The 57,671-nt window shown below is 41.0% G+C and carries 52 protein-coding genes (1 of these 52 running past the window's edge); 24 read left to right on the top strand and 28 right to left on the bottom strand.

What is annotated here, in order from left to right; translation table 11 throughout:
- Positions 1–356, top strand: partial view of a PAS domain S-box protein gene (locus tag FNT16_RS02060; protein WP_185976661.1) — the 3' end only. It extends 4,516 nt beyond the left edge of the window; only the last 356 of its 4,872 coding nucleotides appear in the window; its start codon lies beyond the left edge, outside the window; the stop codon is at positions 354–356.
- On the top strand, positions 349–1,914 hold the full coding sequence (locus FNT16_RS02055) for an ATP-binding response regulator (RefSeq protein ID WP_143869993.1): 1,566 nt from the start codon (positions 349–351) through the stop codon (positions 1,912–1,914). The genes FNT16_RS02060 and FNT16_RS02055 overlap by 8 nt, the downstream gene beginning before the upstream one ends.
- A gap of 28 nt (positions 1,915–1,942) precedes the next feature.
- Here the strand turns inward: FNT16_RS02055 and FNT16_RS02050 are convergent, their stop codons facing one another.
- The 7 genes from FNT16_RS02050 to FNT16_RS02025 all read right to left on the bottom strand — a co-directional run bounded on the left by FNT16_RS02050 (position 1,943) and on the right by FNT16_RS02025 (position 10,489).
- Positions 1,943–4,351, bottom strand: coding sequence for an EAL domain-containing protein (locus FNT16_RS02050; RefSeq protein ID WP_143869992.1), 2,409 nt, complete (start codon positions 4,349–4,351; stop codon positions 1,943–1,945).
- 88 nt (positions 4,352–4,439) lie between these two features.
- Positions 4,440–5,162, bottom strand: coding sequence for a tRNA (guanosine(46)-N7)-methyltransferase TrmB (gene trmB / locus FNT16_RS02045; protein ID WP_143869991.1), 723 nt, complete (start codon positions 5,160–5,162; stop codon positions 4,440–4,442).
- Positions 5,163–5,329: 167 nt separating this feature from the next.
- On the bottom strand, positions 5,330–6,271 hold the full coding sequence (locus FNT16_RS02040) for a carbohydrate kinase family protein (protein ID WP_143869990.1): 942 nt from the start codon (positions 6,269–6,271) through the stop codon (positions 5,330–5,332).
- Between the two features lie 4 nt (positions 6,272–6,275).
- Complete coding sequence (locus FNT16_RS02035) at positions 6,276–7,814, bottom strand: mannitol dehydrogenase family protein (RefSeq protein ID WP_143869989.1); 1,539 nt, start codon at positions 7,812–7,814, stop codon at positions 6,276–6,278.
- Between the two features lie 84 nt (positions 7,815–7,898).
- Positions 7,899–9,614: a purine-cytosine permease family protein gene (locus FNT16_RS02030; RefSeq protein WP_143869988.1), complete on the bottom strand. Its 1,716-nt coding sequence runs from the start codon at positions 9,612–9,614 to the stop codon at positions 7,899–7,901.
- A 58-nt stretch (positions 9,615–9,672) separates the two neighbouring features.
- Positions 9,673–9,804, bottom strand: coding sequence for a hypothetical protein (locus FNT16_RS20950; protein ID WP_281281884.1), 132 nt, complete (start codon positions 9,802–9,804; stop codon positions 9,673–9,675).
- Entirely contained in the window at positions 9,782–10,489 is a 708-nt protein-coding gene (locus tag FNT16_RS02025; protein WP_143869987.1) for an HAD family hydrolase, read from the bottom strand. Before FNT16_RS02025 ends, FNT16_RS20950 begins: the two co-directional genes overlap by 23 nt.
- A gap of 441 nt (positions 10,490–10,930) precedes the next feature.
- Between FNT16_RS02025 and FNT16_RS02020 the strand changes: the two genes are divergently transcribed.
- The gene (locus FNT16_RS02020; protein WP_143869986.1) at positions 10,931–12,415 is read left to right on the top strand and encodes a glutamate-cysteine ligase family protein; all 1,485 of its coding nucleotides are present in this window, start codon (positions 10,931–10,933) and stop codon (positions 12,413–12,415) included.
- A 19-nt stretch (positions 12,416–12,434) separates the two neighbouring features.
- Positions 12,435–13,055 (top strand): MarC family protein, encoded by a 621-nt coding sequence (locus FNT16_RS02015; protein WP_143869985.1) that lies wholly within the window; start codon positions 12,435–12,437, stop codon positions 13,053–13,055.
- A 48-nt stretch (positions 13,056–13,103) separates the two neighbouring features.
- Here FNT16_RS02015 and FNT16_RS02010 read toward each other — a convergent pair whose 3' ends face one another.
- Positions 13,104–13,877, bottom strand: a complete 774-nt coding sequence (locus FNT16_RS02010; protein ID WP_143869984.1) for a substrate-binding periplasmic protein — start codon at positions 13,875–13,877, stop codon at positions 13,104–13,106.
- Between the two features lie 272 nt (positions 13,878–14,149).
- Here FNT16_RS02010 and FNT16_RS02005 point away from each other — a divergent pair, with 272 nt between their 5' ends.
- Together FNT16_RS02005 and FNT16_RS02000 are read left to right on the top strand one after the other, a co-directional pair.
- Complete coding sequence (locus FNT16_RS02005) at positions 14,150–15,169, top strand: M14 family metallopeptidase (protein WP_143869983.1); 1,020 nt, start codon at positions 14,150–14,152, stop codon at positions 15,167–15,169.
- Between the two features lie 65 nt (positions 15,170–15,234).
- Positions 15,235–15,981, top strand: coding sequence for a 3-keto-disaccharide hydrolase (locus FNT16_RS02000; RefSeq protein WP_143869982.1), 747 nt, complete (start codon positions 15,235–15,237; stop codon positions 15,979–15,981).
- Here FNT16_RS02000 and FNT16_RS01995 read toward each other — a convergent pair.
- The 4 genes from FNT16_RS01995 to FNT16_RS01980 are packed head-to-tail and all read right to left on the bottom strand — an operon-like array spanning position 15,978 to position 22,108.
- Positions 15,978–17,075, bottom strand: a complete 1,098-nt coding sequence (locus FNT16_RS01995) for a Gfo/Idh/MocA family protein (protein WP_143869981.1) — start codon at positions 17,073–17,075, stop codon at positions 15,978–15,980. The genes FNT16_RS02000 and FNT16_RS01995 overlap by 4 nt on opposite strands.
- A complete protein-coding gene (locus FNT16_RS01990) occupies positions 17,075–18,451 on the bottom strand; it encodes a divalent metal cation transporter (RefSeq protein ID WP_143869980.1) in 1,377 nt (458 codons plus the stop codon). The genes FNT16_RS01995 and FNT16_RS01990 overlap by 1 nt, the downstream gene beginning before the upstream one ends.
- Positions 18,452–18,486: 35 nt before the next feature.
- The gene (locus FNT16_RS01985) at positions 18,487–19,638 is read right to left on the bottom strand and encodes a Gfo/Idh/MocA family protein (RefSeq protein WP_143869979.1); all 1,152 of its coding nucleotides are present in this window, start codon (positions 19,636–19,638) and stop codon (positions 18,487–18,489) included.
- Positions 19,639–19,678: 40 nt separating this feature from the next.
- The gene (locus FNT16_RS01980; RefSeq protein WP_143869978.1) at positions 19,679–22,108 is read right to left on the bottom strand and encodes a PVC-type heme-binding CxxCH protein; all 2,430 of its coding nucleotides are present in this window, start codon (positions 22,106–22,108) and stop codon (positions 19,679–19,681) included.
- Between the two features lie 211 nt (positions 22,109–22,319).
- Between FNT16_RS01980 and FNT16_RS01975 the strand changes: the two genes are divergently transcribed.
- Positions 22,320–23,024 (top strand): FadR/GntR family transcriptional regulator, encoded by a 705-nt coding sequence (locus FNT16_RS01975; RefSeq protein WP_143869977.1) that lies wholly within the window; start codon positions 22,320–22,322, stop codon positions 23,022–23,024.
- Between the two features lie 11 nt (positions 23,025–23,035).
- On the opposite strand, the gene FNT16_RS01970 is transcribed toward FNT16_RS01975, so the two are convergent.
- Genes FNT16_RS01970 through FNT16_RS01960 form a run of 3 tightly spaced genes read right to left on the bottom strand, consistent with a single transcriptional unit; the run spans position 23,036 to position 25,630 of the window.
- Positions 23,036–23,470: a hypothetical protein gene (locus FNT16_RS01970; RefSeq protein WP_143869976.1), complete on the bottom strand. Its 435-nt coding sequence runs from the start codon at positions 23,468–23,470 to the stop codon at positions 23,036–23,038.
- The gene (locus FNT16_RS01965; protein ID WP_143869975.1) at positions 23,470–24,270 is read right to left on the bottom strand and encodes a nucleotidyltransferase family protein; all 801 of its coding nucleotides are present in this window, start codon (positions 24,268–24,270) and stop codon (positions 23,470–23,472) included. The genes FNT16_RS01970 and FNT16_RS01965 overlap by 1 nt, the downstream gene beginning before the upstream one ends.
- Entirely contained in the window at positions 24,263–25,630 is a 1,368-nt protein-coding gene (locus FNT16_RS01960; protein WP_143869974.1) for a deoxyguanosinetriphosphate triphosphohydrolase family protein, read from the bottom strand. The genes FNT16_RS01965 and FNT16_RS01960 overlap by 8 nt, the downstream gene beginning before the upstream one ends.
- Positions 25,631–25,804: 174 nt before the next feature.
- On the opposite strand from FNT16_RS01960, the gene FNT16_RS01955 reads away from it, so the two are divergent.
- The 3 genes from FNT16_RS01955 (at position 25,805) to FNT16_RS01945 (ending at position 29,013) form a co-directional block, all read left to right on the top strand.
- Positions 25,805–26,341: a hypothetical protein gene (locus FNT16_RS01955; RefSeq protein ID WP_143869973.1), complete on the top strand. Its 537-nt coding sequence runs from the start codon at positions 25,805–25,807 to the stop codon at positions 26,339–26,341.
- Between the two features lie 95 nt (positions 26,342–26,436).
- Positions 26,437–27,837, top strand: a complete 1,401-nt coding sequence (locus tag FNT16_RS01950) for a DUF1800 domain-containing protein (RefSeq protein ID WP_143869972.1) — start codon at positions 26,437–26,439, stop codon at positions 27,835–27,837.
- Positions 27,838–27,852: 15 nt separating this feature from the next.
- Entirely contained in the window at positions 27,853–29,013 is a 1,161-nt protein-coding gene (locus FNT16_RS01945) for a DUF1501 domain-containing protein (RefSeq protein ID WP_143869971.1), read from the top strand.
- A 22-nt stretch (positions 29,014–29,035) separates the two neighbouring features.
- On the opposite strand, the gene smpB is transcribed toward FNT16_RS01945, so the two are convergent.
- Positions 29,036–29,518 (bottom strand): SsrA-binding protein SmpB, encoded by a 483-nt coding sequence (gene smpB, locus FNT16_RS01940; protein ID WP_143869970.1) that lies wholly within the window; start codon positions 29,516–29,518, stop codon positions 29,036–29,038.
- 199 nt (positions 29,519–29,717) lie between these two features.
- Here smpB and FNT16_RS01935 point away from each other — a divergent pair, with 199 nt between their 5' ends.
- Genes FNT16_RS01935 through FNT16_RS01925 form a run of 3 tightly spaced genes read left to right on the top strand, consistent with a single transcriptional unit; the run spans position 29,718 to position 32,094 of the window.
- On the top strand, positions 29,718–30,158 hold the full coding sequence (locus FNT16_RS01935; protein ID WP_143869969.1) for a type II toxin-antitoxin system RatA family toxin: 441 nt from the start codon (positions 29,718–29,720) through the stop codon (positions 30,156–30,158).
- Positions 30,155–30,481: an RnfH family protein gene (locus tag FNT16_RS01930; RefSeq protein ID WP_143869968.1), complete on the top strand. Its 327-nt coding sequence runs from the start codon at positions 30,155–30,157 to the stop codon at positions 30,479–30,481. The genes FNT16_RS01935 and FNT16_RS01930 overlap by 4 nt, the downstream gene beginning before the upstream one ends.
- A 47-nt stretch (positions 30,482–30,528) precedes the next feature.
- Complete coding sequence (locus FNT16_RS01925) at positions 30,529–32,094, top strand: SulP family inorganic anion transporter (protein ID WP_143869967.1); 1,566 nt, start codon at positions 30,529–30,531, stop codon at positions 32,092–32,094.
- An 86-nt stretch (positions 32,095–32,180) separates the two neighbouring features.
- Here the strand turns inward: FNT16_RS01925 and FNT16_RS01920 are convergent, their stop codons facing one another.
- Complete coding sequence (locus FNT16_RS01920; protein WP_143869966.1) at positions 32,181–33,032, bottom strand: family 16 glycosylhydrolase; 852 nt, start codon at positions 33,030–33,032, stop codon at positions 32,181–32,183.
- Between the two features lie 404 nt (positions 33,033–33,436).
- Here FNT16_RS01920 and FNT16_RS01915 point away from each other — a divergent pair, with 404 nt between their 5' ends.
- From FNT16_RS01915 to FNT16_RS01905, 3 genes are all read left to right on the top strand, one after another.
- Positions 33,437–34,348 carry an immunity 49 family protein gene (locus FNT16_RS01915; RefSeq protein ID WP_143869965.1) on the top strand — a complete coding sequence of 304 codons (912 nt, stop codon included), beginning with the start codon at positions 33,437–33,439 and terminating at the stop codon, positions 34,346–34,348.
- Positions 34,349–34,510: 162 nt separating this feature from the next.
- Positions 34,511–34,627 carry a type II toxin-antitoxin system YhaV family toxin gene (locus FNT16_RS20945; RefSeq protein WP_281281905.1) on the top strand — a complete coding sequence of 39 codons (117 nt, stop codon included), beginning with the start codon at positions 34,511–34,513 and terminating at the stop codon, positions 34,625–34,627.
- 210 nt (positions 34,628–34,837) lie between these two features.
- Positions 34,838–36,706 carry a beta-agarase gene (locus FNT16_RS01905; RefSeq protein ID WP_143869964.1) on the top strand — a complete coding sequence of 623 codons (1,869 nt, stop codon included), beginning with the start codon at positions 34,838–34,840 and terminating at the stop codon, positions 36,704–36,706.
- 25 nt (positions 36,707–36,731) lie between these two features.
- Here the strand turns inward: FNT16_RS01905 and FNT16_RS01900 are convergent, their stop codons facing one another.
- The 6 genes from FNT16_RS01900 to priC all read right to left on the bottom strand — a co-directional run bounded on the left by FNT16_RS01900 (position 36,732) and on the right by priC (position 41,737).
- Positions 36,732–37,505 (bottom strand): hypothetical protein, encoded by a 774-nt coding sequence (locus tag FNT16_RS01900; RefSeq protein WP_143869963.1) that lies wholly within the window; start codon positions 37,503–37,505, stop codon positions 36,732–36,734.
- 203 nt (positions 37,506–37,708) lie between these two features.
- Positions 37,709–38,878: a 3-phosphoglycerate dehydrogenase family protein gene (locus FNT16_RS01895; protein ID WP_143869962.1), complete on the bottom strand. Its 1,170-nt coding sequence runs from the start codon at positions 38,876–38,878 to the stop codon at positions 37,709–37,711.
- Between the two features lie 67 nt (positions 38,879–38,945).
- The gene (locus FNT16_RS01890) at positions 38,946–40,061 is read right to left on the bottom strand and encodes a phosphoserine transaminase (RefSeq protein ID WP_143869961.1); all 1,116 of its coding nucleotides are present in this window, start codon (positions 40,059–40,061) and stop codon (positions 38,946–38,948) included.
- 239 nt (positions 40,062–40,300) lie between these two features.
- Positions 40,301–40,645 (bottom strand): outer membrane protein assembly factor BamE, encoded by a 345-nt coding sequence (locus FNT16_RS01885; RefSeq protein ID WP_143869960.1) that lies wholly within the window; start codon positions 40,643–40,645, stop codon positions 40,301–40,303.
- A gap of 72 nt (positions 40,646–40,717) precedes the next feature.
- Positions 40,718–41,212 (bottom strand): hypothetical protein, encoded by a 495-nt coding sequence (locus FNT16_RS01880; protein WP_143869959.1) that lies wholly within the window; start codon positions 41,210–41,212, stop codon positions 40,718–40,720.
- Positions 41,213–41,245: 33 nt separating this feature from the next.
- The gene (gene priC / locus FNT16_RS01875; RefSeq protein ID WP_143869958.1) at positions 41,246–41,737 is read right to left on the bottom strand and encodes a primosomal replication protein PriC; all 492 of its coding nucleotides are present in this window, start codon (positions 41,735–41,737) and stop codon (positions 41,246–41,248) included.
- 104 nt (positions 41,738–41,841) lie between these two features.
- Between priC and FNT16_RS01870 the strand changes: the two genes are divergently transcribed.
- Both FNT16_RS01870 and FNT16_RS01865 read left to right on the top strand, forming a co-directional pair.
- Complete coding sequence (locus tag FNT16_RS01870; protein ID WP_143869957.1) at positions 41,842–43,302, top strand: TyrR/PhhR family helix-turn-helix DNA-binding protein; 1,461 nt, start codon at positions 41,842–41,844, stop codon at positions 43,300–43,302.
- A gap of 50 nt (positions 43,303–43,352) precedes the next feature.
- Complete coding sequence (locus tag FNT16_RS01865) at positions 43,353–43,658, top strand: hypothetical protein (protein ID WP_143869956.1); 306 nt, start codon at positions 43,353–43,355, stop codon at positions 43,656–43,658.
- 8 nt (positions 43,659–43,666) lie between these two features.
- Here the strand turns inward: FNT16_RS01865 and FNT16_RS01860 are convergent, their stop codons facing one another.
- A complete protein-coding gene (locus FNT16_RS01860; protein WP_143869955.1) occupies positions 43,667–44,959 on the bottom strand; it encodes a hypothetical protein in 1,293 nt (430 codons plus the stop codon).
- A 1,234-nt stretch (positions 44,960–46,193) separates the two neighbouring features.
- Here FNT16_RS01860 and priA point away from each other — a divergent pair.
- The 4 genes from priA to hslU all read left to right on the top strand — a co-directional run bounded on the left by priA (position 46,194) and on the right by hslU (position 51,004).
- Positions 46,194–48,368: a primosomal protein N' gene (gene priA, locus FNT16_RS01855; protein ID WP_143869954.1), complete on the top strand. Its 2,175-nt coding sequence runs from the start codon at positions 46,194–46,196 to the stop codon at positions 48,366–48,368.
- A 124-nt stretch (positions 48,369–48,492) separates the two neighbouring features.
- Positions 48,493–49,035 (top strand): SPOR domain-containing protein, encoded by a 543-nt coding sequence (locus tag FNT16_RS01850; protein WP_143869953.1) that lies wholly within the window; start codon positions 48,493–48,495, stop codon positions 49,033–49,035.
- Between the two features lie 97 nt (positions 49,036–49,132).
- The gene (gene hslV, locus FNT16_RS01845; protein ID WP_143869952.1) at positions 49,133–49,663 is read left to right on the top strand and encodes an ATP-dependent protease subunit HslV; all 531 of its coding nucleotides are present in this window, start codon (positions 49,133–49,135) and stop codon (positions 49,661–49,663) included.
- A gap of 9 nt (positions 49,664–49,672) precedes the next feature.
- On the top strand, positions 49,673–51,004 hold the full coding sequence (gene hslU, locus FNT16_RS01840; protein WP_143869951.1) for an ATP-dependent protease ATPase subunit HslU: 1,332 nt from the start codon (positions 49,673–49,675) through the stop codon (positions 51,002–51,004).
- 133 nt (positions 51,005–51,137) lie between these two features.
- On the opposite strand, the gene FNT16_RS01835 is transcribed toward hslU, so the two are convergent.
- Positions 51,138–51,455, bottom strand: a complete 318-nt coding sequence (locus tag FNT16_RS01835) for a hypothetical protein (protein ID WP_143869950.1) — start codon at positions 51,453–51,455, stop codon at positions 51,138–51,140.
- Positions 51,456–51,728: 273 nt separating this feature from the next.
- On the opposite strand from FNT16_RS01835, the gene FNT16_RS01830 reads away from it, so the two are divergent.
- Positions 51,729–52,790: a potassium channel family protein gene (locus FNT16_RS01830; RefSeq protein WP_143869949.1), complete on the top strand. Its 1,062-nt coding sequence runs from the start codon at positions 51,729–51,731 to the stop codon at positions 52,788–52,790.
- Between the two features lie 471 nt (positions 52,791–53,261).
- On the opposite strand, the gene FNT16_RS01825 is transcribed toward FNT16_RS01830, so the two are convergent.
- Both FNT16_RS01825 and FNT16_RS01820 read right to left on the bottom strand, forming a co-directional pair.
- Positions 53,262–54,326 carry an MJ1255/VC2487 family glycosyltransferase gene (locus tag FNT16_RS01825; protein WP_143869948.1) on the bottom strand — a complete coding sequence of 355 codons (1,065 nt, stop codon included), beginning with the start codon at positions 54,324–54,326 and terminating at the stop codon, positions 53,262–53,264.
- A gap of 4 nt (positions 54,327–54,330) precedes the next feature.
- Positions 54,331–54,834 carry a phosphatase PAP2 family protein gene (locus FNT16_RS01820; RefSeq protein WP_143869947.1) on the bottom strand — a complete coding sequence of 168 codons (504 nt, stop codon included), beginning with the start codon at positions 54,832–54,834 and terminating at the stop codon, positions 54,331–54,333.
- Positions 54,835–55,038: 204 nt separating this feature from the next.
- On the opposite strand from FNT16_RS01820, the gene rraA reads away from it, so the two are divergent.
- Entirely contained in the window at positions 55,039–55,542 is a 504-nt protein-coding gene (gene rraA / locus FNT16_RS01815; protein ID WP_143869946.1) for a ribonuclease E activity regulator RraA, read from the top strand.
- A gap of 7 nt (positions 55,543–55,549) precedes the next feature.
- Here the strand turns inward: rraA and FNT16_RS01810 are convergent, their stop codons facing one another.
- Positions 55,550–57,613: a TonB-dependent receptor gene (locus FNT16_RS01810; RefSeq protein ID WP_143869945.1), complete on the bottom strand. Its 2,064-nt coding sequence runs from the start codon at positions 57,611–57,613 to the stop codon at positions 55,550–55,552.
- Positions 57,614–57,671: the final 58 nt, after the last annotated feature.

Here is a 57,671-nt window from a genome sequence, read left to right as displayed (position 1 = left end):
AGACATTAAAACAAGGTGACTCTGATTTAATCGAAGAGATAAAAGCGCGTTTACAGCTACACTTAAATCGTTTGTTGCTGGTGCTCAATCGTTCTGGACTGATGGTACGCTCTGAGCAAACTAAACAGTTTGATTCAGCTAAAGTACTTGAGCTTTTGTCTGAAGCGAAACAGCTGGTAAGTCGGTATGACACCAGTGCCGTCGATATCATTGAAGAACTGTCTACTTATTTACACGGTACTGTGTTTGAAACGCTTTATAAAGTATTGGAAAGACAAATAAATGAATATGACTTTGATGCAGCCTTGTCTAATTTGCTGGAATTGGAGATAAAATTAGAATCTGAAAATGAATAAATCAATCAGCGCAATAAAAATGACAGCAGCATTTAACACTGACTTTAAAGGCTTGAATGTTTTGTTGGTCGACAATGTACAGAATATCCGCGTAACGTTAGCGGCTATGCTGTCGACGCTTGGGTTTAATAAAATATTGCAAGCTAAAAATGGTATCGAAGCTTTAGCTACTATTGAAGAGCACCCGATTGATATTGTGATTTCAGAGGTTAATTTACCGAGATTGGATGGTATTGAACTGCTGATTAAAGTCAGGGCATCAGAGGCACATGCTTCAATGCCGTTTATTATGTTGTCGGCTGATATTGAACAGTCAGAAGTTTTGCGCGCCATCCGACACGGTGTCTCAGAGTATGTCGCTAAGCCTTTTTCAATTAAGATTCTTGAAGAACGAATTCGGCGCGCTTTGACTACGCCTGTTAATCAAGCTGCTGGGTTAATAAAAAAAGCAGAGTCGTCAAAAAGTAATGAAATCGCAATAGATAGCCGAAAACCGTCTATATTGATCGTGGACGATTCGCCGGATATTATCGATTTGGTCAGTGGATTACTAGAAAAAGAATATACAATTAGAGCAGCCCGCAATGGCAAAGTTGCATTAAAAATTTGTGAATCTGATTTATCACCTGATTTAATCCTACTTGATATTGTCATGCCTGAAATGGATGGTATGAACGTGTGTAGAGAATTAAAAAGTAACCCTAAGACACAGCATATCGATGTTATCTTTCTAACGGCGATAGATGATTCTGAAAAAATCGTCAAGGGCTTTGCGTTAGGGGCCGTAGACTTTGTGACCAAACCTATTGATCCGCCTGTCCTGATGGCTCGAGTGGCGACCCATTTACGCGTTAATCGAGCCAATAAAGCGCTACGAAATCAAATTGATACTCTAATTGAAAATGAAAAACTGCGTGATGAGTTTGAAAGTATTTTACAAAGCGATTTAAAAGGTCCGCTAAATGAAATTTTCAATCAAATTGAATTTATGCAAAGTGCAAAATCAGAGGTTAAAAAGTCTCAGTTACGCATTGATAATTTAAAACGCTCATGCACTTTATTATCTCAACTAATCGATAATATGCTGACGTTTCGCAGAATTGAAAATGGTGACTTCAGGTGTACGCCGTGTCAATTTGATTTAGTGCAACTGATATCAGAAGTGTTTGATTTATATTATGTTGCAATTCAAAACAAACAACTAGAACAGCGTATTAATTTGCCAACTCAATTTATGGTGAATGCTGAACCTTTGTTAACTTCATCTGTTATTGCCAACCTTTTAAACTTTTTAGTGGATACAGCGCATCGAGGATCATACATCAGCTGTGAACTGGTACAACAAGAACAGACGGCTAGCTTGTCTTTGTCGGTATCCAGTGTTTTAGATGAAACCATAGTGGAGCGCTTTTTTGACAAAAGAGCTGTGCTTGCAAATACAGGTAAACACAATATGTATGCGGCCAAATTAATGGCCAGTGTGCAACGTGGGGCGTTGGAACTGACCTCAGATCGACAAAGCGGCACCCAATTGCTGTTTACTTTGCCGGCGCTTTAGCTTCTTACCGGTATATCTCTGTCTGGTATTAACTTGCCAGCTCGGTAAAACACTGAGCGGGTAATATCCCCTGAACCGGCGGTGAAAAATAAAAACCTTGTGAGTAGTCAATGCCCAGTTGTTTTACTTTAGCTTGCAACTCTGCCGAGTCGACAAACTCAGCTACGGTTTCCATCCCCATCGTTTTGGCTGATTCCACTATGGTTTTTACAACCAACTCCGCTTTATTGTCTGTTAATAAGCGTTGAATCAGGCTTCCGTCTATTTTTAATTTGTTTGCCTGTAAATCCAGAATGTGTGAAAAGTTAGAATATCCGGTACCAAAGTCATCAATGGCAACCTGACAGCCTGATATTTGTAGCTCTTCGATAAAATGGCTCATGCCTTTGTGATTTTCAATGCCTTCTGTTTCGGTTATCTCAAAACAAAAGTAACCGGCCAGTTGTCGTTGCCTGAGTTGAAGTAGAATTTCTTGTAGATGCGGTGAGTTAATGTCATAGACGCTCACATTCACGGATACATGAATTTTATACTGTGCAACCAATTCAATCGCTCGCTTAAACACGGCGGCGGTGAGTTTGTGATAAAGCCTAGACTGTTTTGCAATCTCCAGAAAAAAGTAGGGGGAAATTACTTTTCCGTCACTTTCTAACAACCTAACCAGGGATTCATAGCTGGCAATTTCACCTGTTTTATTACAAATAATAGGTTGAAAAAATGCGGTAATTCTATCTTCACTTAAAGCTTGCCTAAGCTTTTTATTCCATTCAATATTTTGCCGTTTCTTGTCCTGTTCCTGCATCATTGGCTTGTGTGAGGATAACGGTAAACCGGCTTTTTTGGCATAGCGAAGCGCGCTATGCGCCTGCGCTATCTTTTCTTTTTGTTGGTTGTCGCTGATGCCTGCTGTTAAAGACACATTGATATTGACACTCGAGGCTAAAAACTCATGTTGTTCTGTTTGTTCAATTAAAAGGCCGATCGACTTTTGCAGGTAATCTAGTTCATTTTGTCGTAAATTTAAGATTGCAAAGTTATCGCCAGAAATTCGATAGAGAATATTACCGCTTTCAATTTTAGAACTTAACCAAATGCTTAATTCACACAATAGTTGGTCAGCAATATCACCCCCATAAAAAGAATTAACATTTCTAAAATTATTTACATCGAGCAGTATTAAGCTGCAATCTGCAAAAATTTTTAAGTCTTCTGTTAGTTTTAACCTGTTCGGTAGTTTGGTTAGTGTATCTGTGTATTGTTGAGCTATCGTTGCATTGCGGTTACGCAAGGCAAAAATTGTCACGACCGAGAGGATAAAAAAGAGTGCTCCTAAAGCGGTCATTAGCCGATAGAGTATTTCTTTATTACGCGTCATAAAGCTTTGAGGCTTATTATATAATTTTGCATGTTTAAACTTGGGGTGATTTACATCTAGCTTCAGTGCTTTCGCTTTTTCGAAATCTATGATTAATTGTTTATTGGGGGTTTTGGGGGAAGGAAGCGGCGTGTTTGCACTACTTAGCAGGACAGTTGCGGCTAACTTAGCTGCAAATTGTCCATACAATGAACCCACTTCATAGCCTGCCAGTACGCCGGGTACAAAGTCTCCGTTAAAAACAATCACCGGAATGGTTTCACTGAGTATGTTTACCACTGCTTGAATATCGAGCAAGAGTCCATCTTCATTCTTTAACGCACCAATTGAACCAACTATCGCGGGGATGTTTTTATATTGGGCTAATTTGTTTAACAGTTCCTCTATCGTATTGGCTGATAAATGAATGAGTTTGATATTCTGCTTATTTTGTTGGTTATATTCGTCAATCGTTTGATGATTGACTTTATCCGTCATTGACGCATCGCCAATAAATAAAATTTCACGACTATCCGGCGATGCATTTTGTAAAAGCGCAACGCTTTGTGTAATTTGTGGCGTTTCAAAAACACCGGTCGTTTGAGTGTGCGTGATTATTTGCATTAAGTGGGTGTTTTCAACACCCGAAAAAATAACTGGAATGTCCGCCATAAAAGGTAAATTGGCAGTTAATATCACTTTAGCTGCATAGTCATCGGTGATGTAAATTAAGTCGGGACGCGTTTTCGCATATTTGTTTTGCAAATACTCGATTACCTGAGCCGTAAAGCTATCTTTTGGATTTATTTTTTTTGTATTGAGATATTCACTGGAATGTTGCAAATCGAGATCGGAGATTTCATTGGCTAACGCCTGTTGAAATGCTTGATATTGAGTTTTCGTCCAATGATAATTTTCGTGATACGAATGAATACTGAGGATTTCAATTTTTTCTTTAGCGTAGCTAGCGGCACTGAATATATTTAGACAAAAGGTAAATATAATAATGAACAGAGTAGCGAAAGCGGTTGAGGGGAAAGGGTGTTTAAAATCATAAACCTGACCCTTCGCGGTAATTCGCATATATACTCAACCTAATAATGACGACAGTTGAAATGATTATATAACATTTTATTAACCAATACTGTGGTAGTGCATATTTATATTAGTATTATTTTTTCTCAAACATTAAATCCCAAACACCATGGCCTAGTCTGTGGCCTCGCTGTTCAAATTTAGTCAGCGGTCTATGTTCAGGTCGTGGCATATAATCGCCGGTGGGGGATTGGTTTTTGTAGTTTTGCTGTGCGGTCATCACTTCTAACATATGCTCAGCATAATTTTGCCAGTCTGTCGCCATGTGGAAAACACCACCCGTTTTTAATTTTTGCGCTAACAGCTGGACAAATTCGGTTTGCACAATCCGGCGTTTATGGTGGCGTTTTTTATGCCAGGGATCTGGAAAAAACAACTGCACAGTTGAAAGAGAGTTGTCGGCCACACAGTCTTTTAGTATTTCAACCGCGTCGTGGTTGATTAATCTAAGGTTTTTGACACCTTTACCACTGGCATCTTTTAAACAGGCACCGACACCGGGCAAATGTACTTCAATGCCGACAAAGTTTTTGTCAGGTGCAGCCATGGCCATTTCAATTAACGACGCACCCATACCAAAACCGATTTCTAATACAACCGGGTTGTCATTGCCAAAAATTTCAGACCATTGATACATTTGCGCTTGATGTTGCAAACCAAAAGATGGCCAAAATTCATCAATTGCCGCTTGCTGGCCTTTGGTTAATCGCCCTTGGCGGGTAACAAAGCTTTTTACTTCGCGAATAAAACGGCCTTTTTCTTTGGCTTGCTCTAGTCTTTCTTTTGATTGTTCGCTCATCTCAGTGCAACATTTAGCTGATATTAAAAATAAGGGTCACATTATTGTGATTAAGCAGGGGAGTGCAAGTAATTTATGCAATCGTCTTAATAATTTACTTGCACTGAAATGTTTATGTTAACGCACGGTGAGCGGCTTATGCCAGCTCACTGCGCACTGTTCAATGCTCACTGCTCGCTATTTGCAGGGGATTGGGTGGGGTCGACAAATAACTGGATTTCTTGCAAACTCAGTGTCGGCGTTGCGCCTTTGTGTTGCGCAATTAAAGCGCCCACCGCACAAGCAAAATCTATTGCCGTTTGTGGGTTGGATTGAACACACAATTGATAAATTAATGAACCCAGAAAACCATCACCGGCACCTACAGTATCAACCACATCAATCAGATAACCAGAGTTATAATAATGCTGCTCGCCAATACGCAAAACAGCGCCGTGACAACCTTTAGTCACACAAAGAAAGTGCGTATCCGTTTGTTGGGCAATAAATGCGAGATTCTGTTCAAGTGAGTGATACGGACTACCCATATGTTTTGCTATTAGATAAAGTTCGTCGTCGTTGAGCTTAATAAAATCTGCTTGTTCCATCCATTCAATAACACGCGTGATATCGTAGTAGGGCGCACGCAGATTAACATCAAATATCTTAAATTTGGCTTCTTTAAGTAAGGCATTTAAGGTTGCTCGGGAAACATCTGCACGGCCGACCAAACTCCCAAAAACAAAACAATCAGCTGCTTTAACCTGCTGTTTCATCGTATTGTTCAGTTCAATATTATCCCAGGCACAATCTTCAAAAATGGTATAACTTGCGCTGCCACTTTTGCTTAATGTTACTTGTACTTCACTGGTTTTTTTGGTCGCGTGGCTGTGAACTAAAGTTGTATCCACTTTGTTTTGCTTCATTAGGCTTAAAATTTCTTCACCCAGTGGGTCTTGGCCGACGCTACTGATCAGTTGTGCGTTTAAACCTAATGCATTTAAACGCCAGCATACATTCAGTGGTGCGCCACCTAAGCGTTTGTCCTCGCCAAAACAATCCCATAAAACTTCACCAAAGCAACTAATGCTAACTTGATTGGCAGGTTTGTTGGTTAAAATGCCAGCCATTGAATTACTCCTTTTCCGTTAGGTAGTTAAGCATAATCGGTTTGATACCCGATTGAGTGGCAGTTGCGTAAATATGGTGCACTGCTTTAATGTAAGCATTAACAAAGGCTTTATTGTTAATTAAATCACCAAAAAGGTCAGCTTGGCGGATAAACGCTAGGTTGTCTTGTGGTGTTTTAGCTGCATTTAGATGAAGCGACTTTTGCATTTCATCTTGGATATTTATGGCTTGCCCATAGCGGTCTACCTGCCGGTCGCTATACCAGCACCAAGCTGCAATCAACAACGCAGCTAACCGAACATCTCGTTGTGCGGCTAAATTTTGACTTGCTGTTTCTAAGATAAATTTAGGGATTTTAGCAGAGCTTTCTGAGCATATTCTGCTGACACTGTCTTTTATGTTTGGATTAGCAAACCGTTCAATTAAATCATTTTTGTAGGCTTCTAAGTCGACGCCTTTAACTTCGTCTAATGTCGGGGTGGCTTCTTTATCCAGATAAACACGTAAAAATTGTTTAAAGACCGGATCTTGAACACATTCATTAATGGTTGAAAAACCCTCTACCGCGCCCAATATGCCAAGCACAGAGTGGCCGGCATTTAATAGTCTAAGTTTCATTTTTTCATAAGGCGCAACGTTATCGACAAATTGTGCACCGGTTTTTTCATCTGCAAGCTGCCATTTTGGGCAGCCTTGAGAAAAATTATCTTCAATCACCCACTGCGTAAACGGTTCGCAAGTAATTGGCCACTGATCAGAAAAACCTAATTGTTGTTCAACATGGTTTAGTTCAACGGCTGTCGTTTGTGGGGTAATGCGATCGACCATAGAGTTCGGAAAACAGACCTGTTCATTTACCCAAGTCGCTAATTCACTGTCTGTTAACTCGATAAAGGCCAGCAACATTTTTTTCGTCATGTCACCATTGTGCTGAATGTTGTCGCAAGACATTACTGTAAAAGCAGGTAAACCCGCTTCTTTGCGCTGTTTTAACGCGGCCGTTAAAAAGCCAAAGGTTGTTTTTGGATCTGTCGGTTGATTAATATCATGCACAATATCAGCTGACTGACTGTTAAACTCGCCGGTGGCCGGGTTAATGTTATAACCCCCTTCGGTAATGGTTAGTGAAACAATTTTAGTGTCTGGATGCGCCAATTTATCAATGACTTTTTGTTTGTCATCTGGGGCCAATAAAAAATCGATCATTGAACCAACAATTTTGTGCTCTATTTCACCATTAGGATGTCGCACAATCACTGTATATAAATAATCTTGAGCTGCGAGAATTTCAGACAGTCCCCGATTGTTTTCGAACAAACCCACACCACAGATGCCCCATTGTTCATTGCCCGCTATTTTTAACAACTCGTTGGTATACACTGCCTGATGTGCACGATGGAAACCACCGACACCAATGTGCACAATACCGGCTTTAAGTTGCGTTCGGTCGTATGTTGGCACATCGATATCCGCCGGTAACTGCGGCAATAAATTTTGCTTTAAACGCGGAAGTTCGATGTGAGATTGTTTGATATTGTTCATTTTAAAGCCCTATCAGATGGATATTTTGAACGTTAATACTGTTTAGCGAGGGCGAACCCTCGCAAATAATTAGGTTTCGCTTACTTAGCTATTGAGTGCTTTTTGTCGCTTGAGTGACCAATAGGCCGTCACAAAATAGACGATGGTGCCACTGATACAAAAAGTCTCGAACAATGCTTTGTTTTGCGTGTACGCTTCCAGCGTCGGGCTGAAAAACATCACCAAACAGGCGTAATAACTAATCACCGCAAGCGAGATAACTGATAAGCCATTGAGTAATTTGCTAAATTTCGAATTATCTACCACAAAAGGTGCTTCAGAGTTGGCTTGCTTTGCTTGGTGTATCTCAATTTTTGCCTGTAAAGCTTCATCTTCTTTCACTTGTTCTGGGTATTGACGGTCTGCACCGTATTTTTTCGCTAGTAAGGTGTAAACAACAATGGTAAATATCCAAGTTGGGATAAACAGGTAATAGAATGACATCACGTCTAATGCGTTTAAACCAAAGCCAAATGCCAGTGCTAAACCCCATGATGCAATTGCCGGTACACTTTTACTGATTTTTTGGTAGCGTGCCCAATAACGGGTTAAACCAATTTTCGGAAACAGCACATGTTCAGCAAATACAATCCCACCCACGGGTACAACTAATAAACCAGCGTAGGTTAATAACGGTAGCATTTGGGTAAATACAAATGGGAAACAAGCGATAACGACAGTCACTAAGCCCACAATACAAGTCGTCTTTTCACGCGAATGTTTAGTAAAGATAGATTGTGCAGCAAGACCCGCCCGGTAAAGGTTCGCATTAGCGGTTGTCCAGCCAGCAATAATAATGATAACAAAACCGGTAATACCTAAAGCTTGATAGGCAACATCACCCGGATCTAAATGAGAGATAGTTGTGCTTAATAAAACAGCTGCACCGGCACCCATGATACCTGCAGAGATCCACGCCAGATAATGGCCGAAGAACATACCCACACCAGACAATAAGCCATAACGTTTTTTCTTGGCAAAACGGAAGATTGCCATATCAATCAAGCCAAAGTGGGTAATTGAGTTAGCTGCCCAAGCAAAGCCGATCACTTCAAGTAGTCCGATACCTTCTTCACCTTGACTGTTTAACCCGGTCCACACCGACATATCGCCAATTTTTATAAAGTCACTCCAGCTACTCACTTGTGTCGAACCTAACACGTGTTCAGATAGCGCAGGGAAGAGTGCAAACGAACCCGAGATAAAGATAACGAACAACCAAGGCGCGCAAATTTTTGAAAAATCAGCAACGGTTGAAAAACCAAACATGGCAACCAATACCACAATTGAACCGACCGCCAGAACAATACCCACAAACCACATATTGGTTGGATACCATTGTAATTGGGCGGGGATATCAAACAGAAACCGGACCGCGGTGGAGGAGACGGTTATCATCGCGGCGGATATCACCGCGAATATAACCACATTCGCCCAGTTATAGAGCTTGGTCATTGAATCGCCGGCAATTTTGTTTAGATAATTGTATAAACTTAATCGCGTTTCAACGGCAATCGGGGCGGTTAACAACCACCAAGAACACATTGCTAAAATATTACCGATAAATAAACCGATAATTATATCGATGGTCGATGCACCTAAAGCTACAAAAGTTGCACCAATGACAAACTCGGTTGCCGCAACGTGTTCACCCGCATACAAACCGGCAAAGTGTTTCCAACCATGTAGTTTATGTTTTGCAACAGGTAACTGTTCTTCATTTACCTCGTGCAGTGGCTGAGTATTTGGATTTATGCTCATTTCAATTCCAACCCTTATTGATTGTTAACTATTACAAACTTTGTAACAGTTGCTTTAATTAACGCTCTAAAACCGAAGCACAGGCTTTTTTCGGTAACTTATTCGCTAACTTAATCGGTAACTTATTCGTTAAGTTATATTGGTCGCTGAACAGGCTCAGCTTAATTTCAGATACTGATATTGTGTCCATATGATTTCTCCTGGATTGTAAATAAAGACGCGCACAACTGAGCAAACTGCGGCCAGTTGAATATTGTAAAATCTGCTTTTTGGGGCTGTTCTGCCGGTGAATTTTGTGCTTTTAAGTGTGCACCACCGCGATAGTTGACAACTTGCATATTGGCACTTAAGCCCGCTTGTATGCCTGCAGGGCTGTCTTCCAGTACAAGGCAGTGACTCGCTTCAACCGACATTTGCTTGGCGGCATGTAAAAATAAATCTGGTGCCGGTTTACCATTTTTAACTTCAGAGGCTGTAAAAACTCGGCCGCTAAAATGTGTCTCTAAGCCCACTAATTTCAATGCTTTGGCGGTGCGCTGCGGGCTGCTACTGGTTGCGATGCAGTAAGGTATATTTAGCTTTTCTAGCATTGCAGCAAAACCGGGTGTCGTTGTGAGTTGTTGTTCAAACTCAAGCAACAAAGCTTCGCGATAAACTTCTTCAAAGTGAGTGGGCAAAGCGATTGGAAAATATTCGGCTAAGTGTTTTTTTACCGTTGCAAAATTACAACCTAAAAAATGCTGCATGACATATGCACTATCAATAGAGATACCGATTTTTTGCAATTGGTTAACCAAAACATGCGCACTGATTATTTCGCTGTCTACGACAACACCATCACAATCAAAAATAACTAATTGGATATCTTTTTTCATACTGCCCTCTAAATTCGATGTGGGCATATGCCCTTAATGTGGTCATAATCTCAATTTGTTATTGTTTTGTCAATTTTTAATGTTTGTTTTTTGCGCTTCGTATCCTTTTTTTAACCAAAAAATCAAATAAGTTATTGAAAATAATGATTAAAAAAATTGTTATAAATGTTTAATTGACTGTTTTTATCTCATTTTATTTGTTTTATCGATAAGGCTATTTTGTCAAATTATTGTTTTATATGGTTTTTTAATTCTCTTAATATTTTTCTGGGTGTGATTTATTTGTTTTGTTATGAGCAAATGCTCGTTTTTTCGAGGTTCAGGTGGATAAAATACAACGAAATGTGAAACTGATTGGCGAGCTCACTCTCGTAAACTTGCAAAACAGACAAGCCTTGGCTAAATATTAAACTATCCGTGCAGACCAAGGTTGAGTAAGCAATGGGACAAAATATAGATAAGCAATGCTTTAGTCAGGCTGATTTTGTCCAATTTAAACAAAGATTGCATGAACAATTGGATGCACTTAAAAACATCATGGGGCAACCTAGCTTTGGGCAAGCGTCTTTGCAGTTGGGAGCTGAATTGGAATTATATCTGACAGATGATTCAGGTCATTGTCAGTTAAGTAATCAAGCCGTGCTGAGTAAGCTCAAAGACGCGGTTTTTCAACACGAAATAAATCAATACAATATTGAACTGAATGTTCCGCCGGTTGAGCTGGGGCTCAATGCCTTTAGCCAGTTAGCAAAGCAATTAAACAGCCGCCTTAATAAATTGAACCAGTGTTGTGCCAACTTAAACACACACGCGACGGCGATCGGCATTTTACCGACGCTCAGACCTCGTGACCTGCTAAAACAAAATATGACGGACCTAGAGCGCTACCATATATTAGTGGATCAGCTAAAAGTAAATCGTGGTGCGCCTTTTTTAATTGATATTCATGGTGAAGAAGAGGTGCACATGCAGGTGGAAGATGTCACGGCTGAAGGCGCCAATACATCTTTTCAGGTGCACATGATGGTGCCTCCGGGGGCATTTGTGCCTATTTATAATGCGGCCATGTTAAGTCAATCTTTGGTGACGGCGGCGTGCGGCAACTCGCCAGTGTTTTTAGGCAAAATCGTTTGGGATGAAACACGTATTGCGTTATTAAAACAAGTTTTGGATTGTCGCATGCGAGACAGTTTGGCGCGTCAGCTACCTGCGCGGGTAAATTTAGGGTTAGGCTGGCTAAAACAAAGTGCCTGGAGTTTATACGCAGAAGCGGTCGCTTTGTACCCTGTGTTGTTACCTTATTTATACCCTCAGCATCCAGCGGAAGGTTTGCCAGAGTTAGCTGAGCTAAATTTGCATATGGGAACAGTTTGGAATTGGCACAGGCCAGTTTACTGCAATCAAGGAACAGGCCATGTCAGAATTGAGTTTAGAGCACTGCCTGCAGGACCCACTGTTGAAGATATGGTAGCGAATGCAGCATACAGTATTGGATTAGCCTATGGGCTGAGTCAGCAAATGGAAGCATACGCAGCTATCATGCCTTTTGATATTGTCGACAATAATTTTTACCGAGCCGCGCAATATGGTTTAGATGCTTCAATTTATTGGCCGGATATTGATCATTACCACGTGACTTACCAGCCCATTCAACAAGTTGTATTAGCCTCTTTAGAGACAGCACAGGCCGGTTTAACTTTATTGGGCGTTTGTCAGCAAGAGATTCAACATTATCTGAATATTATTCAGCAACGTGTTGAAGATAAACTGACCGGTGCAAATTGGCAGAAAGCGGCATTGCATCATTTTGAGCAAAATCACCACAGGCATAACGCCTGCGCAGAAATGCTTAAACTTTACCAGCAGCAAAGTAAAAATGGTATTGTAGTGCATCAATGGGAGCGGCCCTGGGCTGCCCGCTTATAAATGCTAATTAGAGGAATCAATGGATAGTATCATTCATAAATTTGTCTTACTTTGGGCCGTTATCGATCCAATAGGCACTATCCCTGTTTTTATTGGTGTAACAGCTGCGATAAAAACCACAGCAGAAAAAAACAAAATTGCGATTAAAGCCGTTATTATAGCCAGTTTGGTACTGATTTTTTTTGTTGTGTTAGGCGAAATTTTACTGGATGCAATGGATATCCCTTTACCCGCTTTTCAAGTTGCCGGTGGGGTTGTGTTATTTCTATTTGCTTTAACAATGATTTTTGGTGACAGTAAACCAGAGCAAGAAGTCGGCATGATTGATAAAGCAGACAACGCTGCTGTTTTTCCGCTAGCAATCCCGTCGATTGCTTCACCCGGCGCGATGATGGCGGCGGTGTTATTAACTGACAATCATAGATATTCTTTACTCGACCAAACCATAACCACGGGGATCATTTTATTAATTTTACTTGTCACCTTATTATTAATGTTGGCCGCTAACCGCATTTCTAGTGTAATTGGTGATACTGGTGCTAATGTCATTAGCCGTGTTATGGGGTTGATACTATCGGCTGTTGCAATGAATGCGGTGATGTCAGGCTTACATCAATATTATAGTGTTTCGACCGGTTAAACACTGACTCATTTACTCATAAGAACCATTACCGTAAGGGGTTAGCGATTAGCGACAAGAATAGGAAGCCTGACTATGTTCAGGCTCAACTAGGTTGCCAGAGCTTATGCAATCATAATATTCTGTGGTGAGTCGTTGGATTTGCTTTGTAGCTGTCATCTTTTCTAAAACGCTTTTGATTTTCGGGATTAAGTCAGCCTGTTTTTTATGTAAAAAATGATAAATCGGGACTCGGTTTTCAGTGTCTATGTAACTGGTTATTCGGTTTGAATGGTATTGACTTAGTGCAATTTCGCCCATTGACCTGTCAAGGGCAATGATATCGATTCTTTTTCGCTCTAGTAACAATAATAACTGTCTTGTATTTTGTGTTTCAATGGCATCAGCCTGTCGTGTTAAATTTTCAATGTACTTGCCGCCTCGGATCCGTCCCACTTTTAACTTATTTACCTGCTCGATAGAGGAATAAGTAAAGTTAAGCTCCTTTAACGTAATGTACATAACCTCCAAATCAGCTATTTTAACAGGCACTATTTGTAAATTGGGGTATTGCTGCAGTATTAGCTTAACGCGCCCTAGCTCTCCATCTAAGCGGCCGGAATTGGACATATATAAGGCTCTAGGAGAAGGATAATATTTGACTTTGATTTTGATACCCAGCTCAGCATAAGCCTGAGAAAGGATATTGTAACCCAATAAGGTGAGCGGGTGCCCTTGCCAGGAGGCGAGTTCTAGCGTTTTTTCGGCGGGCGCTGCGTAGCTTGGCACATTGCATATTAATATAAAAATATAGGCTAATAATTTAAGCCAGTTTTTTAACATGGTTTATCAGTACCAAGGGTTCAGGAATTGAATATAAGTTTAGTTGTTTTTGCAGAATAAAACAGCAATTTGCGATTGATAAACCCTCAACAAACTTGCTTTTATAGATTCATTTGACTAAACATTAAGCAATCACACTTTAAATTGCGCTTTACATCACACGTTAATTTAAGTGTGCTGATATTCAAGCCAAAATGCAGATGTTAATCGTTGTTAGCAAGTGGAAATAACACCTGACGCTAGGGCACATAGTGATAAAAAATGGGGGTAGCATGGCTATAAAACTGGCAAAAATTCACTATGTTCATATCGACCGGACGCAATTGCCCGATGATCCTGAACAATGGCTGGTGAGTTTACAAAGTGGGGTTGTGATTGACGTAGAAGGTCAAGATACAAACCGTACGCGTGTTGTTTCTGTGCTGGTGCATGGCAATGAGCCATCCGGTTTTTATGCGGTGCATCGTTGGCTAAAAGGCAACGAAACCCCCATTTGTAACGTTCGGTTTATTATTTCAGCGGTCGAAGCGGCGCAGCAACCGCCTTATTTTACAACCCGCTATTTAAACGACATTCACGATTTAAACCGCTGCTTTTCTCTTAAAGTAGAAGATCAAGCAGTTAAGCTGCGCGCTGCTTCTATCCTGCAGGCTATTTCAGAAGTGCACCCAGAAGCTGTGATTGATATGCACAATACCTCTGGTTCTAGCCCCGCTTTTTGTGTAACAACGCGAATTGAAATGCCTTATCAAGCGTTGGCTTCTTTTTTCTGCCAAAGTGTAATTTATACAAGATTGCAGTTAGGCTCGTTAATGGAGCAAGACTTTGGCTGCCCGATTGTTACTGTTGAGTGTGGTGGATCGCAGGATCAGTTAGCACATGAAATGGCTTATCAGGGGTTACATGAGTTTTTACAGGCTGAAAACTTGTTTGCGGGTCATCACTATAAATTGGTCGATATCATTGAACACCCGCTGCGTTTAGAAATTGATAAAAATATTAAACTGGTGTTTGCTGAGCATAAAGATGAATCTGCTGATGTCACTCTAGTGTCGGATATCGAGCAGCATAATATGGGTAAAACCCGCGCAGATTGTTTTTTGGGCTGGAGCAAATTGGGTATCGAACCTTTTACAGTACGCAATGAAGCGGGTGAAGTTCAATCGGACAATATTTTGTACTGTCAGGATGGCAAGCTATATACAGCACATTCACTGCGTATTTTTATGGCAACCAGTAACCGGCGGATTGCACAAAATGACTGTTTGTTTTATGCCTTTTGTACGGAATGAGCTTGCGTAAAGACAGTTAGGATTGCATAATTGGTCAGGCCGATTATATGGGGGTTAGACCAAATATGAAAAAAATAGCAATATCCGTCACTTTTGCCTTGTTAACCGCATGTGCAAATACGACGCCTGAAAATACGAATAACAATCAAGCGAATAATCAAAATAGCGGTACATCTTCAACCGCACAGCCATATCAAGTACTCAGCCAATCTTTAGAAAACTGGCAAAACATATATGAATATGGTGACGCCAAGTTAGTTGGTGATGAAATGCACCTTATCTCATCGGGTAACTGGTTTTATCTGAGCAAGAAAAAATACAAGGATTTTATTCTAGAAGCACAGGTTAAATTGCCAGATGTTAAAGAATATTCCAATTCAGGCATTTTGTTTCGTGCGCAAACCCGGGTAAAAGGGGATTATCAAGTGGCGTATGGCTATCAGGCCGAAGTAGATCCAAGCCCACGTAAATGGAGTGGTGGTTTATATGATCAAGGTCGTCGCCAGTGGTTAAATCCGCTGCATGATAAACGCTCTTTTCCAGATTCAGACTTTAAACAAAATTTATCGCCAGTTTGGACAGACGAAAAAGCCAATGCATATAAAGCCAATGACTGGAATCAATACCGTATCGAATGTCGTGGTAATGAGATTAAAATATTCTTAAATGGTGTTTTAACCACCCATGTAATTGATACTAAAGATACCGAAGGCTACATTGGTATTCAGCACCATGGCAGCCATAGTTACAAGAAAACGGGTGATCGTACAAACATCATTCGATTTAAAGATATCCGCATCAGTGAGCTTTAAAGCTCACTGTCTGCCATTTGTTGTGCCAGCATACTGAGCTCTGCCGCTTTAAAGGTATGGGCTTGTGACATTGCCGTTTCAGTGCGGTTGATACAATCCATAATTAACTGACCAAAATAGGGGAAGCTAGATTGGCCATAACAATCAATTTCCTGCTCTTGTGTACCATCGGTAATGAAAAGTTTAGAAGCAGGGGCTTGTCTGGCTACATCATTATATTTCCGTATTTCAATGTTGCCTTGTGTACCAATAATAAAACTGCGACCGTCGCCCCAAGTGGCTTGGCCTTCTGGCGTAAACCAATCTACTCGGGTGTAAAACGAAGTGCCATTTTCACCTGTCATGGATATTTCGCCAAAATCTTCTAAACCCGCTTTATCTGGATTATTTAAGTTACTTGCTCGGGCAAAATTGATTTTTGCATTCTGTTCACCAGCGTATGTTAAAAACTGTTCAACCTGATGCGAACCGATATCGGTTAATATGCCGCCGTATTGTTGTTTATCAAAAAACCAATCCGGGCGGTTTGCTTTAGCCAGTCGATGTGGCGCTAAGTTGATGACCTGTAGTACCCGCCCGATTGCGCCTTGTTTAATTAATTCGCCGGCTTGCCAAGCGGCTTCGTTATGTAATCTTTCAGCATAATAGACAGCGTAAATTTGCTTGCTGTGCGCTGTGACTGCTTTCACCTGAGCCAATTGTTCGAGTGTGGTAAAAGGTGATTTGTCGGTAAAATAGTCTTTACCGGCTTGCATCACCTGAATGCCAATATCAGCGCGTAAATGTGGGATCGCAGCTGCTGCAACTAACTGGGTTTTATCATCCGTTAAGATTTGCTCAAAACTGTCAGCAACGATTGCAGCTGGGTATTTTTCGCAGTAGGCTTTTACTTTGTTGGGATCCGGATCGTACACATAACGTAAGGTTGCGCCGGCTTGCAGTAGTCCGTTTGTCTGGCCGTGAATATGGCCATGATCTAAAAATGCGACTGAAAAATAAAATTCGTTTGGTCCAACAACTTTTACCGACTGGCCAACAGGCGCATAGTTAGCGCCATCTTTTATATTAGGTGTTATATTAGGTTCAGTTGTCATTATAAATAACCCATTTTAACTAAAGTGGAATAGGTCACACTGCACATTACTGTGATAATGCACAATGCCATGGCGATATTGAAAATCACTCTGCGGCTACCTTGCGGGGTTGCATCGCCCAAATAAGATTTTTTGTTGTTTAGAATGGCCCAGCCTATATACGCTATGGGTAATAAAAATCCACAAATTGCAGAGGTGGGCAATACCACATAAGCGCCCATGCTCGACCAAACAAAAACCCCTAAAATAGCCGGCGTAGGAGCCAGCAATGCCCATTTATATTTTCGACTAGACTCAGACCAATTAAACATCGCCGCCGCTGCGGAGCCGCAGCACAACATATGCATGACCAAAGAACCAACCGCCATGCCCAATATACCAAAAGCAAAAATTAAGCGGCTGGTGACTTCATCTAAACCGGCTGACATAAACATAGTACCAGCTTGGGTTGGGCTGAGTTTTCCCTGAATATCCATATCCGAGCCATAAAACGCCCCCGCTGCCGCGATTGAAATTAAGCCAGTAACCAGAATATAAGGGATGACTAAGCCTAACCCGATATCGTATCGGGATAATTCGCTATGGCGTGCATCCCATTTTTTATACAGCAGGGTATAGCCATAAATAAAGGTCATATTAATACCCACAGCACTGCCAAGTGCAGCCATCACCACGGTGACACCTTGTGCATCGGACGGAAATGAAGATGGAATATAGCCGGCTAATACCGCAGCCCAGTCAATTTTTCCATTTAATGAAGCGGAAATCACAACCCAAGCAAAGGCAACCACTATCATACTGCTTAATAATTTTATGCCGGTTTCAAAAACATTGACTGCTTTGCCATGATCGCCATAACGCCATGCGGTAAAAGCGCAGCCGGCCCAGACGACAATGGCCAAAACCAGCAAATAAAGATCGCGTGTTAGGGTATTTTCTTCATCAACCGAAAAGCCAGACGTCACTAATATAATTTCTTCTAGCATACCGGCACTGAGCGGGTAGTGGGCAAATCCCCAAATAATACTGGAAGCAAATGCGGCGATCGCCCAACCCCAAGCAAGGGCAGGGTTAACGTGCTTTTTCATTGCTTCAAAGGGTTTTATTTGGGTATTTAAAGTTTGGTGAGACAATGCAAATAACATAATACAGCCAATGATCATCGCGACCGGCTGTACCCATAATAATTCATAACCAAATAATGCACCTATCGTCAGTGAGGTGACCGCACTCCCACCGCCCAGCGTCATTGCACCTTGCAACCAGCCTGGACCGCTTAATTTAAGGTAAGTAGGTACTCGCTTATACCATGCTTTAGCAGCTAAGCTTTGTAGCAGTTCTATATTTTGTTGCGTGTTAGCATCAGATTGCGACATTTGTTGTAGCTTCCTTAATCAATTTGCTGTTTGCATTAACGATACGATTTTGCCATATCTATATTGGCTTCAATGTCGGCTTTTTGCCTTAATGTAGAAGCGCCTACTTTTTTATGCAGTTCTGCTTGATACCGTGTTCTGTCAAGAGGCAGCTCTACCGCTTGGTGTTGCCAGCTTGAAAGCAACATAGCGTTGGCGATATCCAGTGAGGCAAGTCCTTCTGTGGCAGGTGTCATTAATGCTTCATCAAATAATATCGATTGCACAAAATTGTTCATAATAATCGCATGCTGATTGACTTGTTCATTTGGCGTTATGTCCGTCACCGTGACCTCGGGCATACCAAACATGTCATGCGTTGACTGGCAATATTCGCGGGTGCTGTGCGAATTAATTTTTTGAATTAACTGGCCACCATCAAAATGTAAGCTGCCTTTATCACCAATAATATCAAATCGATTGACGCCCGGTGCTTCACCGGTTGATGCAACAAAAATTCCGGTCGCATTGTTGGCATATTTAAAGTAAGCACTCACTTCATCTTCTACTTCAATATTGTGGTATTTACCAAATTCACAAAAAGCTGTGATTTGTTTTGGCAGGCCACAAACCCACTGAAAAATATCTAGGTTGTGAATGCATTGATTCAGCAGTGCACCACCCCCTTCGCCTTTCCAAGTTGCTCGCCAGTCACTGACCTGAAAATAAACTTCTGGCCGAAACCAGTTAGTCATTGTCCAATGTGTTCGCGTGATTTCACCCAAACGGCCAGCGTCGATGATGTGTTTAATTTTGCGGTAGGCTGGATCAGTGCGCTGATTTAACATAACGGCAAAGCGGGTTTGCGGCTTTGCACTGGCAATCAATTTTTCGCCTTCGTAAGAAGATAAACCGATTGGTTTTTCCAGCATCACATGCACACCTTTTTGCAGCGCATACTGAGCAATTTCAAAGTGCGACATTGTTGGCGTAGCGATTAATACAGCATCTACTTCAGTTGAATCGATAAGCGCTTGGTAACAGCTAAAATGCTGCGCGCCTAACTTATCTGCCAAATCAGATTTGTTACGCGAACACAGTGCCGTAATTTTACAATGTGTAACCTCACCGGATTGTATATTCTGGATGTGCTGTTGGGCGATATTACCTAGCCCAATCACACCCAGTTTTATCATATTGTTTTGCATTTATATTCCCTGCCAGTCTTATTATTGTGTTGTGTACTTTTTATTTAAATTTGGCGGATAAAGTTTCCGCGGTATAAGGTATCGTCTGCGTTTTCGTTTCAGCGCGCATTTTTTTAATGTCGTCTGCTTTTACCGCTTGTGCCTGATTATCCCAAGCGTTACGAATATAGGTCGCAATATCGGCTAAATCCTGATCTGAAATCTGGTTGTTACCCGCCAAACCTGGCATGACCATAGGGGAGTTGTACGCTTGACCATTCACTTCAATAGGTCCGCTTAAGCCGTGTAATAAAATAGCGGCCAGTTTATCTTTTGATTTGGTCACCCATTCACTGTTATTTAAAGGTGGCACAATTGCGCTACCTTCGCCGTTGGCACCGTGACAACCAAAACAAGCCGCTTTGCCTTCATACAGGTTTTTACCTCGGCCAAAGCTCAATAATGATTCACCGCTAAGTGTTTTTTTGTGCTTTTTGTTAGGATCAATATTCATCACCAAGGTGATTTTTTCTTTGTTAGCTGTGCTGATGTTTTTCCCTTCGGCGGCTAAATAAGCTTTTTCAGCATGTGCCAATGCCGCAAAGGTGAAGTGATTGACACCATATTTATTGATTAAGGTGGTTAACGCAGGCCAAGCTTTATGCGTGCCGATAGCAAGCGAAAGTGCCTGCGCTGCTTCTGCATTTGTATTTTCTGCTTGTTGCTGTAACCAGTCTTGCAGTGTCGCGCTGGTATTTAATTGTTCAGCAAGGCGATAAACCGAGCGCTGCACTTTGGCATTTTTGTTCAGTGCTGCAGTTTGCAGTATATTTAACTCAACAACACCTAATCCTTCTAACGTCCACAAGGCTTTTATTTGTGCGAGATGGTTCGGATGCGATGTCGCCATTTTACGCAGTTCAGGGAGTACACTTTTATCCTGTTTCATCACCAACAAATGCTGCGCCGTATCTCTGTGCCAGCCATTGTCATGTGCTAAAAAAGGCACGAGTTCGATGGCAGATAATTTATCTAAATACTGAACTTTAGGTATTGCAGATGATTTGTGTTTGATGCGGTATAAACGACCAACATGCTTGCTGCGCTCTAAGTCACGCATTTTTATTTGGTCGTGCAGATAGCTTGTTAAAAAAGTTCTGTGTTGAATAATACCGTGATAAAAGTCGACTAAAGTCACTGTACCATCCGGTGCATTATATGCGTTTACCGGTCTGAATCTTTCATCGGTCGAGGCGAGAATTTCTTGTTTATCAAACAGGTTTTCGCCCGTGAGCAAACCATTTTGCTCTTCTATACGCGTTGCTTTAACTAAATTACCGGCAGGCTCAGAAACTAACCCAATACCGTAATACTCGCCCGGGAACTGATTGCCGCGATAAATAAGTGGACCACAGGCCGCCGTGTGAGCTTTTAGCCTAAATTCATCATCGTACATACCGCGGTTGTAGCCTCGGTTTAAACCGGGTGTAACACGTATAGGATAAACATCTGTTGTTCCCACATTTTGGTTGAGCACGTCTTTAGGGAATTTATATCTGGGGTTGCGGTTTGCAACATCCGGGATAAAAGATGAGGTTAAAATAGGGCTGGAGTTATGATTAAAATAATGTCTGCCGTAGTCATCCTGAGCTAAACCCCATTGGCCTCGATATTCAGTATGGGCTTTTGCAAATTTCCAGAATGGGTTGCGGTAAATCTCGGTCGCGCCTTCGGGTAATTTTGCATCCAATGGGTAAGGGCGGTATTTAACGGATGATTTTGCATTGTAATACCAGTTATCTAAACTGAATAATAAACCATTGGGTTTGTGTTCTAAATTCCCCCCTTTGGCATATTCAGCGTCAACAACTTCTGTTTTAACGGCACTGATTTTTCCGTTGTGGTCTGCTATTTGTGTAAAGTACAAAGATTCATGATCGGCCCACAAGATACCTTCCTGCACAAATGCGAGCGCTCTGGGCAGAAGTAATTTTTCAATAATCACCTGACGGTCGTCCATTTTTCCGTCTTGGTTAGTATCTGTCAGTACGACAATCTGGCTTTCATGCTGCATTTCACCGTTTGCTTGTGCATCCGGCATAAAAGTGGTCATTTCTAATGCCCAGATGCGTCCGGCGGCGTCGTATTGAATGACAACCGGATCATATATCAGCGGACTATCGGCAATTAACTCTAATTCAAATTCTGGATGCACTTTAAACGATGCTAATGCTTGTTCGCTATCTAAAATAGGGGCTTGTGGAATCATATCGCGCGGCACCACTTCGGTCATTACATGGCCTTCACGATCTCCCGGGTTCGCTTTTTCGCTTTTTGTTTGGGTCGCTTTTACTTGTTTGTCTACCGCATTCTCAGGCGCATTGTCTGCGGCTTGATTAGCACAACCGGTAAACGCAAGAATAAGGCTGAGCGAGATAAGACTTTGATTAACTATTTTTGTGTTTATTTTTCTGTTTGTTTTTTTAGGCATGGGAATTTCAACTATACTCTAATTATTGGCCTGACCAAATTAGTATATTGGAATAAAGTAGCTTAGGTCAAATGTTAACAAGTAAAAAGAAAACAGGTTTATTCGGCTTTGGAAGCGAAATTTAATTGGTCAGGCCTTTTGACTTAAGTATTTAAATATCACACGGCTTTCGGCATAATATGCGCACTTAATCAGGAGCTGTAACTCAAACATGTTAAATGTTGAAAATGAATCTAAAAGATTATATCTGCAAATAGCAGGTAAATTGGCTGAATTGGTCGAGCAGGGTGAAGTGGCGGTCGGTCAGCGCTTCCCCGCCGAGCGTGAATTAGCGGCGCGTTATCAGGTGAGCCGTTCAACCATTCGCGAAGCAATGATTGCACTGGAAGTCAGTAAGCTCGTTGAAATTCGCTCTGGCTCAGGCATATACGCATTAGCGCCAAGTAAAGGGTTAGAGTCGCTCCAGTTAACCGACGATTTACCCGGCCCTTTTGAAATTATCGAAACCCGACAAATCATTGAAGTTGAAGCGGCAGGTTTGGCCGCTGAAAGAATCAGCAACGCAGAGTTGCATCAGCTGAAAAACCTGTTGCTGACGATGGAAGAAGCGACAAAAAATGGTGATGTTGCCAAAGCTGAACAAATTGATCACTTGTTTCACCTGACAATTGTCAAAGCAACCCGCAATAATGCATTAATTCCGATGTACGAATGGCTTTGGAGTGCACGGGAAACGTCCGCTGTGAATAAACAATTTCACCATAAACTCAGAGATAAAGTTGCAGATGCGGTGATCAGCGAGCATAAAGCTATGGTTGATGCGTTAATGCAGCGCGATGCTGAAAAAGCGAAAGCAGTGACGCAAATACATTTAAAAGCCGTTGAAAAACGTTTAGCGACCAGCAGCTTTGTATAAAATATTGGTTTTTATTTTCCAGCATTATGACTTTGCGCGCACAGCAGGGGTAATTCATTAATAATGTGGGTGCAGTTACCGTTTTTAACTTTTGCTTTGCGACAGGTTGAAACCGACCAGCTTACTTTGGCTAGATAATCATGTGCGTCTGGCATTTTTTCACAGACTTGTGGATTTTTTTCGGCTTGCTGAAAGCAGGTTACCAGATAATTTTTTAAGGTCAGTGTGCAATTACTGTCACGACAGCTTTCACTTTGTTCAATGACTTTATGTAAGCATTGTAGCTGGTTATGTGATTTTGCAAATTCACTGGCGTTGGCAATGGCTTGTTGATTGGCTTTTTTTAGGAGCGGTTCGTTTTCCTGCCAATAAAAATAAAATGAGAAGAAGGTCAGGGCAGCAAACAACAAAGCCAGAAAAGTTAATAAATATCGAGTCTTGGGCATTATAAAGTCAATTCCAAATTGGTTTTTGAAAGCGAATTGTAGAGTAAATCCTGTTTACCCGGATGAAGCTCCGTGGGTGAAGTTAACCAGTTTAACAGTTTTTCTTGCGTTATTTGATTTAAATATATTTGCGGGTTATGTGACTGCTCGTATGCTTGTAATTTTGCAAAATCTAATTGCTTTAAGCTGTTATATAAAAACTGCTGTAAATCAGCGGTAATGTAAATTACAGGTTTGCTTAAAATACAACGTAAAATACGTGAAATTGCGCCCATTGGGTTGGGATTTTCTGCTAACTGTAAATCCAATACACCACTTTGCATTTGCTTAAAATAATCGCTTGAGACAATGAGTTGATGTTGCGCTAAATCATAGATCGCCGCATCCCAGTTTAATATGGTGGTTTGCAGCAAGCTGGAGACAGAATCAAATTCAATTTTATTGGCTTTAAAAGCCCAAGTATCTTCAAGTGGCCAAATATCTAACCACCACTTGTCACAAAACAGCCGGTAGCCACCAAATTTGTTTTGTTTCACTTTAAACTCAGTGCTGAGCTGTTGTATGACACTGGCTAGTTTTTGTGGTGGGCAATCAACGACAAAATCTAAATCGCCATAAAAATCACGAATGCCTTGCAGGGCAATATCGCGCACCGCCCCGCCAAATAAATATACAGGCCCCAACAATAACAAACGCTGACAAATCGCATTTACTTGTGCACGTCCGGGGTTGTGGTGCAGTTGTAAAAAACGTTGCAGACGTTTTTTTAAGATATTTGGGTTAGCCGCAACTTTAGCCATTTAGCGCTTTTAATTCGTCATGAAGATAAATCAGGTAGCTGTCTGTCATACCCGAGACAGCATCCGCCAACAACTGAGCTTTGCGGTAGTTTTCACTCATTTCAGAATCTTGATAGATACGACGATAGTTCTCAGAAATACGATTAAAAGCATATTGGCTAAACAAACCTTCGCCCGCAATACCTTGCCACAGCATATCCATAATACCGGATATGTAATTATTGCCGCGTAATTCGAGCTCTAACACAGATTTATGACGATAGCCGTGAATATAATCAAATTCTCGCATTGCTTTGCAAAAGTCGGCGGCTTTTGAATGTTCTAACAAATTATAATTGGCTTTACTTGCACCTTGCATAATGTCTTTAATATCGGCTACTAATGTTTCTAAAATAGCCGAAACCATGGCACTTATGGCGTAAACTCTAAACATTTGCATGGAAACATCATTTAATTCTTTCGGGCTGAGGCCGGCATTTTTAAACTCTTTATTTTTAGCTTTAGCACCATTTAACACGCTTAATGTAACATCATCGTCCGGGTTCATGTGGGTGAGGTGATCAACAATATCTGAAAACGAAGCAATGTCTTTTTTAACAATATCTTCAGCGTCTAAAATGGTATAAGCAATGTCATCACAAGCTTCCATGATGTAGGTAAACGGATGACGGATCCCTTGAGATAATCCGGTTTGTTGCCAGACATCTTCGATAATTTGTTGTTCAGATAAAAAGTAACCTGCTTTTTTCCAGCCAAGCCCTTTGGCTTCTATGCTGGAAACTGGGTATTTGATCATTGATGCTAATGTGGCATAGGTTAAATTCAGTCCGTAAGAGTCATTTAAAATTTGCAATCGTGTGACCAGTCTAAAGGTTTGTGCATTACCGTCAAAGTTGATGAAATCGCGACTATCAATATGATTTTTGCTGCCGAATACTTTTTCTTCATTATGGCGAAACCAGTTTTGGATAGCCTTTTCACCCTGATGCCCAAATGGCGGATTGCCTAAATCATGCGCTAAACCGATTGCGGCCAGTAAGGCCGGAACACAGCGCTCAAGGTTAGGATCAGAATCATCACCAAAAATCTCTCGTCGGTAATCAAAAGCCAGCCGTATGCCAATGCTACGTGCCAAGCTGGATACTTCATGTGAATGTGTTAAGCGATTGCGTACGCTATCGTTGCGCTCAAGCGGGAAAACTTGCGTTTTATCTCCCATACGGCGGGTGGGTGTGGCAAACAATATGCGGTCATAGTCACGTTCGAGTTCTATACGACCATTTGCCGACAATACTGTGCTGCCAAGACCGTGTTTATCTTTTCTGCGCTGTCCGTTTAATAACTGATTCCAATTCAACATGTATGTCTACCATAAGCTGCAAGATAACGCTTAGCTTACTGTCTGATTTAGAAAACTGTCAAAAGAAAGTTAAGTTAACAGGCAATATTTCAGCTCTGTTTTATAATATGAAAAGTGTGCATCACAAAATTTTATTATCTTTCTTTATTTGGGTTTCACAAAATAGGGTTCTTTATGGCTAAGGAAACAAGCAAGCAGGGAGCATCACTTTGTTACAAAGCGGAAACTGCGCGATTATTATCATTGTCAGTTGCACAAATTTATTTAGGTTTAACCGATGGCGATTCATCGGTTGATTCTTTGATTCAGTCTTTTAAGGCATTGGCCGAGTGCAACCAGCAATTAGCGGATAAAAGCAGTAGCCAACCGGCTGAAAAACTGACCAATGTCATGGCTGAACATATTGATAATGCAATTGTTGCCTTTCAGTTTTACGACAGATTGTGCCAGCGCCTTCAACATGTCTCAACTGGCTTATCTGACTTGGGCGATTTGTTAGAGAGTCGCGATAAAATAGATAATCCAGAACACTGGGCGTTACTGCGAGAAAAAATAAAACAACAATATAGCATTGCTGATGAACATCAGTTATTTGAACAGATAATGCAAGGCGCCTCAGTTGAAGAAGCGATTGTTGATTTAAACAATGCAGAGTGCAAAAAATCAGCGAGTACGCAGCAAAATCCAGATGATGACATTACGTTATTTTAAAATGTAAATTAATTGTAATTTGTATAGGTGATTTGCTAAAAAAAATTATACTGCCAATAAATTCGTTTCGTAATCACGAGCGCGCGGTGAGGTATATGGTGGTTCAATATTCAGCAGAAATAGCACTTAATCGTTTTGCATTAGGGGCAAAACCACAGCAAATTTCAGTGGTTCAAAAAGATCCACGAGCTTGGTTGTATCAACAATTAAAACCTTTGCATTTTTCGAGCGTGGTAGGTGAAAGTTCAGCCAGTTGGACTTCAGAGCAAGCTTTGCAAGCGACCTACCAATACAGAGTCGCCAATCAAAAAAGTAAAGCGGCCAATACAAACCAAAGTGCAACAAAAAACACTGAGCAAAACCCGATGATGTCGCAAGATATCGATGCACTTCGAAAGCAGATTAACCAGTCTTCGCTGCAGCTTGCCGCCGACACCTTTCACTATGCAATTGAAACTGATATGGGCTTTCAAGCCCGGTTATTAGATTTTTTTTCGAATCACTTCAGTGTCACCATGAGCGGCAATGTGATGCGTGCGATTGCGCCCACATTAGAACGTGAAGCGATCGCACCGCATATTGCCGGTAAATTTGAAGATTTGTTATTGGCCGTTGAACAGCATCCAGCAATGCTGATTTATTTAAATAATGAACGCTCGGTCGGGCCCAATTCAAAATTTGCACGCAAACGCAAAAACAAAGGGTTAAATGAGAATTTAGCGCGCGAAATACTCGAACTCCATACATTAGGCGTAAATGGCGGTTATCAGCAAAACGATGTGAAAGCGCTGGCAAAAGCGATTACAGGGTGGAGCGTAGGTCACCCTAAATATAAACAGGCGGGTAAGTTTATTTTTAGAATTGAGCAACATGAACCCGGCACACGTACCATTTTAGCGAAAAGGTATGCGCAATCAGATGTGACACAAGGCGAAGCAATTTTACGAGATTTGGCTGTTCACCCAGCGACAGCGCAACATATCAGTTTTAAACTGGCCAGACATTTTATTGCAGACCAGCCAGCGCCAAAGTTGGTGGATGATATGACTAAAGTCTGGTTAACCACAGGTGGCGATTTAAAAGCGGTTTTAAGCTGTTTAATTGACCATCCGTTGAGCTGGCAAACTCAACCGCAGAAATTTAAAACACCAAGAGAATTTGCCATATCAGCTTATCGCGCAACCGGCGTTAAATTCAGCAATAATCGCCGCGCCTTAGAGGTATTAAAAGTTTTAGGGCAATTCCCTTTTGCGGCAGGATCGCCTGCAGGTTACGGTGATGTTGCATCTGCATGGGACGGTTCAGAAGCTTTTATGGCGCGCATTGAATGGAGTGAACATATCAGTGCCCGCGTTAAAAAAATGCCACTTGAAATTGCACAAGCTTGTTTGGGAGAACAATTAACTGAGCGCACCGCAACTTATATAAAACGCGCTGAAAGCCGTCAACAAGCCTGCGCATTATTATTAATGAGCCCTGAATTTCAGCGCCGATAACCGGGAGTCAGTAAAATGCAAAAAAGAGATTTTATAAAAAGTGCAGCTGCCGGTTGGGTCTTGTTTAATAGTCCGTTATCCGTGGCAGCAAATTCGCTTTCAATGGAAGAGGCTACTGATCAATCGCTTGCTGACCGTAAGTTGGTTTGGGTTGTTTTGCGCGGCGCGATGGATTCTTTGCATGCGGTTATCCCAACATTTGATCCCGATTTAAAAACACACAGGCAAGCATTGATAACCCCATTGGAAGCGCATTGGCATCGCTTGGAAAGTGGATATGCGCTGCATCCAGCATTAGAAAATTTACATCAATGGTATAAAAATAAACAAATGTCGGCCGTTGTTGCGGTGGCATCACCTTATCGTTCGCGTTCACACTTTGATGGACAGGATTTATTAGAATGCGGACTAAATTCGATTGATTATGATAACGGTTGGTTAGCACGTGCGATGACCGCCCGTAATACCGAAAGTGTCGCAATTGCCCGCTCTGTTCCTATTTCATTGATGGGACAGGGAAAAACCCATACTTGGTATCCCTCTAATTTACCCGATGCAGAGCAAGACTTATTCAGTCGTTTAGCTGGATTGTATGAAGATGATGCAGAATTTGCGCAAAAACTGGCACAAGGGCTTGAAACCCGACAAATGATGTCGATGGATAAAGTTAAAGGCCGTAATCCTAAATTTGCACAGTTGGCCGCGAGTTGTGGATCGTTATTGTCAAACAACTCAAAAGCGCAATGCGCAATGTTAGAAATGGGCGGCTGGGATACTCACAATAATCAGGTAGGGCGGTTAAATCGTCAATTTAAAGAGCTTGATGAAGGACTCGCTGAATTAAAAAACACGCTGGGCAAAAGTTGGCAAAATACCATAGTCGTAATAGCCACCGAATTTGGCAGAACTGTTAAGGTAAATGGGACGGGCGGAACAGATCATGGTACGGCCAGCGCTTTATTTTTAGCGGGCGGTGCGTTAAATGGCGGGCAGGTACTGGGCCAATGGCCAGGATTAGCACCTGAAAATTTATATGAAGGTCGTGATTTACAGCCAACCAGCGACATTAGGCAATGGATAGCGGGCATTTTGCATCAACATTGGAATTTATCGGCAGATGCAATTGCTTCTGTTTTCCCCAATGTGCAAATTAAAACACAAAGACTTGTGCCATAAATAAAGCGAATTTAACACAGCGCTAGCGCGCGCTGTGTTTCATCATACGTTCTTTTTGTCTGGCCCAGTCTTTGTCTTTAATATCATCACGTTTATCGTGAGATTTTTTACCCTTCGCCAAGTGAATGGCTAATTTAACCCAGCATTTTTTCCAGTACATAGACGTTGCAACGATTGAATAACCCTCACGATCGCGTGCGCCGATCAGCCTGTCTATTTCACGCTTTTTAAGCAATAACTTGCGAGAGCGCTCCGGATCAGCCACAACATGCGTAGACGCTGAATTAAGCGGCGTAATACGTGTGCCTAATACAAAAGCTTCGCCGTCTTTTATAAAAACATAACTGTCTGCAATGTTTACCTTGCCTTGGCGAATACTTTTAACTTCCCAGCCTTGTAATTCAAGTCCAGCTTCTATCTTATCTTCAAGAAAGTACTCGTGTTTGGCTTTTTTATTTAAAGCAATCGTATTACTACTTGTGCTTTTCTTTTTACCTTTTGCCATTTAAATTCATATGCCTCGACGCTGGAGATTTAACCTGCCTATTATACGCATGCCACTGAAAATTGCATGTGCCAGTTTAGCTTTAACCAATAATTTATCTAACTATCATATTAATGTGGCGTTAATGACCGATAATTCAACCTGCTTAAAATCGGTTTTTATGCTAGTATGCGCGCTCGAATTTTTTAGGGAGTTCGGGATGCCAAAAATTCATCGTCATGCATTAGTGATGCATAGTGCGAAAGAGATGTACGACTTGGTTAATGATGTAGAACATTACCCTGAGTTTGTACCAGATTGTATTGCGGTTAAATTATTGAGCCGCAGCGACAACGAGCTTAAAGCTTCGTTACAAATAGGTAAAGCAGGTATAGGAAAGTGGTTTACCACACACAATACCATGCAGGAAAATCATTCAGTAAAAATTGATCTAATAGATGGGCCTTTTAAAAAGCTGGTGGGTTTGTGGCAGTTTCAGGAATTAGATGAAGCTGCATGTAAAGTAGTTTTAGATTTGGAATTTGAGTTTTCCTCAAAACTCATAGAAATGGCGTTTGGTTCTGTGTTTAACCATATGGCTAATCAAATGGTTAAAGCATTTACAGACAGGGCAGCCAAAGTATATCGGACAAGGTTATGAACGATCATTTGTTGAAAATAGAAGTGGCGTACGCATTGCCAACTGAACAAAGTTTGCTCACTGTGCATGTTGAAAAAGGCACGGATATTCAAACCTGTATCGAAAAGTCCGGCATATTGCAAAAACATGCGGATATTGATCTCAGCCAAAACAAGGTGGGAATTTGGAGCCGAACCCGAAAATTGTCAGATCAAGTTCAGGATGGAGATCGCATTGAAATTTATCGTCCGTTAATTGCCGATCCAAAAGAAGTCAGACGTAAACGAGCAGAAAAAGCCAAAGAAGAAGGGCGCGCCAATAAAATTACTGGCGGTCGTGCTTAATCGTCAATTCAAAACGTTTTTATTTATATTTAATAAAGAGTAGGTAGATGTTTAATTTAATTAATTCAAATCAGAACAATGTCAAAAATGACGTGCTGTCTGGTATTACAGTAGCGCTTGCTCTGGTACCTGAAGCGGTTGCTTTTGCGTTTGTTGCTGGCGTTGAACCTATGGTGGGTTTATACGCAGCCTTTATGATGGGTTTGTTAACCTCTATATTTGGTGGACGACCGGGCATGATTTCCGGTGCAACCGGTGCAACCGCCGTTGTTATGGTCGGTTTAGTGGCGGTGTACGGGGTAGAATATTTGTTCGCCGCTGTTCTGTTAGCCGGTTTACTGCAAATATTGGCGGGTGTTACCAAACTGGGTAAATTTATTCGCATGGTGCCACATCCAGTGATGCTCGGTTTTGTAAATGGTTTAGCTATCGTGATATTTTTAGCGCAGCTGAGTCAGTTTAAAACCCCGGATGCATTAGGGCAGTGGAATTGGATTCAGGGTGAAAGTTTATACTTAATGTTGGCTTTGGTCGCACTGACCATGGCGATCACCCACTTTTTGCCTAAATTAACCACAGCGATTCCTTCTGGCTTAGTGGCCATTGTGGTTGTCACCGGGCTGGTGATTGGTTTGGAATTAGACACCCGTACTGTAATTGATTTCGTCCGTGAAATGTTACCGGCTGATCAAGCTGCGGATGCTTCATTAAAAGGTGAACTACCGACATTCTCTATCCCAATGGTGCCATTTACTTGGGAAACGTTAGTGATTATCTTTCCAACGGCGGTCGTGATTGCAGCTATTGGTTTAATTGAGTCTTTATTAACCTTAACCTTGATTGATGAAATTACCGGTACGCGTGGTCAAGGTAACCGCGAATGTATTGGTCAGGGTATTGCCAACACCACAAACGGCTTTTTTGGTGGTATGGGTGGTTGTGCCATGATTGGGCAAAGTATGATAAACATCAACTCAGGCGGACGCGGCAGATTATCAGGTATTACCGCCGCACTTGTTTTACTGGGTTTTATTTTGTTTGCTGCCGAATTAATAGAAATGATCCCACTGGCAGCTTTAGTTGGCATTATGTTTATGGTGGTATTGGGCACGTTTGAATGGTCGTCATTTAGAATTATGAACAAAATACCCGTTACCGATGCGTTTATTATTGTCTTGGTATCGGGTGTCACCGTGGCGTATGATTTAGCGCTGGCTGTTGTTGTGGGTGTAATTGTTTCTGCTTTAGTCTTTGCTTGGAAACATGCTAAACATATTCATGCTAAAACTTATATCGATGAAAAGGGTTGGAAAGTTTACGAGATCCAAGGCCCAGTATTTTTTGCATCTGTTGCCAGTTTTAAAGAACTGTTTACACCCGAAGAAGACCCAGATGAAATTGTTATCGAGTTCCAACGTTCACGTGTGAGCGATCATTCAGGTATTGAAGCATTAGACGGTTTAACCGATAAATATGAAGCACTGGGTAAAAAAGTTCATTTACGTCATTTAAGCGCAGAATGTCGAAAACTGTTAAAAAGAGCAGATGATATATGCGAGGTGAATATCGTAGAAGATCCCGATTATCATGTCGCAACCGATAAACTAGGTTAATCAGCTAAACGCCTAAAGTGAATGGATTTTATTAATCCCCGGTTTGCAATTTGCACCGGGGATTTTTTATATAGGCCCTTGACTATTTAATTCCAAACACGAAAATAATCGACATAATAAAAAGAATACGTTTGTGCGGGTTCGTTTGCACCTTGCTGCCAGTCGTACACCAAAATATCTAAGATAACCGGCATACTTTTATCACCCGGCCAGTACTCTGGCGCGACTTGGCTTTTCCATATGGTCCGGACATTTTCACCATCAACATAAAAACGAATACTTGCTTCATCGCGCAACACACCATAAACATGCCAGTCAGTCACAACCCCATTATTGGGCATATCAACCGGTGATTCGTACCATGGAATTTGGTCAACATTGCCATCTTGCTGCGTCCAGACAAAATAATGAATATTGCTTTTAAATTTTTTCTGACTATTCCAACCTGTATACGGAAAATGCTCGTAAACATCTATTTCAAACTGATGACCATTGTCTGGATTACGATTAAAAAACCAGAAACTACTGGCAATATTATTGTTCGCCGCTTTTGCTTTTACTTCAAAATAACCGTACTTAAAAGCCGTTTTAGAAGAAGCAATACCCGTTGTATGTTTATCACCTACATTTGCACCATTGCGCGCTTCTAACACTAAATTACCTTGATGGGTATACGCGAGATTGCCGCTATAGGTAAAACTGTTATTGCCCAACCAACCGGTTGGATGGTAGCGATTCCACTTGCTGGTATCGGGTGTTTGCCAGTTACCCGGTTGATTAAACTCATCACTGACCGCGCTATTAAATTGCCAGTTTTTTTGATTTTTAATCCAATTACCTGTGCCATCCAAATTTGGTGTGTAGTTGGCATGCGCCAACGTGCTGAATGTCAAACCTAAAGCTGCCATTAAATTAAATAATCGTTTAGCTTGTCGCATTTTCTATTCCTCTTTGTTTTGTGTGTGGTTGTTAATTTGTATGTGAAATTGTAAATATTTATATGATTTTATTTATATTATCCTTTTTGATTCTTATGTAAAGTTTTTGTTTTAAATATGAATTTAAAGTGTGAGCTCGATTGGCTGACTGGCTGACTGGGTGGTTGTTTGATTGGGTGGGGGGACGAGCATTAAAAAAATTTGCCTGATATAATTGGATTGGGCGCGTAATTTCTTGTTTATCAGCAAGAAGTTGATAATTTAAGAGACACTATTGATACGTTAATAGAGCACAACGACAAAATTGATTACACTGTCATTAAACAAAAATTTGATAACAGCAGCGGGAATGTTTTGCCTGAAGTAGAATATACTCGTTATGCTCAAGACCCTATGGAGTTTTAATGCAACATTTTCAAACCAAACTGAATGCAGACTGGTGTTATCAAAATAGATCTGAAAGTGTAGGGAGAGTATTTAACAAGCAGGCATTCAGAGCGCGATATGTGGTAGATGCGCCACAGAGAATATATTCTGATGGCAATCTTTTCTTTGGATGCGCAGCTGCAGCCTGGTTAGCCAATAAACCGAAAGAGACCATAGTCTATTGGTTATATCAGGCACATATTGCTAAACAAGCACATTTTTATTGGGTATTAAACCCAGGCAAAGAGCATAGTTTTACCCTGCAGGAGTTAGATATAACTTTGCCGGGTAAAAAAATGCTCAACTGGAGCAATGTGCATAATTGGCAAGAAGCACTTACTTTAGCCATTATATTTAATGACCAAGCAGCGCTTGCAAATTTAATGCAATATGAAGCGAGAAACTTTATTCACCCCAAAGCGGAAGGGACAAAATTACCCTTTATGCATGCGTATTGTGATTTGTTAAAAGGCTTTTTTAACCCTCAAGCGAATTTAAAAGACCTAGTGCAGGCGGTTTCTGATACCTCTCAGCCTGACAAAATACCCAATATTAAACGCTCGCTGGTATATAACATAATGTTGCCATTTGCTGATTTAATGCTAGCGATAGTGGCTAATAACAAAGAGCGTTTCACTCAAACCATGCAAAAAGCCATAAAATCACATGTAACTCATTTTAACGATAGCGTTCATAGCGGTCTCGAAATCGGTTGGTTATCTATGCCTTTGTGTGCAGTCGCTGCAATAGCATATCGCCAGTGTGGTTTTAAAACTGAGCCTAACCCTTATTTTCCTGATTGGTTGGTTTATGGAGATTTTGATGTGAATGTACCTAAACCAGATATTGATATAAGACCTTTGCCAGGACAACGGAAAGATAAAATATGAAAGCTTATTTATTTTGCTCAAATATATTTGCAGCTGGCAATTCTGGCCTGCAGAAAATTAGCGTCATCAAAATTGAAGGCATAGTTCACTCGGCTACTTAAGCCCTGAGAGTTTTGAATTGAAAAATAATGCTTAGTTAAGTGTACAGAGTTAGCGGGTCAGATCAGTAGTAAGACTGATACTTACAAGGTATTCGAAAAGATGTTGAAGTCTGGCCATCCTCCCGAGGGATGGGATGATCTTTTAAAAGCAGCCAAGGATGAATTGCTCTCTCCATAAGCGAGCCGCTTGTTTTCCCACAAGAAAGTTGTCTAGATCGTATTTCCGATTATTTTATATCCAGGCACGATTACGCTTAAATTATTTAATCATCCCAATTGCCTTTTAATTAACAAAATAAAAATTCAATTAACAAAGAATGGTGTAGATTTACGGACATAAAAAATTCTATAATGTTTATATTCAAATATAAAATTATGGATTTATATAATGAAAGTGTTTCGCTTGGTTTTTGCTGCATCTCTGGCGGCTAGTATGATAAAACCTATTTTTGCAGAAGTCGCAGAAGTGGTAGAAGTAAATTTAGAACCCACCACCATTCGGGATATTGGTGGAGTGACCAAATTTAATCGGTCTCAATATATCACATTGCATGAGAGCTTTGGTTCTGGCGATCTGACTGAAGAAGACCTGCTGTATATCGAAAATGAACTGGAAGCCGAGTACGGCAGAGACGGAGGGTTGATCTCTTGGATGGCAAATGACATTCCTGCGGATAGCAAAAATCCAGATATGCCTGATGTCAGTAAAATTAAAGCGCTATTTGACAAAAGATTCTATGAAAACGGCAGTGATATCCGTCTAAACCCAGAGAATATGCGCAATGTGATCTTGTGTACGCATCCTGAAAAAATGCATGGACATAAAAATAACACATCGTATGAATGGGGGCCGCGTTCTGCAGAAGCCACAGCTGAATACTTTGCTCATCTGCTGAAGTATGGATTTACAGATAAAAATAGGCCGCGCGCTATTGAGGTCTATAACGAACCATTTGTTAAAGCCAAAAAAATTCCCACAAGTATTGAAGAAATGAGTGAGCAACATAAGGTTGTCGCTAAGCGAGTTAAAGAGCTCAATGCTGACGTTATGGTGGGTGGCTACTCAGCTGCGTGGGTCGAATTTGAAAGCGGCAATTGGAATAACTGGAATAATTGGCAGAAAAAATTTATGGATATCGCCGGTCAAGACATGGACTTCTGGTCATATCACATCTACGACGGTGTCAATGTAATGGGAACACCGCGCGCAAGAACCGGCAGTAATTCTGAAGCAATTATGGATATCATAGATACCTATAGCCACATTAAATTTGGCGTTGCGAAGCCAATAATGATAACCGAATACGGCAAAATTCCGGCTGGCAATATGAGTACCATGCCCTACAGCGAAGAGCGTTCAGCCGGTATGTTGTATTCAGCATTAGGGCAGTTAATGACCTTTATGGATCACCCTGATCGTTTAATTCGTACCGTACCTTTTATTTTGGGTAAAGCATCGTGGACGTACGGTATGGCGAACGATTATGTACCTGGCGATGCAAACCCATATTTATTGTGGCGACGCCTGGCAGATGGCAAAAGCTACGTAAAAACGGACCTTATGAAATTTTATTATTTCTGGAAAGGGGTAAAAGGCGAATGGCGTTTAAGTGCAAGCAGTAATCCGGATGTCCGCGTGCACATGTTGGTTGATAATAAGCGCGTTAATGTGATCATGATGAATTTGGATAACACATCAAAAAAAGTGGCTTTAAATGGTTTAAATAAAGTTAAAACACATGCAGTTACTCTGCGCTCATTAACTACCAATGTTAAAAAGCCGATACTTGCAGAACAAACATTACAGGCAATGCCGGAAAGTTATGACTTGGGTGCGGGCGAAATTGTGATGTTTCAACTGGACATGAAAAACGCGCTACCCGTTAAAAGAAAGATTAAAGAACACCGAGTTTACGCTACCAGCTACCTGCAAGACATCAAAGGCAATCAGGATATTAATTTTACCTTTAAAAGTGTACCAACAGGCCAAGGCAGCGCAAAACTGCGTTTGTCTCCAGCACGAGAGCTTGGCAAACAACCACTTCCTTCAAAAGTTTTGATTAATGGTACGCCATTAGTTTTGCCAAATAATTGGGCCGGGGATGATCAAAAAGGCCGAAAAATGTTCTACGGTATGGTGGAATTAAACATACCGATGGAAGCATTGAATGAAACAAGCGTTGTTAGCCTAAGTTATCCGGATGACGGTGGTAAAATCGCCAGCGCAGTACTGCAAATTAATCGCGAAGAACGCTAGAATAAAAAACTCTAAAGTTGGTACGCTATTTCGGTGCCAACGCCTTTGACGGTATAGCCAAACCAGAGCGACGCATTCCGGCAAATAACGCCAGCGCGAAAGCGAAAAATGCCAAGCTGCTGGGTTCAGCTACTGGGTTAACCTGTTGTGCTAATTGAAAATCATCAAAGCCAATAATATCTCCACCATGTCCGCTAAAGTCTATAAGTACCGAGCCCAGTGCGCTTTCGGCCGTCAGTCCGACAAAAAATAAGTTATTTTTTTGAAAGTTCAGACCTTCGCCTATGTTGGTTTGTGAACCCAGTAAATTGCCACTTGCATTAGCGCCGCTAAAAGCTTGAATGGTTAAATCACCGCCAGTCCACAAATCAACGGTATTAAACCCAAAACCACTGGTGGGTTGATAAAAATTAAATAATAGCTGTCCAGCGCTTAAAAACTGTAAATAATTAGACGCTAAATGTAGTCCTTCCCCTGCTAATTGCCCTCCAATATTACCTTGTGCAGGCCCTTCACCAAACAAAATGGTTTGGTTAACAAGGTTGTTTGAGACTATTTCTACACCGTGAGTCGGCAGATAAAAATCTGAATCTAATATGCCCAGCGGGTGTTCGTCAAAAGTGATGCTGGTGACTTGCTCATTGTTTGACGCAGCGGCGTTTAACCAGTTTTGCTGATTGCTAGCAGGCGAGTCGGTAAAAAATACGAGCTGCGCATTTGCAGCCGGCAATATGGCTAAAAATACGAGTGCGATAAGTATGTGGTAAATAATTTTTGGAACTGCAAATGATTTAAGCATTTAATATCTCCGAAAACGACAATGGGTTAACAAAGCCCGTATCGGCCGCTAGAACACTATTCTTTACAATTTGATAACAAAAATGAGTAGTGGTTCTCGAAAAGTCGGAAATTAATCTGGCTTATAAAAAGCTCAGACTGTATAAAACAGCATATCAGCTGTTAACAACTGATATGCTGTAGATTCAGTCGTATGCCGCTAAATTACACACACCTGACCTGAAATACGTGTTCAACATTTGCAATTTGTTGTAATAATTCTGCGGTCGGGCGCTGTTCGATATCTATGATGTTGTAGGCAATGTCATCCCGGCTTTTGTTTACAATGTCAATTACATTGATATTTAAGTCAGCCAGTAAGTTAATCACAATACCCAAAACTTTCGGAACGTTATCGTTGGCAAACGTAATGCGATAACCTGTTGTGCGTTCCATTGAAACGGTCGGGAAGTTAACTGAATTGACAATATTGCCATTTTCTAAAAAGTCGATGAGCTGCTTTGCAGCCATGATCGCACAGTTTTCTTCTGCTTCGACCGTGCTGGCACCTAAATGAGGGAATAAAATGGCACGTTCGTGCTCAATCAATTTAGGGGTTGGGAAATCTGCAATATAATAGCTGAGTTTGCCGGTATCTAATGCGCTCAGTACTGCATCTTCATCAACTAACTCACCCCGTGCTAGATTGATCAGTTTTGCTCCTTGTTTAAGTGCAGAAAATGCTTCATTGTTGATAAAGCCGATGGTCGCTTCAACAGCGGGTACATGTAAGGTGACGTAATCAGAGCGCGATAATAATGCGTTTAAATTATCTGCTTTGACCACATCGCTGGAAAGTCGCCATGCAGCTTCAACACTGAGTTTAGGGTCGTAACCGATAACATTCATACCTAGGCTTAAAGCTAAATTAGCAACTTTTGCACCGATAGCACCTAAACCGACAACACCTAATGTTTTGCCTTCTAGTTCGCCGCCACCATAGGCTTTTTTGCCAGCTTCTACTTTTTTATGTAATTCGTGCGCATCCGTGACATCGGCTAGTGAGTTGACATATTGCATACTTTGGCTGATACCGCGCGAGCCTAACAGTAAACTGGCTAATACCAGCTCTTTTACCGCGTTGGCGTTGGCACCCGGTGTATTAAAAACCACGATGCCCTGACGGGTATAGTCGTTTACCGGAATGTTATTGACACCCGCGCCGGCTCTCGCCACCGCTAAAACAGATTTAGGTAATTTTTCTTCATGCAGTTTTTGGCTACGCAGTAATATTGCATCCGGTTCTGCTTCGTCCGCCGAAACCCGGTAGCTATCTTTTAAAAACTGATTAAGCCCTTTCGAGGCGATATTGTTGTAAGTTCTGATTGTTTTCATCTTTGTTAGCTCTTTTTTGTATTTTAGGCCAGTCGAACGCCCCCAAAGCATTCGACTTTTTACTCAGTTATTGTGTAACTTCTTGATAAGCCCAGCTTAGCCAGGGTAATAGCGCTTCAAGATCAGATTGTTCAACCGTTGCGCCACACCATACACGCAAGCCAGCCGGTGCATCACGGTAAGCACCGATGTCATAAGCAACTTGCTCTGATTCTAATAATTTCACAATCGATTTAACTTGTGCTTCAGTCGCTTTTAATTGAAAACACACACTGGTGTTAGAGCAGATATCAGCGGATTCAGCTAAAAAGTCAATCCAGTCATTTTGAGCAACAAAATCGCGGAATACTTGTAAATTGGCTTCACTTTTTGCAATAGCGGCTTGCAATCCACCAATGTCTTCAACCCAAGCTAATGCATCTAAATAATCTTCTACACACAACATAGAGGGGGTATTGATGGTGGCACCTTCAAAAATACCTTCAATCAATTTACCGCCTTTGGCCAATAAAAAGATTTTTGGCATAGGCCAAGGTGGGGTATAAGATTGTAAACGTTCAACTGCACGCGGGCTTAATACAATGACCCCATGAGCACCTTCACCCCCTAACACCTTTTGCCAGCTAAAAGTGGCAACATCAATTTTGTTCCAAGGCATATTCATGGCAAAAACAGCGCTGGTGGCATCACAAATGGTTAGGCCAGATCGGCTATCACTGATCCAGTCAGCATTATTGACTTTGACGCCCGATGTTGTGCCATTCCAAGTGAACACAATATCATGCTCTGGATTTGCCTGGCTAAAATCTGGTAATTGTCCGTAAGGTGCGGTGAACGAGCGAGCGGACTCTAATTTTAATTGTTTGGCGATATCATTTACCCAACCTGAGCCAAAAGACTCCCAAGCGAAAACATCAACAGGTCTTTCACCTAATAAAGACCACATTGCCATTTCCATTGCACCTGTATCTGAACCGGGCACAATACCAACGCGGTAACCTTCTGGCAGTTCTAATAAACGGGCGGTTTCGGTAATGGCGAGTTTAAGTTTTTGTTTACCTAAACTGCTACGATGCGAACGACCTAAACTTGATGTATCAAGTGCCGCTAAGTTATAACCTGGGCGTTTGGTGCAAGGACCAGATGAGAAATTAGGATTTGCGGGTTTTAGGCTTGGTTTCATTTATTTTCCTTTTTTAGAGGGCCAATTAAAGCAAAATTATCGCAAGATATTGCCTGAAATTTACGCATTGCTCAATGGAAAAATGAAAAGCAAACGAAAAGCAATTACCGCGCTAAGATTGTTTTTTAGTATGAGACTGCAGCGAGAGTGTGTTGGAGAAGTATTTAGCTTTGGTTTTATAAATAGTGGAGCAAAAGGTCACAGCAAAAATGGTTTTACTGTGACCCTTAAAAGGTGTTTTATTGATCGATAGGGTCAGTAAAGTTTTCAGGTTTTTCGATACTGCCAACCATGTCTTGCAACTGATTGTTTTCAAATTGCAGTGTTAACTCAATTCGTCTTGGCTCACGTCCGTCACCATAATTAACATGGTACAGATAATACCAAGTATCAGAGTTAAAACTGTCGTCGATAACAGGATTACCCAATACGAAAGCAACTTGTTCTTTACTCATATTCTGACGTAATTTTGCAACGTCTTTTTGTTCTATATAATTACCCTGACGAATGTCGATACGATAAGCACACGCAGACAGTGCGATCACCATTAACAAACTAATACAAGGAAGCTTGAGCAATTTCATGCGTGATTCTTTTCCGATATTTCTTATAAGACGCGGCAGTATATCTTGATTTACTTTTTAACTAAAGTTTCGTTACTGCACACCAATATTTTTTATTGCACCATTTGCTTCAATTTTATCAATCCCTTTGTCGTTAAACTTAAAAAGCAATTGAATTGAATTGGTATCAAATAAATACATACGACCATTTACCAGTAATTCATAATTGGCTTTTATTTGTCTGTCGGGTGCTTTACGAAGTTCAATTTTATTATTGCCAACTTGATAAACAAAACTGGTAAAGTAGCCTTTGGCAAACTCTTGTACCCAAACATACTCGTCTTGATGCAGGATTAATGCAATTGAATATTGCTCAGGAACCTCGGCAACCGGCACACTGAAAGGCCCTGCGCTAAATTGCGTACCTTCATCTGTGTTTTCATAACTAAAGCCAAAATCTATTGTTTTTTCTAAACCAGACGGATAAACAATGGTCGCTTTTCCCGGAATATTAAATTCAGCGAATGCACCTTGGGTTGATAAAATCAGTACGCCGAACGCACAAGCCAGTTTTTTAATCAATTGCATAACAACAGCCCCTTATTAGAATTATTGATTAGTTTAGTACCTAATATAACCAACCTCAATGCGGCTGATTTGTTCTTCTAGTTTATTTATCGCTTGCTGGCAACGTTCTCGGCGCTGAAATAAGGAATGATCAGCCGGTAGGTTGGGTTGTGAGCGAATTTGGTCATCAAAGCGGGCTAAATATTGGCGGTATTCTGCCAGTCGTTTGTGCAGCTTTCCGGCACGACTGCGATATTCTGTTGCATGTTCATCGTCTTGCAGTTTGTCTTTAATGGCGTATTTGCTTAACAGTTCAAGTTGGTCATTTAATTTATCAAACACACGCTCGTTGGCATTTGGCCTAAATGCAGCGTCAATCAGTTTCTTACATTCATCTATATAATCCTGCAAATTTTCAGATTGGCAGACAAAGCTTGAATGGTATTGTAATAAACTGACAATTTTTTGTTTGCGTGGCTGCGCCATCAGTCGGTCGCTGATTTGTTGCAGCATATTTTCAGTTTTTTGCCTTAAGTTATCTGGCATACATAGGTTTTCCTAGCTTATAGCGTATTTGTAACAGTTAGACTAAGCTTAATGGAATTATAGCTAATTCGGCATAAATTTGAGATTGCTAAGTTGAGATTAACATGAGACTGGAAATAAGTTGTGAAAACCGTATTGGTATTACACAAGATATTCTGGAAATTCTTGTCAGACATCAAATTGACTTGCATGGGATTGAGGTGCATCCGCTTAAAATATTCCTTAATTTCCCCAAGATTGAATTTACCGAATTTCAGCATTTGATGCCAGAAATCCGTTTATTGAATGGTGTGCAAGATGTTAAAACCGTTGCTTGTATGCCATTAGAGCGACAAGAAATTGAATTAAAGAGTTGTTTAGACAATAGTTCAGAAATGTTAGTTTCACTGGATGAAAAAGGGCATTTAATTCGGGCCAGCAGAGCGGCTTTAAAATTACTAAGCGACTTTAACCGTGAACAACTCAATACCCCATCTAACTGGTTAAAAGGGGTGAATTTATTAAGATGGCTTGAACGCAAACCCACAGAAAAGCTGCTGCAGGTTGGTGAAATAAATGAACAAACTTTTCAAGTTGAGATGTCACCTATATGGTTAACGCCCGATTTTAAAGAGCAGGATTTTGTGGGTGTGTTTATCCGTTTAATAGAGAGCCCTTCGCATTATCCGCTCGCCAATGAACAGCAGCATTTAGTGAGTCAAATTGTGCACAAGTCTACCGGTATGCGAAAAGTGGTACGTGAGATTAAAAAATTTGCGCTCAGTGCTTCTAACTTGGCTTTGTATGGTGAAGCGGGTACGGGCAAGTCTTGGCTGGCTTCTATTGTTTGCAGTTTGAGTAACCATCAACTCCCTTCTCATAAGTTAGATTGTCGCTTGAATGACAGCGAAGTGCTGAGACAAGAAATTGAACAATTAAAAAGTATTAACGGGCCGCTGATTCTAGAGCGAGTTGATAAACTCACAATGGCTGCACAAAAAGAGTTGCATACCGCATTATTAATGAGTCCTAGTAAAAGGGTTTATGTAACCAGCCAGCAAAGCTTGTTAAGTTTAGTGCAGCAAGGGCTGTTTGATGAAAACTTACAATTGTTACTAGGGCAATTAGAGATCCCAGTGCCGCCACTGCGCGAACGCAAAGCCGATTTTGTTGATTTAACCGCTCGCTTATTGAATATATTATGCCGAAAATTGCAGCGTGTGCCAGTTGATGTGACTCAGTCTTGCATGGAAAAGCTTAGCAAATATGCCTGGCCTGGTAATGTAAAACAGTTGAATAACACGCTTGAGCAAGCATTATTATTACAGGACAGCAACACCCTAAAGGATGATGATGTGAATTTATCAGCGCTTGAAAAAGACTATTTGCAACTACAAACAGAATTGGAAGGCTCGTTAGATGATGCAGTTAAACGCTTTGAAAACGCATTGCTGAGAAAGCTCTACCCACATTATCCAAGTACCCGCCAACTCGCACAAAAGCTCGGATTAAGCCACACCGCAATTGCCAATAAACTGCGGGAATACGGGATAAATAAAAGCACGGTTAAGGTGATTAAGGGGTAGATTCTTTATATACTAAGGCGCTGTCGTGGTAATAATAAGGATAAATTGTTATGAATGCTGAGAATTTTAAATCTGAAGCGTATCGTCAATTGTTTGATATTTTTAGTCAAGTGAAAGAAAAAATTCCGGTTGAACAGGCAAAAGCACGTACTCAAGGGTTTATGTATGCAGGACAATTTATGGGGCTTGTTTCACAAGAAGAAGCGAATCAGATTATTGAGCAGGCACATTTTGACGTTTTTTCGATGAGTGTTGCACAAAGAGCCGAGATAAAGTCGCGCAAAAAGCAGGCATTTGAAACACATGATGAATCATATTTCGATATACCTACTGTTTTGCGACAGCCCAGTTTGTAGCGTTTATACTATTGTGGGTTCGAAAGGCTAATAGCGAGAGCTTGCTTGTTAATTTGCACGTTGTCCTGATTTGTCAATTTACTGCCAGACTGCTGCATCTCTAACGCACTTTGGTAGTCATTGATCCCAACTACATCGTGTGAGATGAATTGTATCTGTTCGATTTTTTGATCTATACCTGTATAAAAAATTAAATCCTCTATCGATATATATGAAGTATTACTATACATAAATTCAAATTGAGAAATGCTGTTATCAGTGTCTCTATGTACTACAAAGGTTTCAATAAAGTCATATTTTGTTAATCCAGCACCTTGATTAAAATATACTCCGTCGTCGTGGATGCTGATATCAAACGGTTCATAAGTCGGTGTTAAATCTAATGAAGTTGGTTTGTTTATGTATGAAGCTGTTTGCAGATCATAAGCAAACTGGCTTTGATAGTTAGCAAAGAGACCCGTATTGTTATTTGTGAATGTAGCAATATCATAATCTTGAGTTAAACGATAGATGAGTTGTATTGTGTCAAAATTGGCTTCAGGTATAAAATTAAAAGCAATATTTTCAAAAGATGGAACCGTTGCAATTATTTGGTGATGTAAACCCCAATAATGTGTCTGCGAACTCGATACGTTAAGATCGTTTGTAATTGTGTAAGGTATTGATGTTAAAGGTAAGTCTAGTGTGACTTGAGTATCTTGCGTAACTTCTTTTGCATCAATATACGCATAGCTATTGTTATAATTTGATATTGCAACAATAGCGTCTTCATTACATATTTCAACATCGGCAAATAACCATTCCTCCGCATTATCTGTTGCGGTAGGCGTATGCTCACCAAACCGGTTGATTAATAATAAATTATCGGCATTAGGAACATCTGCAACAGCGGTTAAATTGAACCTATCACAGCCACATGTGTTGATAATCGGCTGAGGGATAATGAGAGTCATATTATCCGACCGCTCTATATTTAAATAGGTTCGTTTGTCTTGGTTTTCAGTTGTGTAGGTTAAAGTAAATTTGGATTTTGGTACGTCTATTTCAAACTCATCACCTTCACCAGATACCTGTAGTTGGTAGTCACTGTAGAGATTTCTATTTTCATCATAGATGCTCAGAGAAACATCTTGCGTGATATAGTTGCCACATATATCTGTATACTTTGGTGCTGATACTAAAATACTATCTTTATCATCCAGAGTTTCATTGAGATCATCCAAGGATACATCAATACAACCCGTTGTCATTGTTGCAAGTAAAATAGAAGTTGTGAGTGTTTTTTTTCTTATTAAGTCCATTACCATTTCCTAATTTAGTTTTTTGTTCGTCACGCATTTTAGTTTAGAGCTACGAGCTACGAGCCATGTAGGTCGTGGCTTTAGCCCGACAATGCATAATGCACCAATATCGAATTATAACAATTGTCGCCCTAAAGGGCAGACCTGTATTTTAGTTTCGAGCTACGAGCTACGAGCCATGTAGGTCGTGGCTTTAGCCCGACAAAAGCATAAAGCACAAATATCGAATTATAACAATTGTCGCCCTAAAGGGCAGACCTGTATTTTAGTTTCGAGCTACGAGCTACGAGCCATGTAGGTCGTAGCTTTAGCCCGACAATGCATAATGCACCAATATTGAATTATAACAATTGTCGCCCTAAAGGGCAGACCTACATTTTAGTTGCGAGCTACGAGCTACGAGCCATGTAGGTCGTGGCTTTAGCCCGACAAAGCATAATGCACAAATATCGAATTATAACAATTGTCGCCCTAAAGGGCTGACCTACATTTTAGTTGCGAGCTACGAGCCATGTAGGTCGTGGCTTTAGCCCGACAATGCATAATGCACAAATATCGAGTTGTACAATTGTCGCCCTAAAAGGCAGACCTACATTTTAGTTGCGAGCTACGAGCTACGAGCCATGTAGGTCGTAGCTTTAGCCCGACAATGCATAATGCACCAATATCGAATTATAACAATTGTCGCCCTAAAGGGCAGACCTGTATTTTAGTTGCGAGCTACGAGCTACGAGCCATGTAGGTCGTGGCTTTAGCCCGACAATGCATAATGCACCAATATTGAATTATAACAATTGTCGCCCTAAAGGGCAGACCTACATTTTAGTTGCGAGCTATGAGCTACGAGCCGTGTAGGTCGTGGCTTTAGCCCGACAATGCATAATGCACCAATATTGAATTATAACAATTGTCGCCCTAAAGGGCAGACCTACATTTTAGTTGCGAGCTATGAGCCATGTAGGTCGTGGCTTTAGCCCGACAAAAGCATAAAGCACAAATATCGAATTATAACAATTGTCGCCCTAAAGGGCAGACCTACACTTCTGTGAAACTTGAAACTTGAAACTTGAAACTTGAAACTTGAAACTTGAAACTTGAAACTTGAAACTTGAAACTTGAAACTTGAAACTTGAAACTTGCCGCCTTAAAGCGACGATATACAAAGTCGCTTGCAACTGTTATCGCTAAGATTAGAATAGGCTTTCTCAAACTTTGCTCATCAGGGATCATCGGATTGTTTGCACAAATTGCGTTAGGCGTACCACTGCGACGACTGTTTGACTATAAAATACCAACTCACTTTAATGTAAAAGTGGGATGTCGCGTCGAGGTTCCATTTGGGCGGCAATTGTTGGTCGGATTAGTTATTGCGATAAAAGACCACACAGACTTTGATGCTGCAAAGGTTAAAGAAATAAAGCGCCTGCTAGATATCACGCCTATCTACAATCAACAAATGTTGTCTACCCTGGCATGGTTGCAAAGTTATTATTTGTGTCCGCCGGGTGAAGTTTTTATCAATTTACTGCCGAAAAAATTAAAAGAAGGAGCACCGGCAGAGCTCTTAAGTGAACCTATCTGGCAAGTCAAAGAATCGGCATCTGAACCTTCTGCACGCGCCTTTAAACAGTTGGCTTTGTATCACTTTTTAAAAAAAACAGGGGCTACCACGCAAAGTTTATTATTACAGGATGGCTTTAGCCACACTGTTATCAAGCAATTGGCTGAAAAAAAAATAATTGAAGAAGCCCCCTTGCCCCCTATTTGTAAATCGGTTGCGGTAGAACGGCCCGAATACAGTTTGAACCCAGAGCAAATTGAGGCCCTTTCACAAATTAATACCCTGAGTCAGTTTGCCGTTGTTTTACTAGAAGGGGTGACGGGCAGTGGTAAAACTGAAGTTTATATGCAAGCGATGCAAGACGTTCTAGCTCGCGGTGAGCAAGTACTCATTTTAGTGCCTGAAATCGGTTTAACGCCGCAAACTTTACAGCGTTTTCAATCGCGTTTTAAATGTCAAATATCTGTTTTACATTCCGAGTTAAATGACAGCGAAAGGCATAATGCTTGGTTAAAAGCGGCGATTGGAATTTCCCGTATTATTATTGGCACGCGTTCTGCGGTGATGGTACCAGCACCGGATTTAGGCTTAATTATTTTAGATGAAGAACATGATGCGTCGTACAAGCAGCAAGATGGTTTAAGGTACAATGCACGAGATGTCGCGATAAAGCGCGCATCCGCCGAAGCCTGTAAAATCATTCTGGGTAGCGCAACCCCATCATTGGAAAGTCTATTAAATGCAAAACAAGGTAAATATTTGCATTTACAAATGAAAAAAAGAGCTCAGGCGCATCCACCGCCTATGCCCCAGTTAATTGATATAAAGCATCAGCCACTGCAAGCGGGATTAGCCTATGGTGTGGTGCAGGCAATTGAACATCATTTAAATAAAAAACAGCAAGTGCTGGTATTTTTAAACCGCCGGGGCTTTTCACCGGCTTTAATTTGCCATGAATGCGGATGGGTGGCCGAATGTAAACGGTGTGACAAACATTTTACGTATCATAAAAACTTACAACAGGTGGTGTGCCATCATTGTGGAGCGTTTGATAGACCACCTGCTCAATGTGCTGAATGTGGTTCCAGTCAAATTGTGGATTGGGGCGTGGGCACAGAGCAACTGGCAGACTGGTTGGAAAGTCGTTTTCCCGAAGCCAATGCCATTCGAATTGACAGAGACAGTGTCCGTCGCAAAGGTGCACTTGAAAATAAGTTAGCGGCTATTCAAAAAGGTGAGCATCAATTATTGATTGGTACTCAAATGCTAGCCAAAGGGCATCATTTTCCCAATTTAACACTGACTGTGGTTGTTAATTTAGATAGTGCGCTGTACAGCACTGATTTTAGAGCGGTAGAAAAAATGGCGCAGTTGCTGGTACAAGTTGCAGGGCGGGCAGGGCGTGCCGACAAACCGGGACAAGTGATACTGCAAACACACTTTCCTGAGCATCCTTATTTACAAACACTGATAGGTAAAGGTTATAGTGAACTGCAAGACTTATTGTTGACTGAACGGCAAGCGTCTTTGTTGCCGCCTTATCGTTTTTGGTGTTTAGTGCGAATGGAATGCCAGCATAGCGAAAAATTACTGGCCTGTATCGAGCAAACTGAAGCCTTATTTAACCAGCAAATATCGGTGCATTATCAGGGGGTTGAGTTATTCGCCAGCATGCCAGCACCACAAGAGAAAAGAGCCGGTAGATTTAGATACCTGATGATTTTTTCTGCAAAGCAGCGCAGTATGCTAAATGCGGCAATGCGCCAGTTGGTTTTAAGTTTAGAGCAGAATAAGTTTGCACAAGCTGTGCGCTGGAGTATTGATATTGATCCACAGGAATTAAATTAAGTGCTTAAAAATAAATCAAAAAGACGCACTTTTGTTAAAGATTCAATGTAAGCTGTTCCCACTATCAATTTTGCCCTTTATACTCTAGGCGGCACAAATTCAAACAATAAGTCAAAAAATTTTTATGGCACGTGATTACGTAAAAAAAGGTAAACCGACCCCGCGCACAAAACGAAAACCTGAACCAGAAGTGGCAGTGGCAAATCATTCTAAACTTAAGTTTATGATTGTCTTAGCACTTTGTTTAGTGATTGGTTTTGCATATTTTTTATGGTCGATAAAAGACAGAGCCCCAGAGCCTAAACCGAAAGTCGTGGAAAAAGTTAAGCCTAAGGCATTGCCTAAAGTTCCCGAAGAAAAATGGGAGTATGTCAAAGAGCTTGAGAATAAAACGATTGAAGTTGATGTGCCAGATAGAAAAGATCAACCACAAAAACAATATCAAATGCAATGCGGTTCTTTTCGTAAGTTAGATCAGGCCAATTCGTTAAAAGCGCAAATCGCGTTTACCGGCTTAGAATCTTTTGTTAAAAGAACAGAAGGCAGTAATGGTGTGTGGTTTAGAGTTGTATTAGGCCCCTATGATACTAAACGCGCAGCTGAGTCTGATCGCCATCGCTTGCAGAATGCAAAAATCAATGGTTGCCAAATTTGGTACTGGACTTGATTTTTATTCAAGCTACCCCATTTCTATAGCAATTGTCTGAATAACCGGGCTAAACCAATAAGGGTATGCCCGGTTTGCTTTTTTAAGAGGAATTGATATGACTACGATAGTATCTGTGCGTCGTGGCGACAAAGTTGTTATTGGTGGTGACGGTCAAGTTTCACTTGGTAATACCGTAATGAAAGGTAATGCCCGCAAAGTACGCCGTTTGTATCACAATAAGGTGTTGGCCGGTTTTGCCGGTGGTACGGCGGATGCATTTACTTTGTTTGAACGTTTTGAAAGTAAATTAGAAATTCATCAAGGCCATTTAACAAAAGCGGCTGTTGAGCTGGCGAAAGATTGGCGAACGGATAGAGCCTTGCGTCGCTTAGAAGCTTTGTTGGCGGTTGCGGATGCGGAAGCATCGTTAATCATTACTGGTAATGGTGATGTTATTCAACCCGAAAATGATTTAATTGCAATCGGTTCGGGTGGCCCATATGCACAAGCTGCTGCTACTGCGTTATTAGAAAATACTGAATTAGGGGCTAAAGATATTGTTGAAAAAAGCCTCAAATTAGCGGGTGATATTTGTGTTTATACAAATCATTGCCAAACAATAGAAGAATTGGACGCTAAAAAATAGGAGCCGACTATGTCTGAGATGACCCCAAGAGAAATTGTACACGAGTTAAACCGCCACATAATCGGCCAAGATAAAGCCAAGAAAGCAGTGGCAATTGCATTGCGTAATCGTTGGCGCAGAATGCAGCTGGAAGAAGAGTTGCGTCAGGAAGTGACCCCTAAAAATATTTTAATGATAGGCCCAACCGGTGTGGGTAAAACGGAAATCGCCCGACGCTTGGCTAAGTTAGCTAAAGCGCCGTTTATTAAAGTAGAAGCCACTAAATTTACTGAAGTCGGTTACGTGGGTAAAGAAGTTGAAACGATTATCCGCGATTTAACCGATATCGCGGTTAAGATGACACGTGAAGAAGCAACGCAAAAAGTGCGTCACCGCGCTGAAGAAGCCGCAGAAGAGCGCATTTTAGATGCTTTATTGCCGCGTGCTCAAACCCCTTATGGTGAAGAAGATGAAAAACCGGCGGATAGTACCACTCGTCAGGTTTTTAGAAAAAAATTACGTGAAAAGCAATTAGACGATAAAGAAATTGAAATAGATGTTGCAGCGCCGCAAGTTGGTGTCGAGATTATGGCACCGCCGGGCATGGAAGAGATGACTAATCAGCTGCAAAGCATGTTTCAAAATTTGTCTGGTTCGACTAAAAAAACACGCAAATTAAAAGTCAAAGAAGCTTTTAAATTGTTAATTGAAGAAGAAGCAGCTCGTTTGGTTAATACAGAAGATCTTAAAGAAGATGCGTTACATGCGGTTGAGCAAAACGGTATCGTATTCATCGATGAGATTGACAAAATTTGTAAACGTGGTGAAAGTAGTGGTCCAGATGTATCACGTGAAGGTGTGCAGCGTGATTTATTGCCTTTAGTTGAAGGTTCGACTGTTTCAACTAAACATGGCATGGTAAAAACAGATCATATTTTATTTATTGCATCGGGTGCCTTTCAGATGGCTAAGCCGTCCGATTTAATTCCTGAATTGCAAGGTCGTTTGCCCATCCGAGTTGAGCTAACTGCACTCACTACACAAGATTTTATTGCGATTTTAACAGATACCAATGCATCGTTAACTGAACAATATCGCGCGCTTTTGGCAACAGAAGGCGTAAATGTTGAATTTAAGCAAGATGGTATTGAGCGTATTGCTGAAGCTGCTTGGCAGGTTAACGAACGTACTGAAAATATAGGTGCACGCCGTTTGCATACAGTGATGGAGAAGTTAATGGAAGAAGTGTCTTTTGATGCTTCGGAAAAAAGTGGCGATACACTTGTGATAGATGCTGACTATGTTAACAAGTATCTGAATGAGTTAATTGAAGACGAAGATTTATCTCGCTTTATTTTATAATTTCTTTATAACGTCAATTTTTCATCGGAATTGGTTTTGTCTATTCCAAATCAATGGATTTAACCAGCGTTTAAAAAAGGGGCTTGAGCCCCTTTTTTAATGGTTAACTTAATTTAATCCGTTTAGGCTGTTGTTACAGTTTATCTGAAGCATCCGCTTTCATCGGTTCTTCCACTGCTACAATTTCGATATGTAAGTTGTCGCGATTCATTGTCATCACGGCCAATGATAAACCATTATCTAATTGGGCTGCATCTTGATTGATGGCAGCAATCTCTGTCTGAAGTTTGCTGTTATTGTCTATCAAATTGGCGATACAGGCTGCATCCTGTTGTAAAGTCTGCTTATCAACACATTGATACAGGTTATTTGTGTTATTGGCATAAGCTGCTGATACAAAAACACTCAATACTAATGTGACAGCAACAGATATAAATTTTTTTAACATCATTAAACGACCTCTGAATGAATAAATGATATACATTTTCAGGTACACAGTGCATACAAATACCTGTAAAGTAAGTGGCAAAACTGTTTGCTTGACTTTAGAATGGCGTAATTTTTTTAAATTTACTAATTTTTAACAAGCGTAGCAAGGTAATGAGCGTTTGTCAGTGTAAACTATAGTTTACAAATTGGCGTTGTTTTAGTTGTCTAATATGACAGTATTGTCATATTTCTGTCTTTTAACTTAAGTTTTTTCTTTATTACGATTATTAACTTTATGATTTTTAGGAAGATAGTTTCTATTGTCCAGCGCCACATTAATCAATTTAGTTGGTTGATGTTGTTGAGCGTATTATTTTGTCATTTGGTGTTCACTTGGCTTGGGTTGTATTTTAACGGCGAAACTGAACTAACCTCATTAGAAATTTTCCCTTATTATTACGTGGTCACAACCAGTACGGTGGGGTATGGCGACTTTAGCCCGGCCACACACGCTGGCCGGATTTGGGTTTGGATTTTTCAGATACCAATGGGGTTAGCCATATTTGGTGCGTTTTTGGGTAAAGCTGGACAAACATTAACTCTTTATTTTAGGCGGAGAATTATGGGGAATAGTAGTTTCGCAGCATTTGAAAACCACATTGTTATTATTGGCTATCACCCTCAGGTGAGTGCACAAATTGTTATAAATATATTGGCGGACAAGCACAGGGAAGGGCGTAAGATTTTACTTTGTGATATGCAACAGTCTGAACATCCAATGCAGGAGCATTTGGAGTGGGTTGACTACGCCAAGTTGACAAGTTACACCACAGAGCATGAGCTCAAACGAATTGCGATAGATAAAGCAGACCGGGTGATCATTTATGCAGATACAGATGATCAAACTTTGACGACTGCTTTAAAGTTATCCGTGTCCGTTAAAGCCGATTGTCATATAACGGCTTGGTTTCATGATCAGTCTAAAGTGGATTTGTTACGTGCTCACTGCCCTAATATTGAGTGCAGTTCTTCACGTATTGCTGAAAGTTTAGTTCGTTCAATGCAGGATCCGGGGGCGAGTCGTGTGCAGGAGCAATTGTTATCTGGTTTATGCGGTGATACTCAATACGCGATTCAAATTCCTGATGAGGTTAAACAGCCTTTCAAGTTTGAACAGGTTTTTAATGGTTTTAAAAAGCTGCATGATGCAACTGTATTGGCAATAGCTAAAGAGCGCAACGGCAATCAGCTGGAAGTAAACCCGGAATTGGATACCTTGGTTAACCCAGGGGATTATATTCATTATATTGGTAATTACAGACTGCGCGCTGCAGATATTAAATGGTCGCAAATGTAGGTAGCTCAACCCTATAGGGCGACATCCTGCATATTGCGAGATTTGTCGGGCTGAAGCCGCGACCTACATTTTAGCTTTAAGCTTCGAGCAGCGAGCTTCAAGCTGTGTAGGTCGTCCTTTAGGGCGACAATTATTAATTCGATATTTGTGCTTTCTGCTTTTGTCGGGCTGAAGCCGCGACCTATATTTTAGCTTTAAGCTTCGAGCAGCGAGCTTCAAGCTGTGTAGGTCGTCCTTTAGGGCGACAAGAAAAAAGTTACTCGCAGCTCGTTGTTTTTCAAGATTGTTGGCCTAAAGACCAACCTACACGCCACCCGTCGGACTCAAACATCGATCTAAAGTGATATCTTGTGCTCGAAGCTCGAAGCTCGAAGCTCGAAGCTCGACACTCGCAGCTCTTGGTGTTTTTCAAGATTGTTGGCCTAAAGACCAACCTACACGGCACCCGTCGGGCGAAAGCAGCGAGCAAGATTAAGCTACATTACGATTTAATTTATCTTCAACATGCTCAGGAAAATGTACTTGCGACCAGAGTTTTTCTAACAATGGTGCGCTGTTGTTGTAATCACCCGCTAAAATCCAATCAATCAAAGGCTGAGGGTCATTTGGAAATACCACACGTCCACCATGGGTTTGTTCTAACCAGTGTTCAACTTCATCAAAATTTAATGTTTCCATGACAGAGGCTAGACCTAAAATTTCCAGTGTTTTGGCATTACTCGCTTGCTCAAACTGACCATTTAATGGTTTTAATAAGATGCGTTTGCCATAACATAATGCTTCACTGGATAGCTCAAAGCCTGCATTGGCAATGATACCCTTACAGGTCGATAAATCAGTTTTAAAGCCTGTTCTGCTTAATTTTCTAAGCTTGATGTGTTCTTCATCTTTGTCTTCAGGGATATCTGGGTGGTAACAATAAAATTCGAAATCGCAGAAATCGGCTAACAAGGTTTTTATATGTTCTAACGATTCAAACGGCAAATAGACTAGGATCTTAGTGTCGTTTATTTGTAGCTCGTTTGGTTCTTCAATAAAAGGCGGTATGATATTAGCGCCAAAGTGATACCAATGTACGCCTAAGTCAACAGAGCATGGTGCAAAATATTTCAGAATTTTTTTATCAGCCCAGCTTGCGCCTTCCATTGGAATATTTTGCAAAAATGCTGCCTGATGCGAAATATTAATACTCGGCACATTTTGCCGTTTAGCTGCCCAAGCAGTAACAGGTTCAAAGTCATTTAGCACCACATCATACTGACTTAAATCAAGCGACTTAACATCCCGCCAAAAGGTACCAAATTCAATTTTTTTAAGCGTTGATAAAATTGCGACATCACCATCTTTACTGGAAAATGACATTCCCTTGCGTACCTGATAGTCGCCAAAAGGTTGCATATCAAAAAATTTGTCAGCTGCACGACCTGAAAATAAATAATCAACATCTATCCCTAGTTCATTAAAACGATTAGCCATAATTCTGGCTCTGCTAATGTGTCCGTTACCCGTTCCTTGTACACCATAAAGAATCTTCATATATCTATAAAACCCATCCCAAACTTAACCAGGCGCTAGCGGTTCCTAATATCGCACCTGCAATGATATCTGTTGGAAAATGCACGCCTAATAATACGCGTGATAAACCAATTAAACTTGCCCATGTATAGGCGAATATTGTAAAACCCGGATAAAAATAGCTAATCAAAGTTGCCATTAAAAATGCAGCAGCTGTGTGCCCTGAAGGCAAGCTAAATTTATCACTGGGTTGAATATGTGCTGATACCAATACATCACATGGGCGTGCTCTTTTAAACGTTTTTTTAAGGACAAAATATGATGGCAATTCAAGCAAGAATGCAACTAACCCGACCGCTAAAAACCAGATGCCTTGTTGTTCTACCACGGATAAAATAAGGGCGAGGGCAAGGTAAAAATGGCCATCGCCAGTTTTAGATAGCAACCTTACCCAAGTCATGTTGCGATTCTGTGTGCAGGCAAATAACCATGCGAATAATTGCTGATCTTTAGCCGTAATTAAATTCATAATCTGACACTCAAAATAAACTCTTCTCAGTGCCTATCTTATGTTTTATATATGACGTAAAATTGAATCAAATAGGTCAAAAATATGACAAGTTTTTACCCATTTAATCGACAAAATTTATTTGATTTAATGTCTTTTGTCTCTTGGATCTGCGAACCGCAGATGTTTATAATGACGCATCTTTTCTAGCCAAGGTAGTTAACCATGGAATTCAGCACTTCTTTGTTATGTGACACTTATACAGATATGGTCGATGTTGTTGACCCGATATTTCTTTCGTACGGTGGTCTCAACAGTTTTTATGGCACAATCACAACCGTCAAGTGCTTTGAGCATAATGGGTTGGTTCGACAAGTTTTGTCCGAAGATGGTAGCGGCAAAGTGTTACTGATTGATGGCGGTGGTTCTGCCAGACGCGCTTTGCTTGATGCTGAAATAGCCGAATTGGCAGCCAGCAACAATTGGGAGGGTATTATTGTCTATGGTGCCGTTCGTGATGTGGATGAATTGGAAGAAATCGACTTGGGCATTCAGGCTATTGCTTCTATACCCGTTGGGGCTGAAGATGACGACACCGGAGAGGTCGATGTCGCCGTTAATTTCGGGAGTGTTACTTTTTTGCCGGAAGACTATGTCTATGCAGACACCACAGGCATTATTTTGTCTCCTGAGCCGTTAGAGCTTGAAGAATTGGTTGAAGAGTTATAACGCATAGCTATAACTCATAGTTAACCCCTAAAAATAAGCGTCTGGGCTGACCGACAAAATAGCGGTATTGCGAAAATGCATAGTCAGCCCGTTCTGCATAACGTTCATCCAGTAAATTGAGTACTTGTGCAGAAAATCTAAGATTATTGCTCATCTGATAGTTCAATCTTAAATTAAACAACTGATGTCCGTCATACTCTGTCGTATTGTCGGCACTGGTAAAATATTTGTCCATATACTGATATTCTAATTCAGTTTGCAGCTTTTCTTGAAGGCGCCAGTTTAAGCGGCCTGCTAGCATTAATTTAGGCGCGGTATCCATTATATTATTGTTAAAGTTTTCATCGTTTTTGTACCTGTGCAGGGCGTGACTGGCTTGTAAGTTAGCGGATAAATCGTCTGAAAATTGATAACTGTATTCTGCTTCAATCCCCATATGTTGAGTTTTAGCGCCATTTAAATATTCGCGCTGACTGTTTTGTATAATGACTTCAGATTTATCTTGCCAGTAGGCTGCTAAATTCAGAGTGTGAGAGCCGTCTATATAATGTTGGCCAATTTCAATACTTTTTGCTTTTTGTGGTTCAATTTGAGCGTCGAGTTGGCCATTTTGTAAACGATATAACTCTGAGGTGTGTGGCGCTCTAAATGCCGTATCCAATTTAAGGTAAGCGACAAGGTTATTTTTTATCTGATACTGAATGTTTTGCTGCCAGCTCCACATGTCAAAGTGATCTTCTGTATCAGCGGGTCGGGTATAACGGCACCCTGGCGGTGCACAGGCACTGCCATCGTCACGGCTATTACCATCTAACATTTTGTTATCGTAGTTGTAGTGGATCGTATCAAATCGAATATTGGTCGTAGATGTGATTTTGTCACTAATCGGTATATTGATGAGTGCATATAGTGCTGAGTTCAGTGCAGTGACTGAATAATCATATTGCTGGCCTTGTGGCAAAATGTTGTCTAAAAAAGCCGAGCCGCTGTCTGTTGCGTTAGTTTGCTGCTGCTGTAAAAAACCTTTGGTCCATTCAATATCCGCCCCGGCTACAAAATCAATATTGTCGGCCACTTGGCTTTGGTACTGCGATTGTAGTCCTACACTATGGTGTCCGTTTTTTTCCGTTGGGGTTCCGGGTAAAAAATGCATTAGAAATTGCATGCGGTTGTGACGGATATAAGGCGTTAGTTGCCAGCTATAATTAGCACTTTGGTATTTTATGGCACTAGATAAGGTCAGTGCATCAGTCTCACGATAGGCATCGTCGACACTATTTTCGCGCAGTAAGTGCTTGTTTTTATATGCCCCTTGACCTTGTTGTAGATAAGTCGCGGTATCTTGTTTGAGTTTATGTGCAGAAATTGTATTTGTGATTTCTAGATTTTGTTTGTTTAACTGATATTTACCGATGAGTTTCCAATCATTATAGCCAGAACTGTGTTGAAATCCGCCATCATGGGTATAACTTAACCCCGTGTAGACGGCACTATCGTCGTAAATTTCAGACCAATTTAACTTACTTCTCAGATATGCATCCGGACCTGCTGTCAAGGATATATTCTTATTTCCGTTGGGAGTTGGCGTGAGTACGTTAATAACACCATGTATTGCATTTGTGCCATACAATGCTGAGCTCGCCCCTTTTGCTATTTCAATTTTTTCAGCCAACTCAAAACCACTGTCAAACAATTGATTTACGTTGCAAAAACCTGCTGCGCGCAGCGGGATATTGTCTTGCAGTGTGATAAATTCACTACAAGCGCCAGCGCCAGTATAAACAGGAGATCGTATGGCTAATAAAGATTCTTGCCCGTTTCCCCGGCTTAACCATACAGATGAAGCTTGTTGTAAAACTTGATTTAAATGTTGTGGGTTGTACAGTGATAACAAGGCGTCGTTGAGCACACTGACCTGCGCACTTTGTTGTTGTATATTTTGCTGGATACGTTTGGCTGTTACTGTAATTTGTTCATCAATAGTTTGTGCATGTAGTGAACTCGATATGACACAGGTCGCGATGGTTGCTAAGGCGCTATGGGGAAAGATGTTGTTTTTCATTGCGTTCATTGTAATGCGTCTATCCTTATTGTAGTTGCTTATTATAATTGCTTAGCGAAATTGAGTA

Origin of the sequence: Catenovulum sediminis (assembly GCF_007289895.1) — a bacterium.
GTDB classification, from domain to species: Bacteria; Pseudomonadota; Gammaproteobacteria; order Enterobacterales; family Alteromonadaceae; genus Catenovulum; species Catenovulum sediminis.
This window is presented reverse-complemented; position numbering and strand designations above follow the sequence as displayed.

Bases quoted from the DNA above. Each gene is read 5' to 3' on its own strand.
- FNT16_RS02055 (WP_143869993.1), top strand. From the start codon at position 349: ATGAATAAATCAATCAGCGCAATAAAAATGACAGCAGCATTTAACACT.
- FNT16_RS02050 (WP_143869992.1), bottom strand. From the start codon at position 4,351: ATGCGAATTACCGCGAAGGGTCAGGTTTATGATTTTAAACACCCTTTC.
- trmB (WP_143869991.1), bottom strand. From the start codon at position 5,162: ATGAGCGAACAATCAAAAGAAAGACTAGAGCAAGCCAAAGAAAAAGGC.
- FNT16_RS02040 (WP_143869990.1), bottom strand. From the start codon at position 6,271: ATGGCTGGCATTTTAACCAACAAACCTGCCAATCAAGTTAGCATTAGT.
- FNT16_RS02035 (WP_143869989.1), bottom strand. From the start codon at position 7,814: ATGAACAATATCAAACAATCTCACATCGAACTTCCGCGTTTAAAGCAA.
- FNT16_RS02030 (WP_143869988.1), bottom strand. From the start codon at position 9,614: ATGAGCATAAATCCAAATACTCAGCCACTGCACGAGGTAAATGAAGAA.
- FNT16_RS20950 (WP_281281884.1), bottom strand. From the start codon at position 9,804: ATGGACACAATATCAGTATCTGAAATTAAGCTGAGCCTGTTCAGCGAC.
- FNT16_RS02025 (WP_143869987.1), bottom strand. From the start codon at position 10,489: ATGAAAAAAGATATCCAATTAGTTATTTTTGATTGTGATGGTGTTGTC.
- FNT16_RS02020 (WP_143869986.1), top strand. From the start codon at position 10,931: ATGGGACAAAATATAGATAAGCAATGCTTTAGTCAGGCTGATTTTGTC.
- FNT16_RS02015 (WP_143869985.1), top strand. From the start codon at position 12,435: ATGGATAGTATCATTCATAAATTTGTCTTACTTTGGGCCGTTATCGAT.
- FNT16_RS02010 (WP_143869984.1), bottom strand. From the start codon at position 13,877: ATGTTAAAAAACTGGCTTAAATTATTAGCCTATATTTTTATATTAATA.
- FNT16_RS02005 (WP_143869983.1), top strand. From the start codon at position 14,150: ATGGCTATAAAACTGGCAAAAATTCACTATGTTCATATCGACCGGACG.
- FNT16_RS02000 (WP_143869982.1), top strand. From the start codon at position 15,235: ATGAAAAAAATAGCAATATCCGTCACTTTTGCCTTGTTAACCGCATGT.
- FNT16_RS01995 (WP_143869981.1), bottom strand. From the start codon at position 17,075: ATGACAACTGAACCTAATATAACACCTAATATAAAAGATGGCGCTAAC.
- FNT16_RS01990 (WP_143869980.1), bottom strand. From the start codon at position 18,451: ATGTCGCAATCTGATGCTAACACGCAACAAAATATAGAACTGCTACAA.
- FNT16_RS01985 (WP_143869979.1), bottom strand. From the start codon at position 19,638: ATGCAAAACAATATGATAAAACTGGGTGTGATTGGGCTAGGTAATATC.
- FNT16_RS01980 (WP_143869978.1), bottom strand. From the start codon at position 22,108: ATGCCTAAAAAAACAAACAGAAAAATAAACACAAAAATAGTTAATCAA.
- FNT16_RS01975 (WP_143869977.1), top strand. From the start codon at position 22,320: ATGTTAAATGTTGAAAATGAATCTAAAAGATTATATCTGCAAATAGCA.
- FNT16_RS01970 (WP_143869976.1), bottom strand. From the start codon at position 23,470: ATGCCCAAGACTCGATATTTATTAACTTTTCTGGCTTTGTTGTTTGCT.
- FNT16_RS01965 (WP_143869975.1), bottom strand. From the start codon at position 24,270: ATGGCTAAAGTTGCGGCTAACCCAAATATCTTAAAAAAACGTCTGCAA.
- FNT16_RS01960 (WP_143869974.1), bottom strand. From the start codon at position 25,630: ATGTTGAATTGGAATCAGTTATTAAACGGACAGCGCAGAAAAGATAAA.
- FNT16_RS01955 (WP_143869973.1), top strand. From the start codon at position 25,805: ATGGCTAAGGAAACAAGCAAGCAGGGAGCATCACTTTGTTACAAAGCG.
- FNT16_RS01950 (WP_143869972.1), top strand. From the start codon at position 26,437: ATGGTGGTTCAATATTCAGCAGAAATAGCACTTAATCGTTTTGCATTA.
- FNT16_RS01945 (WP_143869971.1), top strand. From the start codon at position 27,853: ATGCAAAAAAGAGATTTTATAAAAAGTGCAGCTGCCGGTTGGGTCTTG.
- smpB (WP_143869970.1), bottom strand. From the start codon at position 29,518: ATGGCAAAAGGTAAAAAGAAAAGCACAAGTAGTAATACGATTGCTTTA.
- FNT16_RS01935 (WP_143869969.1), top strand. From the start codon at position 29,718: ATGCCAAAAATTCATCGTCATGCATTAGTGATGCATAGTGCGAAAGAG.
- FNT16_RS01930 (WP_143869968.1), top strand. From the start codon at position 30,155: ATGAACGATCATTTGTTGAAAATAGAAGTGGCGTACGCATTGCCAACT.
- FNT16_RS01925 (WP_143869967.1), top strand. From the start codon at position 30,529: ATGTTTAATTTAATTAATTCAAATCAGAACAATGTCAAAAATGACGTG.
- FNT16_RS01920 (WP_143869966.1), bottom strand. From the start codon at position 33,032: ATGCGACAAGCTAAACGATTATTTAATTTAATGGCAGCTTTAGGTTTG.
- FNT16_RS01915 (WP_143869965.1), top strand. From the start codon at position 33,437: ATGCAACATTTTCAAACCAAACTGAATGCAGACTGGTGTTATCAAAAT.
- FNT16_RS01905 (WP_143869964.1), top strand. From the start codon at position 34,838: ATGAAAGTGTTTCGCTTGGTTTTTGCTGCATCTCTGGCGGCTAGTATG.
- FNT16_RS01900 (WP_143869963.1), bottom strand. From the start codon at position 37,505: ATGCTTAAATCATTTGCAGTTCCAAAAATTATTTACCACATACTTATC.
- FNT16_RS01895 (WP_143869962.1), bottom strand. From the start codon at position 38,878: ATGAAAACAATCAGAACTTACAACAATATCGCCTCGAAAGGGCTTAAT.
- FNT16_RS01890 (WP_143869961.1), bottom strand. From the start codon at position 40,061: ATGAAACCAAGCCTAAAACCCGCAAATCCTAATTTCTCATCTGGTCCT.
- FNT16_RS01885 (WP_143869960.1), bottom strand. From the start codon at position 40,645: ATGAAATTGCTCAAGCTTCCTTGTATTAGTTTGTTAATGGTGATCGCA.
- FNT16_RS01880 (WP_143869959.1), bottom strand. From the start codon at position 41,212: ATGCAATTGATTAAAAAACTGGCTTGTGCGTTCGGCGTACTGATTTTA.
- priC (WP_143869958.1), bottom strand. From the start codon at position 41,737: ATGCCAGATAACTTAAGGCAAAAAACTGAAAATATGCTGCAACAAATC.
- FNT16_RS01870 (WP_143869957.1), top strand. From the start codon at position 41,842: ATGAGACTGGAAATAAGTTGTGAAAACCGTATTGGTATTACACAAGAT.
- FNT16_RS01865 (WP_143869956.1), top strand. From the start codon at position 43,353: ATGAATGCTGAGAATTTTAAATCTGAAGCGTATCGTCAATTGTTTGAT.
- FNT16_RS01860 (WP_143869955.1), bottom strand. From the start codon at position 44,959: ATGGACTTAATAAGAAAAAAAACACTCACAACTTCTATTTTACTTGCA.
- FNT16_RS01850 (WP_143869953.1), top strand. From the start codon at position 48,493: ATGGCACGTGATTACGTAAAAAAAGGTAAACCGACCCCGCGCACAAAA.
- hslV (WP_143869952.1), top strand. From the start codon at position 49,133: ATGACTACGATAGTATCTGTGCGTCGTGGCGACAAAGTTGTTATTGGT.
- hslU (WP_143869951.1), top strand. From the start codon at position 49,673: ATGTCTGAGATGACCCCAAGAGAAATTGTACACGAGTTAAACCGCCAC.
- FNT16_RS01835 (WP_143869950.1), bottom strand. From the start codon at position 51,455: ATGATGTTAAAAAAATTTATATCTGTTGCTGTCACATTAGTATTGAGT.
- FNT16_RS01830 (WP_143869949.1), top strand. From the start codon at position 51,729: ATGATTTTTAGGAAGATAGTTTCTATTGTCCAGCGCCACATTAATCAA.
- FNT16_RS01825 (WP_143869948.1), bottom strand. From the start codon at position 54,326: ATGAAGATTCTTTATGGTGTACAAGGAACGGGTAACGGACACATTAGC.
- FNT16_RS01820 (WP_143869947.1), bottom strand. From the start codon at position 54,834: ATGAATTTAATTACGGCTAAAGATCAGCAATTATTCGCATGGTTATTT.
- rraA (WP_143869946.1), top strand. From the start codon at position 55,039: ATGGAATTCAGCACTTCTTTGTTATGTGACACTTATACAGATATGGTC.
- FNT16_RS01810 (WP_143869945.1), bottom strand. From the start codon at position 57,613: ATGAACGCAATGAAAAACAACATCTTTCCCCATAGCGCCTTAGCAACC.